We start from the raw sequence: 55957 nt of genomic DNA on the forward strand, positions 1-55957 counted from the left end.
CTCTCAAAGCCCTCCGAACTGCGGAAACGTGGTTCGGAGGGCTTTTGTTTCACGTGAAACAGCGCGGCGGGGCGGGAGACTCGCAGGCTCTGACGTCCGAGCCTCAAGCCTCCCGCCCCGCCGCGCTGTTGAATCCGGCGGCCGTCAGGAACGGTCGTCGGGCTTGGCGGCCTCGTCCTCGGCCTGCTTCGCCTCGACCTCCGGGTCCAGAACGGACTGGCCACTGCCGTCCACGGAGGACAGACGGCCCGACTCGGGAACCTCCGTCGCCGCGGGCGGCTCCACCAGCCAGTCCGGGTTGGCCTGCTTGTCCCACCACTTCCAGGCGGCGAAGGCACCGCCCGCGAGGGCGCCCAGAACGACCAGCGTCTTCATGGCCCGGCCGGCCCTCGCCCGCCGTTCCTGCCTGCGGATCAGCTTCTGGACCTCCTTCGACGAGATCTGACCGCGCAGCGCGGCCATCGCGGCCACACTCCGGGCGGCGGCCTCGCTCGTGACGGGCACGGCCGCGGCCATCGCCTGCTCGAGCCTCGGCCTGGAGTACTCCGCCGCCTGCCGGGCGGCCTTGCGCGTGCGGACGGCGGCCTCGTGGGCGGCCTGGTCGACCTTCGGCGGCACATGCGTGCGGGCCTGCTCCAGATACGGCTGCACATGGGCGCCGTACTGAACGCGCGCCTGCCCGGCGGCCTGCGTCACCTTGGGCGCTAGCCGTACGCGTGCCTCGTGTGCGTAGTGCGCGGCCCTGTCCTTGGCCGTGTCGGCGTAGGGCGCCACCACTTCCGCGGCGTGCAGCACGCTGTCCTTCGCCGAACCAGTCGCGGCGCGCACGCTGTCGATGCGGGTCACGGGTTCCTCCTCCTCGGTGGCGTACGGTATTTCGACTTTCCACCCTTTTACGGATCATGCCTCCCGGCGCACCGCCAAGCATGCGCGGGCGAGCATCCGGGTCACGGGAGCCGGCTCCGGGCCACCTCCGGTCGAGAACCGATCAAGAGCGGACCGAACACTGATCGGGAGCCGATCACCTGCAATAGCGGATGAATAGGGTTCAACAGGAGCTTGTCGTCGACAATGCCACGGATCGCCGCCGCGCGCCCCCGGCCCGGGACTACTCGACTGGTTTTCCGCAAGCGATCGCCCCGGTTTCCCTCCCATGAACCGAGGCCGGGCGACGCGGAGCGCCGTCCATGCGAGGATCAGGGAGTCACAGAAAGACAACGGAAGGCAGATCGTGGCTGAGCAGCTCTACGCCACCCTGAAGACCAATCACGGCGACATCGAAGTCCGGCTTCTGCCGAACCACGCCCCCAAGACGGTCAAGAACTTCGTCGAGCTCGCCCAGGGCGAGCGGGAGTGGACCCACCCGGAGACGGGTCAGAAGACCACGGACAGGCTCTACGACGGCACGGTCTTCCACCGGGTGATCAGTGGCTTCATGATCCAGGGCGGTGACCCGCTGGGCAACGGCACCGGCGGCCCCGGCTACCAGTTCGAGGACGAGTTCCACCCGGACCTGCGCTTCGACAAGCCCTACCTGCTGGCGATGGCCAACGCCGGCCCGGGCACCAACGGCTCGCAGTTCTTCATCACCGTCTCCCCGACGGCGTGGCTGAACCGCAAGCACACCATCTTCGGCGAGGTCACCGGCGCGGCCAGCCAGAAGGTCGTGGACACCATCGCCACGACCCAGACGAACCCGCGCACCGACCGCCCGCTCAACGACGTGGTCATCGAGTCGGTCGTCATCGAGAACCGCTGAGCCCCGCCGAGTGCCGAAGCCCTCGCAGGGAACCAATCGCCCCGCTCGTCCGTAAAGATGAGCGGGGCGGGCTTTTCTCTCACGACCAAGGGGATCCCATGGACGACCAGGCTGCGGGCAGCCCGCAGGACGCCCACAGCGTCCCCATGTGCTACCGCCACCCGGACCGCGAGACGGGCATCCGCTGCACCCGCTGCGAGCGCCCGATCTGCCCCGAGTGCATGGTCAACGCCTCCGTTGGCTTCCAGTGCCCCGCGTGCGTCCGCAGCGGCTCCGGCACTGGTCACGCGCCCACGGCCGCCATGCCCCGGACGATCGCCGGCGGCACCCTCCACGCCGACCCCCGCCTGCTGACCAAGATCCTCATCGGGATCAACCTGGCCGTCTTCATCGCCATCCAGACCCATGAGTCGCTCGCGACCGATCTCGCCCTGGTCGGCGCCTGGCCGCCCGCGCCCTTCACGCCCACCCAGGGAGTGGCGGGGGGCGAGTGGTACCGCATGGTGACGTCGATGTTCACGCACCAGGAGATCTGGCACATCGCGTTCAACATGCTCAGCCTCTGGTGGCTCGGCGGCCCGCTCGAAGCGGCCCTCGGCCGTGTGCGCTATCTCGCGCTCTACTTCATCTCCGGACTCGCGGGCAGCACCCTGGCCTATCTGCTGGCCTCCCCGAACACGGCGACGCTGGGTGCCTCCGGCGCGATCTTCGGCCTGTTCGGCGCCACGGCCGTGCTGATGCGCCAGCGCAATTACGACATGCGGCCGATCATCGCGCTGCTGGTGATCAACCTGATCTTCACCTTCAGCCCGGGCTTCAACATCTCCTGGCAGGCCCACATCGGCGGCCTCGTCGCCGGTGTCGTCGTCGGCTACGCCATGGTCCACGCCCCGCGTGAGCGACGTGCCCTGATCCAGTACGGCACATGTGCGCTGGTCCTGGCCGTGGTCATCCTGTTGACCCTGTTGAGGACGGCCCAGCTCAGCTGAGCGCGAGCGTTGTCCACAGCGGGTGGCGGATCTTGTGCATAGTGTGCGGGAACACCTGTGCCCCCTGACACCGACCCACGTTTCTGCAGGTCAGGCAGGGGGCGAACAAGCTTTCGAGTCGCGGTACTTCCGTCATACCGGCGTCAACGCTCAACGAGTTATCCACAGATCGTCGTTTCTTTTCCACCTGTGGAAAACCGCTGTGGATAACTCAGTGAACAACCTTGGGCAGAGCTGCGTTCACCTGCCGGTGGCCGCTACTTCCACTGGGTCGAGACACCGAATCCGGCGGCGATGAAGCCGAAGCCGACCACGATGTTCCAGTTGCCCAGCGAGTCGATGGGCAGCGACCCGTCGGTGACGTAGAAGACGACGATCCAGGCCAGGCCGATGAGGAACATGGCCAACATGACGGGCGCGACCCAGGCACGGCTGTTCAGCTTGATCGCGGTCGCCTGCTTCGCGGGCGGCGGCGTGTAGTCGGCCTTCTTGCGGATACGTGACTTCGGCACGAGGGTCTCTCCTGTCGATGCGCTGCGTGGCCGCGCAGGTAACTGGGTCGGTCTCGGGGCAGCGTAAGGGGACTCTGAGTGCTCCCCCGGGCGTCCGTTAGCGTAGTGCTTCCGTGGCGCCGAAGGAGATAAGGGTACGTTGAGCAATTCTGCCGACTCCCCCGGGACGGGATCCACCCCTGAGCGCGCGCGCCGTTTGCGGCCCGTGCGGATCCTCACGGCGGCCGTCTTCGCTCTCGCGGGACTCATTTTCTTCACCAGCTTCGACACCGCCAAGGGCACCGACATCCGCACGGACGCCTCGCTGCTGAAGCTGTCCGACCTCATCCAGGAGCGCAGCCGGGAGAACGGCGAGCTGGACGAGACCAACGGGACCCTGCGCAAGGAGATAGAGGCGCTCGCCGAGCGCGACGACGGCAGCACCAAGGCGGAGGACGACAAGCTCGCCGCCTTGGAGAAGCGCGCGGGCACGCAGAAGCTCAAGGGCGAGTCGCTCACGGTCACGCTCAACGACGCCCCGCCGGACGCCACCGCCAAGCTGCCCGGCTATCCCGAGCCGCAGCCCGACTACCTGGTCATCCACCAGCAGGACCTCCAGGCCGTGGTGAACGCGCTGTGGCAGGGCGGGGCCAAGGGCATCAAGGTCATGGACCAGCGGCTGATCTCCACCAGCGCCGTGCGCTGCGTGGGCAACACCCTGATCCTCCAGGGCCGCGTCTACTCACCGCCGTACAAGATCACGGCGGTCGGCGACCCGGACAAGCTCCAGAAGGCGCTCGCGGCGTCCCCGGCGATCCAGAACTACATGGTCTACGTCAACGTCTACGGGCTCGGCTGGAAAGTCGAGGAGAACGGGCCGGTGACTCTTCCCGGCTACTCGGGCACAGTGGATCTGCACTACGCGAAGCCTGTGGAGTAGCAGCCTGGCCGGGGAGCCGCCGGTGCGCGTGATCGTCAGGACCGTCAGCGAACTGTGCATCACCGTCGGCAGCGTGATCGTGCTGTTCGTGGTCTACGTGCTGTTCTGGACCGGCGTGAAGGCCGACGGCGTCATGGACGACCAGATCGAACTGCTCCAGGAGCAGTGGGCGAAGTCGAGCAAGCCCCCCGCGGCGGCCGGCTCCTCCCCCGCGAACACCGCGAACACCGCGGGCCCGCCGAAACCCGCGCCCTACGCCAAGGGCAAGCCCTTCGCGATCATGTACATCCCGCGTCTTGGTTTCACGTGGAACAAGCCGGTGCTCGAAGGCACGGCCACCGGCACCCTGAAGAAGGGCCTGGGCCACTACGCGGAGACCGCTCAGCTCGGTCAGAGGGGGAACTTCGCGGTCGCCGGCCACCGCCGCACCTACGGCGACCCCTTCAAGGACTTTCCCCAGCTGAGGCGGGGTGACGCCGTGGTGCTGACCGACGGCACGACCTGGTTCACGTATCGGATCGACAAAGGCCCGTACAAAACAGTGCCGTCCGACATCGAGGTGATCGATCCTGTCCCACGTACATCCGGGTACACGCGTTCGGGCCGCTATCTGACGCTGACCACGTGCGAACCGGAGTGGGGGCACAGTCATCGGCTGATCGTCTGGGCGCACCTGGACTCCACACAGCCTGTGGAGGCAGGGAAACCTGAGGCGCTGCGCCGTTAGTCTGGTGGCTGTACGGCGTGGGTCTGGTGCCGTGGTACGACGGAAGGGACGGCATGTACGGCTGGATCTGGCGGCATCTGCCGGGGAACACGTGGGTGAAGGCGCTGATCTCACTCGTCCTGGTCGTGGCCGTGGTCTACGTCCTCTTCCAGTACGTCTTCCCGTGGGCGGAACCGCTGCTGCCCTTCAACGATGTGACGGTGGACAACCAGTGAGCGCGCGCATTCTCGTCGTCGACAACTACGACAGCTTTGTCTTCAACCTGGTCCAGTACCTGTACCAGCTGGGCGCCGAGTGCGAGGTCCTGCGCAACGACGAGGTGTCGACGGCGCACGCCCAGGACGGCTTCGACGGTGTCCTGCTCTCCCCGGGCCCGGGCACCCCGGAGCAGGCGGGCGTCTGTGTCGACATGGTCCGGCACTGCGCCGCCACGGGCGTCCCGGTCTTCGGTGTCTGCCTCGGCATGCAGTCGATGCAGGTGGCGTACGGCGGGGTCGTGAACCGTGCGCCGGAGCTGCTGCACGGCAAGACCTCGCTGGTCGAGCACACCAGCCGGGGTGTCTTCGCGGGCCTGCCGTCGCCCTTCACGGCGACGCGCTACCACTCGCTGGCCGCCGAGCCCGCGACGGTGCCGGCCGAGCTGGAGGTCACGGCCCGGACGCACGACGGGATCGTCATGGGTCTGAGGCACCGCGAACTCCCGGTCGAGGGCGTGCAGTTCCACCCCGAGTCGGTACTGACCGAGCACGGGCACCGGATGCTCGCCAACTGGCTGGTGGAGTGCGGCGACCAGGGCGCGGTGGCGAGGTCGGCCGGGCTCGCCCCGGTGGTGGGCAGGGCCACGGCGTGACGGCGCTGCGCCCCGAGCGCGAGTCCGACACCTCGTACGGGCAGCAGTCGTACGGGGTGGCGGGTGCGTTCGAGGACTGGTCGGGTGGAGGAGCGTACGGGGCTTCTCCGCGGCCGGAACCGCAGCCGCAGCCGTCCTCGCCCGAGCCGTACCCGGCGTCCTACGAGCCCGTTCCGGACGAGCCGTATCTGCCTCCGGCCGACGAGGAGACGGTGGCGCTGCGGATACCGGATCCGCCACCGACCGCGGCCGGTGACCCCGTATCCGGCTCTCCGGGCTCTTCCGCGCCGCGGCACGGCGGACCCGCCCACGGCGGCCGTGCGGCCCGCAGGAAGGCCGCCAAGCGCCGTCACGGGCGTCATGGCGGCGCTTCGGAGGCCCGCCCGGCGCAGGGATCGACTCAGGAATCGGTTCAGGGCTCGGCACGGGGATCGGCGCGGGGCTCGGGGCGGGAGGAGCGGCGGGCGCCGCTGTCGCGCGTCGAGGCGCGGCGGCAGGCGCGGGCGCGCAAGCCGGGTCCGGCGGTGGTGGCCAGCCGGGCGATAGGTGAGGTGTTCATCACCACCGGTGTGCTGATGCTGCTGTTCGTCACGTACCAGCTGTGGTGGACGAACGTGCGGGCGCACGCGCAGGCCGGAAAGGAGGCCAGCAGCCTCCAGGACGACTGGGCGAACGGCAAGCGCAACCCGGGGGTCTTCGAGCCCGGGCAGGGCTTCGCCATCCTGCACATCCCGAAGCTGGACGTGGTGGTGCCGATCGCCGAGGGCACGAGCAGCAAGGGCGTGCTCGACCGGGGCATGGTCGGCCACTACGCCGAGGGCGCGCTGAAGACGGCGATGCCCGGCGACAAGACAGGGAACTTCGGGCTCGCGGGCCACCGCAACACCCATGGAGAACCGTTCCGATACATCAACAGGCTCACCAAGGGCGATCCGATCGTCGTGGAGACGCAGGACAAGTACTACGTCTACAAGATGGCGTCGATCCTGCCGGTCACGCCGCCCAGCAACACGAGCGTTCTGAACCCCGTCCCCCCGGGGTCGGGGTTCACCGAGCCCGGCCGTTACATCACGCTGACCACGTGCACGCCGGAGTTCACCAGCAAGTACCGGATGATCGTCTGGGGCAAGATGGTCGAGGAACGGCCGCGCAGCAAGGGCAAGCCGGATGCGCTCGTCAGTTAAGGGCAGATGACCAGTGGCAGCGACCACCGACACGGAGCACGAAGAGCACACCGGCGCGGGGGCGTCCCGGCCGTCCGCGGCCCGGCGCCGTCCCGGCCCGATCGCCATGGCGGTGAGCGTCTTCGGGGAACTCCTCATCACCGCGGGCCTGGTGCTGGGCCTGTTCGTCGCCTACTCGCTCTGGTGGACGAACGTGGTCGCCGACCGCGCGGCCGGGAAACAGGCGGACAAGGTCCGTGACGACTGGGCTCACGGCCGGGGCGGCCCCGGTGCGCTGGACACCAAGAACGGCATCGGGTTCCTGCACGTGCCGGCGATGAGGAACGGCGAGGTCCTGGTCGAGAAGGGCACGACGAACAAGATCCTCAACGACGGTGTCGCCGGGTACTACACCGATCCCGTCAAGGCTGTCCTGCCGATGTCGGGCAAGAAGGGCAACTTCTCCCTCGCGGCCCACCGGGACGGGCACGGCGCCAAGTTCCACAACATCGACAAGATCAGGATGGGCGATCCGATCGTCTTCGAGACGAAGGACAAGTGGTACGTCTACAAGGTCTACGACATCCTTCCCGAGACCTCGAAGTACAACGTGAAGGTCCTCTCGCAGGTCCCGAAGGAGTCCGGCAAGAAGAAGCCGGGCCACTACATCACGCTGACGACCTGCACGCCGGTCTACACGAGCACGTACCGGTACATCGTGTGGGGCGAGCTGGAGCGGGTGGAGAAGGTGAACGCGGACCGGACACCGCCGAAGGAACTGCGCTCCTAGCGCACCGCGGGACCGGCGACGCCGCCGCACGGCGGAGCGACGCCACCGCACGACAGAGCCCCGGCACCCTGTGGAGGGTGCCGGGGCTCTGTCGTCAGTCGGGTGCGACCTGGCGGTCAGACCCTGGCGGGTCAGTCCTCCTCGCGGCCGCTGATGCCGCCGAAGAGGCCGCCGTTGCCTCCGCCGCCGTTGTTGTTGCCGCCGTTGTTGCCCCCGAGGCCGACGGTCTGGAGAGTGATCGTCGTCCCCGCCGGGTCGTCGACCTCCTGGTTACCCTGCGGGTCCTGGCCGGCGACGATGGCGTTGTCGCTCTGGTCGCTGCCGCCCGCGAACTGGATGTTGGTGAAGCCGGCCGCCGCGAGGATCTGCTTGGCCTGGCCGACGTTCTGGCCGACGACCTGGGGCACGCGCGTCTTCTGCTGTTCCTTCTTCTTGCCGATCTGGATGTTCACCGACGAGTTCGGCTCGACCGACGTGCCGGCCTGCGGCGTGGTCTGGATGACCTTGCCGACCTGGTTGTCGTCGTCCGTCTCCACCTCGGTGCAGTTGCCGACCAGGTTGCTGGCCTGCATCTGCTGCTTGGCGGCGTCACAGCTCTGGCCGAGGACGTCCGGAACGGTGGACTTCTCCGCCTCCTTGGCGACGGTGAGGGTGATCGTGGAGCCCTTCTCCTGGTCCGTGTCGCCCTTGGGGTCCTGCTCGATGACCACGCCGGGGGTGCGGTCGGACTCCTCCGTCTTCTGATCGACCTGGAAGCCCTTGCCCTCGAGCATGGCCTCGGCCTTCTCGTAGGTCAGACCGGTCACGTCCGGGACCGTCACCTTCGGCGCCCCGGTCGACACCACCAGGGCGATGGTGTCGCCCTTCTGGACCTCTGCTTCGGCCTTCGGGTCCTGCGAGCAGATGTTGCCCTTGATCTGCTTTTCGCAGGGCTTCTTGGAGAAGGTCAGTTTCAGGTCGGCGTTGTCGGCCAGCTTCCGGGCGTTCTCCTGCGTCTCACCGACGAAGTTGGGCGCGGCGATGGTGTCGTCACCCACCCCTCCGTTGCCGCTGAACGCCCACCGCCCGATCAGGATCGCTCCGACCAGCACGAGGATGCCCGCCACGACCAGCAGGATCGTCGAGGTGTTGGACTTGCGCTGCTGCTGGCGGCGCCGGTCCGGGCGGTCGTCATAGCCGTAGCCGTCGTCGTCCGGGTTCATCGGGGGCAGCATCGACGTGGCGCCCGCGCCGGAGTCCGCGCGCAGGGCCGTCGTCGGCTGGTCGTCGGGGTAGCCGCCGTAGCCCACCGAGCCCATCGCGGCCGTGGCCGCGACCGGCTGGCCGTCGAGGCAGGCCTCGATGTCGGCGCGCATCTCGTCGGCCGACTGGTAGCGGTAGTCGGGGTCCTTGACCAGTGCCTTGAGGACGATCGCGTCCATCTCGGGCGTGATCTCGGGGTCGAAGACCGACGGGGCCTGGGCCTCTTCGCGCACGTGCTGGTACGCGACGGCGACCGGGGAGTCACCGACGAAGGGAGGCCGCACCGTCAGGAGCTCGTACAGCAGACAGCCGGTGGAGTAGAGGTCCGACCTCGCGTCGACCTGCTCGCCCTTCGCCTGCTCCGGCGAGAGGTACTGGGCGGTGCCGATGACGGCCGCCGTCTGCGTCATCGTCATGCCGGAGTCGCCCATGGCGCGGGCGATGCCGAAGTCCATCACCTTGACCTGGCCGTTGCGCGTCAGCATGACGTTCGCCGGCTTGATGTCGCGGTGGACGATGCCGTTGCGGTGGGCGTACTCCAGGCCCTGCAGGATGCCGATGGTCATTTCCATGGCGCGCTCGGGCAGGAGTTTGCGGCCGCTGTGCAGCAGTTCGCGGAGTGTCGAGCCGTCTACGTACTCCATGACGATGTACGGGATCGACACGTTGTCGATGTAGTCCTCGCCCGTGTCGTAGACCGCGACGATCGCGGGATGGTTGAGCGAGGCGGCCGACTGGGCCTCCCGGCGGAACCGGGCCTGGAAGGAAGGGTCACGCGCGAGATCCGCGCGCAGCGTCTTCACCGCCACGGTGCGGCCGAGGCGGGTGTCATGCGCGAGGTAGACCTCCGCCATGCCACCACGCCCGAGCACCTGGCCCAGTTCGTACCGGCCGCCGAGGCGACGCGGCTCTTCCATAGCTACCTACCAGCCCTCTCCGTCGGTCCCGACCGGAAGCTTGTACGGTCGGAGGCTGCCGTCCGGGCCTACCGTACCCGGCTCGCATTGTGTGACCTGGCCGAGCCCGTCAGCCGATACAGGACCGGTATCGCAACGTGCACCGTTGTGAAGCAGACGTGAGCGGAGTCACTGCTTGCTCTTGATGACCGCCTCCATCACGTTCCTCGCGATCGGCGCCGCGAGGCCGCCGCCGGAGATGTCGTCACGGACGGCGTTGTCGTCCTCGATCACGACCGCCACGGCGACCGGCGAGCTGCCGTCGTCGTCCTTGGCGTACGAGATGAACCAGGCGTAGGGGTTCTCGCTGTTGTCGACACCGTGCTGGGCGGTACCGGTCTTGCCGCCCACCTTGACGCCGGGGATCTTGGCGTTCGAGCCCGTGCCCTTCTCGACCACGGTCTCCATCATCGACTGGAGGATCTGGGCGTTCTCCGCCGACATCGGCTTGCTCAGCTCCTCCGGCTCGGTCTTCTCGATGGTGTCGACGTTCGGGGCCTGGAGTTCGTCGACCATGTACGGCTTCATCAGGGTGCCGTTGTTGGCGACGGCCGAGGCGACCATGGCCATCTGCAGCGGGGTGGCCGCGGTGTTGAACTGGCCGATGGAGGACAGCGCGGTCTGCGAGGGGTTCATGTTGTCGGAGAACACCGACGCGCTGGAGCGGACCGGGGTGAACTGCTCCTCGGTGAAGCCGAACTTCTTGGCCGCAGCCAGCATCTTCTCGTTGCCGAGGTCGGCGCCGATCTTGCCGAAGACGGTGTTGCAGGAGTACTGGAGCGCCACCCGCAGCGTCGCGTTCTTGCAGGGGATGTTGCCCTCGTTCTTCAGCTCCGTCGTGGTACCCGGCATGGTCCACGGCAGCGGCGTCTTGGTCTGCTGGTCCGCTTCCGTGTACAGCCCGTCCTCCAGGGCGGCGGCCGCGGTGAGGACCTTGAAGGTGGAGCCGGGCGGGTACGTCTCGCGCAGGGCCCGGTTGAGCATCGGGTCGTCCGGGTTGTTCTTCTTGTCCAGCTTCTTCCAGGCCTCGGCGTCCTTGGAACTGTTGCCGGCGATCGACGAGGGGTCGTACGACGGGAAGGACGCCAGCGCCAGGATCTTGCCGGTGGACGGCTCCAGCGCCACGACCGCGCCCTTGCCGCCCTGCTTCTCCAGGCCGTTGTATGCGGCCTTCTGCGCGGCGGCGTTGAGCGTCGTGACGACGTTGCCGCCCTCCTTCTTCTTGCCCGTCAGCATGTCGAGCGTGTTGCGGAAGAAGAGCCGGTCGTCGTTGCCGGTGAGGATGCCGTCCTCGAGGTTCTCCAGCTGGTTGGCGCCGAAGGCCTGTGAGACGAAGCCGGTGACGGGCGCCCACATGGGCCCGTCCTTGTAGGTGCGCTTGTACTTGAAGTCGCCCGACGTGGTCGTCGCGTGCCCGGTGATGGGGTCGCCGCCGACGATGATGTCGCCGCGCGGCGAGGCGTAACGCTCGATCGAGACGCGGCGGTTCTTGGTGTCGGTCCTCAGCTCGTCGGCCTTGACGTACTGGATCCAGTTGTCGCGGATCAGCAGGGCAAGGACGAGCAGGCCGCAGAAGATCGCGATTCGGCGCAGGGGCTTGTTCATGACGGGCGGACCACCTGAGTCATCTCGGCGTCGGGGTTACCGGCGGGAGCAGGAGCCGGGCGGCGGGCGGTGTCGCTGATGCGCAGCAGGATGCCGATCAAAGCCCAGTTGGCGATCACGGAGGAACCGCCGTAGGCCACGAACGGCAGCGTCATACCGGTCAGCGGGATGAGGCCCATGACACCGCCGGCCACGACGAAGACCTGGAGGCCGAAGGCGCCGGACAGGCCGATGGCCAGCAGCTTGCCGAACGGGTCGCGGGCCGCGAGCGCGGTGCGTACGCCCCTCTCGATGATCAGGCCGTAGAGCAGCAGGATCGCCATGACGCCCGCCAGGCCCAGCTCCTCGCCGAAGGTGGCGAGGATGAAGTCGGAGTTGGCGGCGAAGCCGATGAGGTCGGAGTTGCCCTGACCGAGGCCGGTGCCGAGCGTGCCGCCGGAGCCGAAGGTCCACAGGGCCTGCATCGCCTGCTCGGAGTGGACGACACCGTCCTGGACGCCGGCGCGGGAGAGCTCGAACTCGCGCATCGGGTCGAGCCAGGCTTGCACACGCGTCTGGATGTGCGGCTCGAAGCTCGCCACACCGACGGCGCCGACCGCGGACATCAGCAGACCGAAGACGATCCAGCTGGTCCGCTCGGTGGCGACGTACAGCATGATGACGAACATTCCGAAGAACAGCAGCGACGTTCCGAGGTCGGTCTCGAAGACAAGGACGAGGATCGAGATCACCCAGACGACGAGGATCGGACCCAGGTCGCGGCCGCGCGGCAGGTACAGGCCCATGAAGCGGCGGCTGGCCAGGGCCAGGGCATCTCTCTTGACCATCAGGTAGCCGGCGAAGAAGACCGCGAGGGCGATCTTCGCGAACTCGCCCGGCTGGAGCGTGCCGAGGCCGGGGATCTTGATCCAGATCTTGGCGCCGTAGACGTCCGCGCCGAGTCCGGGCACGAGCGGCAGGACCAGCAGGAACAGCGCACCGGCCATGGAGATGTACGTGTAGCGCTGCAGGACGCGGTGATCCTTGAGGAAGATCAGTACGACCACGAGCAGGGTGACACCCATGGCGGAGTACAGCAGCTGGCGAGGTGCCGCCTCGACGAACGATTTGCTCGCCTGGAGCTTCTCCGACTGGTCCAGCCGCCAGATGACGACCAGGCCGATCCCGTTCAGCAGCGTCGCCAGCGGCAGCATCAGCGGGTCCGCGTACGGTGCGAACTTCCGTACGACGAGATGGCCGACGCCCGCGAGCAGCCCGAGTCCGAGGCCGTAGCTCAACAGGCCCGGCGGTACCGAGTCGTTGATGGCCAGGCCGACGTTGGCATAGGCGAACACCGGGATGATGACGGCGAACACCAGCAGTGCCAGCTCGGTGTTGCGTCTGCTCGGTGCGCCGATCGCGCCGATCGTGGACGTGTGGTGCTGCGCCGAGTGCGACGTATTCGTACCGCTCATCGTGTAACAGGGCCTCTCACGGCTTGCCTACTGCTTACCGCACAGCGAGACGACCTTCTGCTCTTCCTCCGAGAGGCTGGGGCCGGGGCTGGGAGTAGGTGCGGTCGTGGACGGGTTCGGGGACTTCTCAGGCGTCGACGGCGAGCCCGACGGGTTCGGCGTCGGTGTGGCCTTGGACGTGAAGGAGGCGGGAGTGGTTCCCGTGGTGCCCCCGGCCTCGCCCTCGCCGGTCTTGGCGTTGTTCTGGCTCTCGGCTTCGCGCCGCTGCGCCTGCTTCTTGCACGCGGAGGCCTGCACCGACAGTTCCTGGATCTTCGCCTGGGCGTTCTTCAGCCCGCCCTCGGCGATGGTCGCCTTGACCAGCTTCTGCTGGTAGGGCGGCAGGTACTTGAGTTCGATCTCGGGGTGGTCCTTCTCGACCTTCGACAGCGACACCCACGCCAGGTCCTGGCTGATGCCCCGGTACAGCGCGACGTGTTCGTCCTCGGCGCCGACGTAGTACTGCGTCTGCGTCCAGCGCCAGCCGCCGTACAGGCCGCCGCCGATGACGGCCAGCGCGAGGACGCCGTAGAAGGATCTCTTCAGCCAGCGGCCCTTCCTGCGGGGCTTGACGAAGTCGTCGTCCCCGTAGTCCAGGCCGGCCGCCGGGATGTAGCCGGTGGTGTCGCCGGAGCCGGGCGGGCCGAACTCGCCGCCGCCGCCCTGGCCGTGCCCCTGGCGGCCCAGCCCGGAGGCGCGGCCGGCAGGGGTCTGCATGATGCCGTTGTCGTGCAGCTGGTGCTGGTTCTCGGCGACGGCGCCGACCACGACCGGGGTGTCGGACAGCTGCCCGGCGAGGGTGTCGCCGGTGTCGAGGTCGAGGACGTCGGCGACGATGACGGTGATGTTGTCCGGGCCGCCGCCGCGCAGAGCCAGCTCGATCAGGTTCTGGACGGTCTCCTGGGGGCCCTGGTAGCTGGCGAGGGTGTCTTCCAGCGTCTGGTGGGACACCACGCCGGACAGGCCGTCGGAGCAGATCAGGTAGCGGTCGCCGGCGCGGACCTCACGGATGGACAGGTCCGGTTCGACGTGGTCGCCGCTGCCGAGCGCGCGCATCAGGAGGGAGCGCTGCGGGTGGGTCGTGGCCTCTTCCTCGGTGATGCGGCCCTCGTCGACCAGGCGCTGCACCCAGGTGTGGTCCTGCGTGATCTGTGTCAGGACGCCGTCGCGCAGGAGGTACGCGCGCGAGTCGCCGACGTGCACCAGGCCGAGGCGCTGGCCGGTCCACAGCAGGGCGGTGAGGGTCGTCCCCATGCCCTCCAGCTGGGGGTCCTCCTCGACCATCGAGCGGAGCTGGTCGTTGGCGCGCTGTACGGCCGTGCCGAGCGAGGTGAGGATGTCGGAGCCGGGGACGTCGTCGTCGAGCGCGACGATCGTGGAGATGGCCTCGGAGGAGGCGACCTCGCCCGCGGCGGCGCCGCCCATGCCGTCGGCGATGGCGAGCAGGCGCGGGCCGGCGTATCCGGAGTCCTCGTTGCCCTCCCGGATCATCCCCTTGTGCGATCCGGCGGCGAAGCGCAGTGACAGACTCATGCGCACCTCGCCTGTCGGCTCCGGGTACAGCCGGTCGTGTCGAGCCACACTGCCCACCCTCCGGTCGGGAGCGCGCCGGGGCCCGGGGTGGGGCCCGCCGCTGCGTGCTCGCTCCGCTCGCTCATTGTCGTACTACTTCCGCAGCTCGATGACGGTCTTGCCGATGCGGATCGGCGCGCCCAGCGCAATCGGTGTGGGAGTCGTCAGCCGGTTCCGGTCCAGGTAGGTGCCGTTGGTGGAGCCGAGGTCCTCGACGATCCACTGGCCGTCGCGGTCCGGGTAGATCCTGGCATGGCGGCTGGAGGCGTAGTCGTCGTCCAGCACGATCGTCGAGTCGTGCGCCCGGCCCAGGGTGATGGTCTGGCCCTGGAGCGCGACCGTGGTGCCGGTGAGGGTGCCCTCGGTCACGACGAGCTTGGTGGGAGCGTTACGGCCGCGCCGGCCGCCGCCGGACTGCTGGCGCTGCTGCGGCGGGGCCTGGCGGGCGGCCTGCTGCTGCCGGCCGGCCTCCCGGCGCGATCCGCGCTGGGTGACGCGCGTACCGAACAGGTCGCTCCGGATGACCTGCACGGCCACGATCACGAACAGCCACAGTACGGCCAGGAAACCCAGCCGCATGACCGTGAGGGTCAGCTCTGACATTGCCCCCGCTTCACCCTTCGGCTTGCCGGTAAATGATGGTGGTACTGCCCACGACGATCCGCGAGCCGTCGCGGAGCGTAGCGCGGGTGGTGTGCTGCCCGTCCACCACGATGCCGTTGGTGGATCCGAGATCCTGGATCGTCGAGGGCGTTCCGGTCCGGATCTCGCAGTGCCGGCGGGAGACGCCGGGGTCGTCGATCCGCACGTCGGCGTCGGTGCTGCGGCCCAGCACCAGCGTCGGGCGGGAGATCTGATGGCGTGTGCCGTTGATCTCGATCCAGTGGCGCGTGCGTCCGCCGGCGGCCGGGGCGGCCGGGGGCCGCTGGGCGCTCGCGGCCGGCGGGTAGCCGTACCCGCCGGGGCGGCCGCCGGGCGGCGGCGCGGCCGGCATGGGAGGGGCGCCCGCGGGCGCGGCGGCCGGCGGATAGCCGTAGCCGCCGGGGCGTCCGGCGGGCGGGGCGGCGGGCGCGGCGGCGCCTGACGGGGCCTGGCTGCTGGAGGAGGCGAGCGTACGGCTGCGCACCCGGTACAGGCCGGTGTCCAGGTCCTCCGCCTTCTCCAGGTGCACCTTGATCGGGCCCATGAAGGTGTAGCGCTGCTGCTTGGCGTAGTCACGCACCATGCCGGCGAGCTCGTCGCCGAGCTGGCCGGAGTAGGGGCTGAGCCGCTCGAAGTCCGGCGTGCTCAGCTCCACGATGAAGTCGTTGGGCACGACCGTCCGGTCGCGGTTCCAGATGGTGGCGTTGTTGTCGCACTCGCGCTGGAGCGCGCCGGCGATCTCCACGGGCTGGACCTCGGACTTGAACACCTTGGCGAAGGTGCCGTTGACCAGACCTTCGAGACGCTGCTCGAACTTCTTCAGGACTCCCATGGGGCACCTCCTCCGTCGCTGCCGTCCTGTGTACTGCCCTGCGGGCCGCTTGCCTGGTACTGCTTACTGATCGTATCCACGCGCCGCTCGATCGGCTGGTTCCCCCTGTCAGCACGGCCGACGGATGTCGACGGATGACGAAGTTCCCTGTGGAGCTCCCCTTCGAACTCCTCCGGTGCCACGGCTGCCGCGCAACCGCTCTCACGTACTCCTGACAAGGATCGTAGAGGCGGCTGAAGACCAGTGTCCCGCACCCGGCTGTGGACCCCGACCCCCTCCTGGGGAGACAGGGGGTACCGGTACGAGGTTGATACGTGAAGCGTCAGGCGTTGATACGTGGCCGGGGCACCGAAGGTTCGGAGGCGGGTCTGCCTGCGGAAGAACGGATGTGAATCCACCCCGTCCCGCGTGCTAATGTTCTGGGTGTCGGAAGGCGCCGGGCCCCCCTGGGGCAGGAGCCCACGACACACCCAATGCGCGGGTGGCGGAATAGGCAGACGCGCTGGATTCAGGTTCCAGTGCCCGCAAGGGCGTGGGGGTTCAACTCCCCCCTCGCGCACCACGGAGCACCGACGAAAGTGCTCTAGCTGCACCGAGGAATGGGCGGCATCGCGATGGCGATGCCGCCCATTCCTATGTCTGCGGTGTGATGTCCGTCTCTGGGCACGGCGAAGCGGACCGTCGGTGGCTCAGAGCCGTCGGCGGTCCGCGTTCGTGTGTGGATCTTGCTTGAGCAGCTCTCGTGACTTGCCCTGTGTGAGGAAGGTCTCAGCACTGGGTGATGTGGCCCTTGGGGGTTCCCGTGCCCAGGGGCTCTGGTCCTGTGGTGGCGAGTGAGCCGTCGGCGGGGACGTTCGCCGCGGTGCGCGGACACCATCGGTTCCGGCAAGTGGCGGGGCCGCCCGCAGACCGGGAACTCAGGACGCCCGAGCCGGTTCCCCCGTCCTTCGGCCGGACCGTGCCCGAGGACAACGGCGACGCCGGCTTCTGGGACGTCCTCTGCGCCGACACCCGCGCCTGGCCGCGCGATCCGGAGCAGTACCGCAAGGACGCGATCCGGGACAAGGCCAGGTACCCGCTGTACGGCGACTTCGCCTCCCACATCAAGCCGTGCGCCTTCTGGAAGAAGAACGGCAGCGAGCCCGCCACCAGGATCGGTAACAAGGTGCGCGCGCTGATCCTCCAGAACGAGTGGGATTCCCAGACGCCGCTGACCAGCGGCCAGGGCCTGCGCCGCGCCATGAAGGGCTCGAGGATGGTCACGGTCGCCGGAGGTGCCGGACACGGCATCTACGGCACCAAGTCATGCGCCGACAAGACGGCCACCGCCTACCTGACCACCGGCAAGCTCCCCGCGAAGGACATGACCTGAAAGGCCGCTCCGGACGCAGGGGAACGCAACGCCCCCAACCGGCTGCCGGTCCCGACACCTCCGGGCATCCCGGGGATGGTCAGCCGTTTGTGATCGCCGGCCGTTCCCCTCTGTGTCGGCGCTGACCAGCGCATTCCGTCGGTGCCCCACCATGAGGTACCGACGAGACGGGTCTCTGAAGGTGACGGAAGCCACCACGGAGGCCCGTTTCTCGTTCCCTGATCGCTGTGGGGCATCACACAGACTTGGCTGACGAGCCCGCCACCCGGTCGGTCACCCAGCGGGTGATGTCCGGGGTGGGGCATCCGGGAGTGAAGATCGCGGCCACGCCCATCTCCCGGAGCAGCGGAATGTCGGCCTCGGGGATGATGCCGCCCCCGAACACCGTGATGTCGCGCGCGTCCGCTGCGTCGAGGAGTCCGAGGACCTCCGCGAAGAGCGTCATGTGGGCGCCGGAGAGCACCGAGAGACCGATGCCGTCGGCGTCTTCCTGGATCGCCGTGTCGACGATCTGGCGCGGGGTCTGGTGGAGCCCCGTGTAGACGACCTCGACACCCGCGTCCCGCAGGGCACGGGCGACGACCTTGGCTCCACGGTCGTGCCCGTCCAGGCCGGGCTTGGCGATCACGACACGGATCGGTGCGGTCATTGGTCCCCCTGTCGGGTGCGAATCCTCATGTGACGGGGACGTACGTGCCCCACACGTCGCGCAGCGCGTCGCAGACCTCGCCGACGGTGGCGCGGGCGCGCAGGGCGTCCCTCATCGGGTAGAGGAGGTTGTCGTCTCCATGGGCGGCCTTCCGCAGGGCTGTGAGGGCCGCGTCGACCGCCCGCTGGTCGCGCTCGGCGCGTAGTCCTGCCAGGCGTTCGGCTTGCTCGGCTTCGATGGCGGGGTCGACGCGCAGGGGTTCGTAGGGCTCTTCCTCGTCGAGCTGGAAGCGGTTGACGCCGACCACGACCCGCTCGCCGGAGTCGGTCTGCTGGGCGATGCGGTAGGCGCTGTGCTCGATCTCGTTCTTCTGGAAGCCGCGCTCGATGGCGCCGACCGCGCCGCCCAGCTCCTCCACCTTCGCCATCAGCCCCAGCACCGCCGCCTCCACGTCGTCGGTCATCTTCTCGATGACGTACGAGCCCGCGAACGGATCCACCGTGGCGGTCACGTCCGTCTCGTAGGCCAGGACCTGCTGGGTGCGCAGCGCCAGGCGGGCGGACTTGTCCGTGGGCAGGGCGATGGCCTCGTCGAAGGAGTTCGTGTGCAGCGACTGCGTGCCGCCCAGCACCGCGGCCAGGCCCTGCACCGCGACCCGGACCAGGTTCACCTCCGGCTGCTGTGCCGTCAGCTGCACCCCGGCCGTCTGGGTGTGGAAGCGCAGCATCAGCGACTTGGGACTGCGCGCGCCGAACTCCTCTCGCATCACCCGCGCCCAGATCCGCCGCGCGGCACGGAACTTGGCGACCTCCTCCAGGAGCGTCGTGCGCGCCACGAAGAAGAACGACAGGCGGGGTGCGAAGTCGTCGACGTCCATGCCGGCCGCGACCGCCGTGCGGACGTACTCGATGCCGTCGGCGAGGGTGAACGCGATCTCCTGCGCCGGGGAGGCTCCCGCCTCGGCCATGTGGTAGCCGGAGATCGAGATCGTGTTCCACCTGGGGATCTCGGCCCGGCAGTACTTGAAGATGTCGGCGGTCAGGCGCAGCGAGGGCTTCGGCGGGAAGATGTACGTCCCGCGGGCGATGTACTCCTTCAGCACGTCGTTCTGGATCGTGCCCGTCAACCGCTCCGCGGGCACCCCCTGTTCCTCGGCGACGAGTTGGTACATGAGCAGCAGCACAGCGGCCGGAGCGTTGATCGTCATCGTCGTGGAGACCTGGTCCAGCGGGATCCCGTCGAACAGCACCCGCATGTCGTCGATGGAGTCGATGGCGACGCCCACCTTGCCGACCTCGCCGTGCGCGAGCGGGGCGTCGGAGTCGTGGCCCATCTGGGTGGGCAGGTCGAAAGCGACCGACAGGCCCGTCGTGCCGTTGGCGATCAGCTGCCGGTACCGCGCGTTGGACTCCCTGGCCGTGCCGAAACCGGCGTACTGGCGCATCGTCCACGGCCGGCCGGTGTACATCGACGGATACACACCCCGGGTGAACGGGAACTTTCCCGGCTCCCCCAGCTTCTCCGCCGCATCCCAGCCTTGAAGGACCTCCGGCCCGTAGACCGGCTCGATGGGCAGTCCGGACTCCGACTCGCGCATGTCAGGACCGGACATCCAGGACGTACTTCCCCGTGGACGCCCGTGTCTCCAGCAGCTCGTGGGCGTGGGCCACGTCCTTCAGCGGCAGTACCTTCACGTCCACGCGGACGGTGCCCTTGGTGACCTCCGTCAACGCCTGTTCCAGGTGGGCGCGGAGCAGCTGCGGGGCTCGGCCCGCGACGCCGCCGAGGTTGTAGCCGACGAGCGAACTGTTGGTGTACCAGGGGTGGTTGCCCTCGAAGGTGACGTCCTCGGCCGCCGCGTTGCCGAAGATCACATGTCGTCCGAACGCCGCCAGCAGGCCGGTCACGGACGAGCGGAACGCGCCGCCGACGGAGTCCAGGACCAGGTCCGCGCCCGCTCCGCCGGTCCGCTCGGCCACTTCCCGCTCGATCCTGTCGTACGACACCACGCTGTCGTAGCCGAAACCGCCGGCGTATTCGGCCTTCACCGGAGAACTCGTCACGCCGATCACGGTGCCCGCGCCCAGCGACCGGGCCAGCTGGGCGGCGGCCGTGCCGACTCCGCCCGCGGCGGCGAGGACGACCACCGTCTCGCCCCGCGCGAGATGCCCGGCCGAGGTGAGCACGCCGAGGGCGGTGGTGACGTTGCACAGGGCGCCCGCCGCCAAGGCGCCGTCCAGCCCGGCGAGGTCGCCGTCCAGCCGTACGACGTGCTCCGCGCCGACGGCGACGACCTCGGCGTTGCCGCCGCCGCCCAGGGTGAGGGCGGCCACGCGGTCGCCGGGCCCGAAGCCGGTGACGCCGTCGCCCACGGCGCGTACGGTGCCGACCGCCTCCAAGCCGGGGCAGTGCGGCAGGTCGACCGGGAACTGGCCGCGCCGGAACATCACTTCGGCGAAGTTCACGCCCGCGTACTCGACGTCGATCGTGAGCTGCCCCGGCTGGGGCTCGGGCACGGCGACCTCGGCGACGTCCAGGACGGAGGGGCCGCCGAAGGACTCGAAGCGGACGGTACGCATAACGCTCCCGGAGGTCGTGGCGGCGGTGTCGGAGGGGTTCATCGGGGTCTCGGCGGGGTTCGTCATCGGATTCCCGTCTGGCTGAGGGTGGTGGTGGGGCCGTGCCCGGTGAGCAGTCGCGTGTCGTCCGGGCAGGTGGCTGCGATCATGCCGAGGGAGGCCCGCAGGCCGGCCGGGCTGGCGCCGGGTGCGTCCGCGCGCCCCGGGCCGGCGGCGAGCAGGGTGTCCCCGGTGGCCAGCAGCGGGACGTCGTCGCCGCCGAAGCGGAACATGACGGAGCCGCCGGTGTGGCCGGGTGTGTGCAGCACCGTCACCTCGGCCGCGGCGAAGGCCAGCTCCCCGCCCTGTTCCGGGAGTTCGCTCACCTCGTCGGGCTCCTGGTCGGGATGGCCGACGAGCAGTTCTCGAGGGAAGGAGTCCGGCAGGCCCTTGGCCGGGGCGCCGAACTGGTAGCGGTCGGCGGGATGGATCCAGGCCGGGACGCCGTAGTGCCGGGCGAGCGGTACCGCGTCCCAGGTGTGGTCCATGTGGCCGTGCGTGATGAGGATGGCCTCGGGTTCCAGACGGTGGGCGCGGACGGCCTCGCGGACCGCTTCGGCGGCGTCGTGCCCGGGGTCGACGATGAGGCAGGGATGTCCCGGGCCCGCGGCGACGAGATGGACGTTCGTGCCGAACTTGCCGGTGGTGGCGGACAGTACGAGCATGACCGCGACTCTGACGGAGTCCTCGGTCATATGTCAATTACCGATCGTGTAGCAGAACTCTGCCTCTCGTCTGACCTATAGTGCGAGTGGCATCGCCCGGTCGCGCGTGCCGTCGTCGTTCCAGCAGGGGGTTTGTACGTGAAGGCCGTCGCCATTCAGCGCTACGGAGGTCCGGAGGTCCTGGAGCTGATGGACCTCCCCGAACCGCGTCTCGGACCGGACGTCGTGCTCGTGCGCGTGAAGTACGCGGGTGTGAACCCGGCGGACTGGAAGATCCGGGAGGGCTACATCGACGACTGGTTCGAGTCGCACTTCCCCATGGTGATGGGCTGCGACCTGTCCGGGATCGTCGAGCGCACCGGCCTCGGGGTCACCGAGTTCTCCCCGGGGGACGAGGTCGTCGGCTACGTCCGCGCCGACCACATGCAGCGCGGCACGTACGGTGAACTGGTGGCCGCGCCCGTGCGGACCCTGGCGCGAAGGCCGCGCGCTCTCGACTGGCGGGCCGCGGCCGGCCTCCCCGCCGCCGGTCTCACCGCCTACCAGGCGCTGCGCCGCCATCTGCGGATCGCCGCCGGTGAGGTGCTGCTCGTCCACGCGGCGGCCGGCGGGGTCGGCTCACTCGCCGTCCAGATCGGCCGGGCCCTCGGCGCGCGCGTCCTCGGCACGGCGAGCGAGCGCAACCACGAGTTCCTGCGCTCGCTCGGCGCCGAGCCGGTGGCCTACGGCCCCGGGCTCGCCGACCGGGTGCGTGCCCTGGCCCCGGAGGGCGTCGACGCCGTCTTCGACCTCATGGGCGGTGACACCCTGTTCGGCTCCCCGGCCCTGCTGCGGCCGGGCGGGCGGCTCGCGTCCATCTCCGGTGACGTGACGCGGCTGGGCGGGCGCTACGTGTTCGTACGCCCCGATCCGGCCGACCTGGCCGAGCTGGTGGAGTTGGCGGACCGGGGTGCGGTGCGGGTCCACGTCAGCGCGGAGTTCCCGCTGGCCGACGCCGCCCGCGCCCATGAACTCGTGCAGACCGGCCATGTGCGCGGCAAGGTCGTCCTGGCGGTCGCGCCGGACTGATCCGGCGCGGGAGCGCATACGGAGCAGAGGTACGGGTAACAGGGCCGTCCCCGGTGGGGACGGCCCTTTCGCGTGTCCGGGGAGCCTGTGCCACGTCTCCAGCCAGTCTTGAGCGGCTCTCCACCCAGCCGCCCGCGAGCCGCCCGTCGGGCCCCTCGCCGTTCGCAGCCGAACCCACAGAGGCGGCTGTGAGGCTGATTCCGCGCCCCTCGGGGTGCCGCCGAAGCAGACCCACGGACGAACGGAACGGGGCATGACCATTGCTGAGCAGGAGCGGCCGGAAGCCGCTCCGGCCGCGGCCGAACTCGCCTACCAGCGTTCGATGGACCGCGTCCTGGTGCACCGCCGGGCCGTCATGGAGGTCTTCGTCACGGACGCGGTGCGGCTCGGCGAGGACACGTTCGCCGTGGCCGTCCAGGCGCCACGTGCGCACAGCTACTACAACGACCACACGCAGCGGCCCGCGCTGCTCGACCCACTGTTCCTGCTGGAGGCCGCCCGCCAAGCGGTCACCGTCGTGGCGCACCAGTGGCTGGGCGTCGCCTACGACACGTCCTTCCTGATCAGCGACTGGACCACCGAGTTCACGGACCTGGCCGCGCTGCGGGCCCGGGGCGACGCCCCGGACGAGCTCGTGATCGAGGTGGCCGCACGTGACCTCAGGCGGCGCGGCACCAGGCTGCTGGCCGCCACGCTGGAATGCGTGTTCGTCGTCGGCGGACGGCGGGCCGGGACGAGCGCCGTCGTGGCCGGATACCTCAGCCGGGACGGCTACACGGCGCACCGGGAGAAGAACAGAGGAAACGTTCCACCGTCCTCGTCCGACATGCCGCGCACCCGCGTGGGCACGCCTGTGGAGCCCGCTCTGGTCGGCCGCGAGCGGGCCGGGAACGTGGTGCTCACGGACCTGGAACGCCCAGGCGGCGGGATCGCTCTGCGGGCCACGCTCGACGTCCCGGTGCGGCACCCGGCCATGTACGACCACCCCTTGGACCATGTGCCCGCGATGGCGCTCATGGAGGCGGCCCGCCAGGCCGCGGTCCTCGCCGCCGGGGCGCCCGCCGAGCGGCGGTACGCCCGGGCCTTCGGCGCCACGTTCCACCGCTTCGTGGAACTGGACAGCCCGGTCACGGTCACCGTCACGCCCTCGGGCGACGCGCGCCGCACCGTCGACTTCCGTCAGGGAGGGGTGTCGGTCTGCACGGCCGAGATCACGGTCGCCGACCTCGCCGACCTCGCCGGGCCACCGGCCCCGGACACGGACGGCAGGTGACGGCCCGTGCGACTGGACTCACCGCTCGGGCTGACGGCGACCGCCTGGTACCCGGAGCACCGCCAGACGGCCGAGGAGGCCGTGGCCACCGGTGACATCGACGCCCGCACCGCCCGCGAACTCGGCTACACGGCCTTGCCGGTCAGCGAGGACACGGCACCGCCCGACATGGCCGTCGAGGCCGCGGCCCGGGCACTGGACGTCTCCGGCACCCAGGCCGACGACCTCTCGCTGGTGCTGCACGCGAGCGTCCACCACCAAGGCCACGACGCATGGTCGGCCCCGCACTACATCGCCCGGCGGCTCGGGGCCCACCAGGCCGTACCGATCGGGCTGCTCCAGCAGTGCAACGGCGGCGCCATCGGCATCGAGCTGGCCGCGAGCCGGCTCCAGGGCGACCCGGCCGCCGGGCCCGCGCTGGTCACGACCGCCGACCGGTTCCTGACGCCGAGCTGGCACCGCTGGCTCAGCGACTACGGCATGGCGGCCGGGGACGCGGCCACGGCGGTTCTCGTCCACCGGGTCGGCGGACCGGCCGTGGCAGGGCACTCCCGCACGCCGGACCTGCTGCTGCACTCCCTGGCCACCCGGGTCGCGGCCGAACTGGAGGTCATGCACCGCGGTGACGACGAGCTCAACGCGACGCCCATGGGCCACAGTTCGGTGATCGACGTGCGGCGTACCAAGCGGGCGTTCATCAAGACGTACGGCGTCGACTTCTTCCTCAAGACCGCGGCCGACCGCATCCGTGCCGTCGTCGAGGAAGCGCTGGCCGGTGCCGGACTCGCCGCCGACGACCCCCGGTTGCGCTACGCCGTGATCCCCCGGCTGGGGAGCAAGGCGATGGCGGAGGCGTACCTCCCGCCGCTGACGGAGGTCACCTCCGCGGAGGTGCTCGACCTCGGCCGGGCGACCGGGCACGTGGGGGCCGGCGACCTCAACGCCTCCCTCGCCGACCTGGCCCGCACGGACCTGCTGACGCCCGGGAGTTACGCGCTCGTGCTCAACGGCGGCGGCGGATTCACGTTCACCGCCGTCGTGGTCGGCAGGCACTGACCAGTCTCACCAGTCCCACATCACCATTCAATCCGTACAAGGAGAAACAGCCATGTCCGCACACCAGGACCGTCTCTTCCAGCTCGTCTCCGAGAAGCTCGGCGTGCTGCCCGAGGAGCTGAACACCAGCGCCACCTTCGACACTCTCGACCTGGATTCGCTTGCGCTGATCGAGCTCAGCGTCATCGTGCAGAAGGAGTTCGGCGTCCAGATCGACGAGACGGCACTGACCCCGGAGAACACCTTCGGCGACGTGCTCGCCATGATCGACACCAAGGCCGCGGTGGCCTGATGACCGGGACAGTGACGCAGCGCCCGGACGGGCGCACGAACCGCTTCGACGTGGCGGTCACCGGCGTCGGCCTGGTCACCCCGGCCGGGCTGGGCGTCGAGGCCAACGTCGAGCGGGTCTGGGCGGGGGAGTCCACGGCGGCCACCGACCCGGACCTCGCGGGTCTGCCCGTCGACTTCGCCTGCCGCGTACCCGGCTTCGACGCGGGTGCGCTGCTCGGGCGGCGCAGCGCCGTACGCATGGACCCGGTCAGCCACTTCGGCGTGGTGGCGGCCCGGCAGGCCGTCGAGGACGCCGGGCTAGACCCGGCGACCTGGGAAGGGCCCCGGGTCGGCGTGGTCGTCGGCACGTCGCTGGGCGGCTGGTCGACGGTCGAGCGGGAGCACGGCAAGCACCTGGCCGACGGCCAGGAGTTCGTGTCGCCGCTGCTGATGGTGATGGGCCCGGTCAACATGACCGCCGGGTACATCGCCATGGACCTCAAGGCCCTCGGCCCCAACCAGGTGGTGTCGACGGCCTGCGCGTCCGGCAACACGGCGATCGGGTACGCCCGCGCCCTGCTGGAGGCCGGCGTCTGCGACATCGTCCTGGCGGGCGGTGCCGAGGCGGCCATGTCCCGGACCGCGATGGCGAGCCTGGCCCGGGCCGGTGCGTTGTCCACGCGGGGCGACGACCCGGCGTCCGCGTCCCGTCCGTTCGACGCCGACCGGGACGGGTTCGTCGCGGGCGAGGGCGCGGCCATGCTGGTACTGGAGCGTGTCGAGGACGCGCGGGCGCGGGGCGCCCGTGTCCGGGCCAGGATTTCGGGGTTCGGCGCGTCTGCCGACGGCCATCACGCCTCGGCGCCCGATCCGACGGGCGGCGGGGCCGAGCGGGCCATCCGGGCTGCCCTCGCCGACGCCCTGGTCGACCCCTCCGAGGTGGACCACGTCAACGCGCACGGCACGTCCACGCCGCTGAACGACATCACCGAGGCCGGGGTCGTCCGCCGGGTCTTCGGCGAGAAGCCGGCCGTCACCTCCACCAAGGGCGTTGTCGGGCATCTGCTGGGCGCGGCCGGCGCGGCCGAGGCGGTGTACACGGTGCTCGCCGTCGAACGCCGCCTCGTCCCGCCGACCGCCAACCTGACCAGCCTCGACCCGGGCATCGGCGTGGACGTCGTGGCGAAGGAGGCCCGGCCGCTGGACATCGGCGCCGCGGTGAACGACTCCTTCGGCTTCGGCGGCCAGAACGCGGTGATCGTGGTGACGCCGGCATGACTTCGAACGCGGAGGGAGCACCGGGCTGGGGCCCGGACACACCTGGCACGGCCGGCTCGGCCAGCTCGGCCGGCTCGGCCAGCTCGGCCGGCTCGGCCGGCTCGGCCGGCACGGTCGGTTCGGCGGGCACCCCCGGCACCTCCGGCGCTTCTGGCTCGGTCAGCAATCCCGGCACCCCCGGCTCGGCGGGCTCCGCGGGCACCGCTGGTCCGCCGGGCTTTCCCGGTTCGGCGGGCACCCCCGGCACGGTTGGTTCGCCGGGCCGCCCGGGTTCGGCGGGCACCGCTGGTCCGCCGGGCTTTCCCGGTTCGGGCGGCTTCGTCAGGGGTGCGGGTGGGCCCGCGATTGGCGGCGCGTCCGGTGTGGCCGGTGGCCCGGTGGCCGTGGGGCGTTCCGTGCTCGTCACCGGGGGCAATCGCGGCATCGGGCTGGCCGTCGCGCGGGCGCTCGCCGCGCGTGGCGACCGGGTGGCGGTCACCTACCGCACCGGTGAGCCCCCGGCGGGGCTCCTCGGGGTGCGGTGCGATGTGACGGACGAGGCGCAGGTGGAGCGGGCTTTCAAGGAGGTCGCCGCCGCGCAGGGCGACGTCGAGGTGCTGGTGGCGAACGCCGGGATCACGCGGGACGGGCTGCTGCTGACCCTCGACGACGACGCGGTCGACGCCGTGCTCGACACCAACCTGAGGTCGGTCATCCGCCTGGCCCGGCACGCCTCCCGGGGCATGCTCGGCGGGCGGTGGGGCCGGATGGTGCTGGTGTCGTCCGCCGTCGCCTTCACCGGCTCGCCCGGACAGACCAACTACACCGCCGCGAAGGCCGGCCTCGTCGGGCTGGCCCGCTCGCTCGCCTGGGAGCTCGGCAGCCGCGGCATCACCGTCAACGTCGTGGCCCCCGGGCTCGTCGAGACGGACATGCTGCGCCAGGTACGCCCGGCCCGCCTCGACCAGTACCTGGCGATGACGCCGCTCGGCCGGGCCGGTACCGCCGAGGAGGTGGCCGCCGCCGTGCGGTTCCTCACCGGCGACGAGGCCTCGTACATCACCGGCGCCGTGCTGCCGGTCAGCGGTGGGCTCGGCATGGGTCACTGACGCCCCGTGCCGCACGCGACCACCACCCACGAGAAAGCACAGGAAAGGGAAACCATGCCAGTCGGTGTCCTGTCGATCGGCTCCTACACACCGGCCAAGGTCGTCGACAACCAGCAGATCAGCGCCTGGACGGGGATGCCCGAGTCCTGGGTGACCGAACGCACCGGAGTGCTCCAGCGGCGGTACGCCGAGCCGGGCACCACCACGTCCGACCTCGCCCTCCCCGCCGCCCGCGAGGCGCTCCGGGGCGTCTCCGGCGAGGTGCGCGAGCGGCTCGGCGCGCTGGTGGTGGCCACCAGCACCCCGGACGTGCCGCAGCCGTCCACGGCCGCGATCCTCCAGCACAAGCTGGGTCTCTCCACCCTGCCCGCCTTCGACATCAACGCCGTGTGCAGCGGTTTCCTCTACGGTCTCGCGGTTGCCGAGGGCCTGCTGAAGGCGGGCCGGCACGGCGAGCACGTGCTGCTTGTCGGGGCCGACATGTTCTCCACGATCATGGACAGGTCCGACCGGCGCACGGTGAGCCTGTTCGGTGACGGCGCGGGCGCCGTCCTGCTCGGCGAGGTGCCCGAGGGCTACGGCCTGCGGTCGGTGCAGCTGGTCACGGACGGCGAGTTCCACCACTACGTCGGCGTGGAGGCCGGCGGCACCCGGACGCCGCTCGACGCCGAGGCCCGCGAAGCCGGGCAGCACTTCTTCCGGATGGACGGACGCGCGGTGCGTGACTACGCGCTGTCGGTGCTGGCGAAACTGACCGCCGTGACGCTCGACGACTGTGGTCTGGCCCTGGAGGACGTCGACCGGTTCGTCTTCCACCAGGCGAACACCAGGCTCCTGGAGGCCTTCGTCGCGGACGCCGGGATCGACCCGGCGCGGGTCGCGTACACCGCGCCGCACCTGGGCAACACCGTCGCCGCCTCCGTGCCGCTCACCCTGCACGCCACCCACCGCGAACGGCCGCTGCGGCGCGGCGAGCGGGTGCTGCTGGCGTCGGTGGGCGGCGGCATGACCGCGGGCGCGGCGCTGCTGACCTGGTACTGACGCCCGTCCCGAGCCGCTGTCTCCGCGTTCCGCACCGGCACCGGCACATCGACCACACACGTACACCACACGCAGCATCGGAGGAGCCATGAGGCTCGACGGACAGACGGCCGTCATCACCGGGGGCACGCGAGGACTGGGCCGGGCGATCGCCGAGGCCTACCTCGCCGAGGGCGCCTCGGTCGTCGTCGCCGCACGCAACCCCTACGACATCAAGGAACTCGCCGACGACCACGGCGACCGGCTGCTCTACCACCACACGGACGTCACCGACGAGACCTCGGTGGAGGAGCTGATGGCCACCGCCGTCGAGACGTACGGGGGCGTCGACATCCTGGTCAACAACGCGGGGGTCAGCCGTGACGGCAAGATCTCCCGTCTCTCGATGGCCGACTGGAACACCACGCTGGCCACCAACCTGACCGGTGTCTTCCTCTGCACGCGCGCGGTGATCGGCCCGATGACCACCCGGCGCGAGGCGACGGGCGCCGGCGGCCGCATCATCAACGTGTCGTCCTGCGTGGCCGGCCGGGCCGCGATCGGCGCGTCCGCCTACAGCGCGAGCAAGGCCGCCGTGGAGATGTTCACCCGTACCTCGGCGGCCGAACTGGCCCCCAAGGGCATCACTGTCAACTGCCTGTCACCCGGCTACATCGATGAGGGCATGGGCAAGGAGCTGGCCGCCAACGAGCGCGCCTGGGAGAGTTACCGCGGCCGGCTCCTGTCCGGGCGGCTCGGCCGTCCCCAGGAGGTCGGTGCCACCGCCGTGTTCCTCGCCTCGCAGGACAGCTCGTACGTCAACGGCAGTGTGGTCGAGGTCAACGGGGGGCTGATGTGGGCGGCCTGACAGGGCGTGGGCCCGGGGCGCCCGTGCTGGTCGTCGGGGCCGGCCCGGTCGGTCTGGTCGTCGCCTGCGAGCTGCTGCAGCGGAACATCCCGGTCCGCGTCGTGGACGCCGGGCGCGGGCACTCGTCGCACTCCCGGGCGAACGTGATCTGGCCGCGCAACCTCGAACTGCTCGACCGGATCGGGGTGACCGACGACCTGCTGGGCATCGGCCACCGGCTGGCGGGCACGGCGTTCTACTCGCGCGGCCGCCGTCTGGCGACGGCCTGGATGAGCAGGCTGCCGGACTCGCCGTACCCGTTCGCGCTGACGCTCTCGCAGAACGACACCGAGCAGGTGCTGCGCCGGCGGCTCGCCGCGCTCGGCGGCACCCTGGAGGAGGGCGTCCGGCTCACCGCCCTGGACAACACCCCGGGCGGCCCGGTCGTCAAGCTGGAGCACGACGGCGGCCGGATCGAGGAGCTGGAGCCCGGCTGGCTGGTGGGCGCGGACGGAGCGCACAGCACCGTCCGCAAGGAACTGGGCATCGCCTACGACGGTCCGCCGGTCGACGTGTCGTTCGCCATCACCGACGCCCGGCTGACCACCACCCTCTCCGAGGACCTGTCGCACTACTGCTACGCGCCGAGCGGCGCCATGGTCCTGGGCCCGATGGGCGACGGCGTGCACCGCATCGCCCTGAACGTGCCGCACGACGCGTACGACGAGCACAACCCGCCGCCGCGCGAGATGTTCCAGCGGGTCGTCGACGACCGGGCGGCCGGCCGCAGCCGGGTCGAGGAACTGCTGTGGAGCGGCTCCTTCCGGGTGCGGGTCCGGATCGCCTCCAGCTTCCGCAGCGAACGCTGCTTCCTGGCCGGCGACGCCGCGCACGTGATCAGCCCGGCCGGTGGGCAGGGCATGAACACCGGGATGCAGGACGCGTTCAACCTGGCGTGGAAACTGTCGGGCGTCATCCGCGGGGAGTTCGGGGAGTCGATCCTGGACTCCTACGACACCGAGCGCCGGGCGGTCTCCCACGACGTGGCGCGCTCGACCGAGCTGCTGACCAAGGCGGGCCTGGTCAACTCCCCGGCGAAGGTCGCCCTCCGGGACGCGGCGTTCATGGCCGCCGACCGGACCGGTCTGTTCCAGCGCAAGCTGGCCCCGCAGCTCGGCCAGACGGCCGTGAGCTACGGCGGTGACCGCCATCCCCGGCTGCCGGTGATGGTCTCGGGCGGGACCGGCCCGGGCGGGGCGCCCCAGCGTCCCGGCAGCGGCGGCTGGCCTGCGATCGACCGGGACCGGCACACCGTGCTGCTGTGGCCCGGCGCGCGGACCCCGCCGCCGGACTGGCAGCGCACCCGCGACGGGATGCGGCGGGCGCTGCCCGAGGGCACGCCCGTGCTCGATCTGACCCGCGCGGTTCCCAAGGGCCTGGCCGCGGCGCTCGGTCCGCGACCGGCCGTGGCCGTGGTCCGTCCGGACGGCCATCTGCTGGCCCGGCTCGACCCCCGGCGGCCCCAGGAGACCACCCATCTGCTCACCCGAGCGGCCCACCTCAGGAGTCGGCCATGACCACTGCCCTGCCCCCGCTGACCACCGATCACTCCCGTCCCGTGGTGGCGTTCTTCGACGCCGACGAGACACTCATCGCCATGAAGACCCCGTTCTCGCTGCTGCGCCACCGGCTGCGGCGGCAGGGGGACGTGAGGGGCGCCGAGTACGAACGGCTGGTGGAGCCGCTGCGGCGGCTGGCGTCCATGGGCGTCACCCCCGTCGAGGTGGTGTCCAAGTTCTACGAGCTGCACACCGGCGTCCCCTGGGACGACGTGGTCGCCGAGGCGCGCGAGTGGTACGCCGAACTGCGCGAAGACGGGGCGCCGTTCATCGAGCCGACCGTTACCCGACTGCGCCGGCACCAGGAGGCGGGTCACCACACGGTGGTCATCTCCGGCTCCTGGCCCGCGACCCTGCACCCGATCACCGACGACCTCGGGGTCGACCTGGTCCTGTGCACCGAGCCGGAGCTGGACGCGGACCGGTGCATGACCGGAAGGATCCGGCACGCGATGTTCGGTCCGGCGAAGGCGGAGGCGGTCCGGCAGGCGCTGGAGAAGTTCGGCGCGGATCCGGCGGACTGCCATGCCTACGGGGACGACCCGGGGGACCTGACCATGCTCCGCATGGTGGGCCACCCGACCGTGGTCGGCGCCAACCCGAGGATGGCGGCCCACGCGGCGGAACACGGCTGGCCGGTCGTCCCGGCGACCCTCGTGACCGGCACCCGGCGCCAGCCGGTGTGACACACGACTGCGCCGTCCCGTGCCCGGTGAGGGCGCGGGGCGGGGGCCGGCGCTTCGAGGCGTACGCCGGATCGCAACCGGCCGGCGCACCACAACCGCGGCGCACACACCGCCGTCGCCGGGCACGGCCGGGCCGTAGGGCGCCGCTCCCCGCATGCGGCCGGGCTGTGGGGCGCCGTTCCCGTGTGGGGCCGGGCTGTGGGGCGCCGCTCCCCGCATGCGGCCGGGCTGTGGGGCGCCGTTCCCGTAGGGCGCCGCTCCCCGCATGCGGCCGGGCTGTGGGGCGCCGTTCCCGTGTGGGGCCGGGCCGTAGGGCGCCGCTCCCCGCATGCGGCCGGGCCGTATGGGCGCCCGCTCCCGCGTGGGGCCGGGCCGTGGGAGCGCCGCCCCCTCCGCGTGCGGTCGGGCCGTAGGATCCCCCGGCGTACCGTCGGCCGTAGGAGCAGGTCGGTGTGGCTCGGCCGTTGGCCCGGGGTGTCGCGGTGCTTCCCGCGGAGCGTCTAGCGTGCGCCGACCGCCTCCGGCAGCGCGGCCAGTTCCGCCAGGTCCTCGGGCGCCAGGGTCAGGGAACCGGCCGCCACGTTGTCCTCCAGGTAGCGGCGGGTCTTGGTGCCGGGGATGACGCCGACGTGGTCGCCCTGGGCCAGCACCCAGGCGATCGCGACCTGGGCCACCGTCGCGCCGAGCCGGTCGGCCACGGTCCGGACCTGGTCGACGATGGCCTGGTTGGCGCTGATGGCCTCGGGCTGGAACCGGGGGATCCGGTGCCGCCCGTCCACGTCCGGCAGGTCCTTCGGGCTGCTGATCAACCCGGACAGGAAGCCCCTGCCGAGCGGAGCGAACGCGATGAACGCGATGCCCTCACTCCCGCAGTACTTCACCACGCCGTTCGTGAGGGCGTCGCGGCTCCACAGGGAAAGTTCGCTCTGCACGGAGGCCACCGGGTGGACCGCCTGCGCCCGGCCGATCTCCTCCGCCGACGCCTCGGACAGGCCGAGCGCGCCGAGCTTGCCCTCCTTCACCAACTCCGCGAGCGCACCCCAGCTCTCCTCCACAGGCACCTCGGGGTCGATGCGGTGCAGCTGGTAGAGGTCCACATGGTCCACGCCGAGCCGCTTCAGGCTGGCGTCGACGGCGGCGCGCAGATACTCGGGCCGGCCGTCCCGGTGGCTGCGGTAGGTGGCGGGGTCGTCCACCACGAGCCCGCCCTTGGTGGCGAGCAGCGCCTTGTCGCGGTGTCCCCGCAGCGCCTTGCCGACCAGCAGTTCGTTGGTGAACGGGCCGTACTGGTCGGCCGTGTCGATCAGATCGGCGCCGATCTCCAGGGCATGCCGGATGACCCCGATGGACTCGCTCTCGTCCCGGCCCAGTTCGTCGTACCCCCACGACATGCCCATGCAGCCGAGGCCGACGGCCGCGAAGGTCCGCTGTGAGCCGCCCAGTTGGATTCTGCGCATCGCCGTGCGCACCGCCTTTCCCGCTCGCCCGTGTGCCGTACATGCCCGTCGATTGACAGGCCCTCATCTTTACACAGAACTCTGCCATACGACATTGACAGCAGCTGTGACCTGTCCCCTAATCTATGCCAGAGTTCTTACACATAGCTGACTACACCCAAGTGACAACGAACAGACAGAGGTGATCCTCCGTGTCCACCGGCAACCCGCGGGCCACGCTCGCCGCGGCGTGCGTCGTCGGCCCGCTCATGACCCTGGTGGTGACCGGCCCGTCCGTGGCCGTCCCCGACATCGGCGCCGATCTGCACAGCTCACTGGCCGCCGCCCAGTGGGTGGTCGACGGCTACATGCTGACCGCGTCCAGCAGCCTCGCGGCCATGGGCTCGCTCGCCGACCGCATCGGCCACCGCAGGATGTTCACCTGGGGCATGGCCTTCTTCGCCTTCTGGATGACCGTGTCCGGCCTCGCGAACAGCATCCTGCTGCTCGACGTCTCGCGCGCGATCGCCGGCTTCGGCAGCGGCGCGGCGCTCGCCTCCATCACCGCGATCCTGGCGCAGTCCTTCGACGGCACCGCCCGCGCGAAGGCGTTCGGCCTCTTCGGCACGTTCCTGGGAGCGGGCCTGGCGTTCGGGCCGATGTTCGGCGGCGTCCTGGTCAACCTGTGGGGCTGGCGTTCGGTCTTCCTCGTGCTGGCCGCGGTCTCCGCGCTCGTCCTGCTGAGCACTCCCCTGCTGCCCCGCTCGGAGCCCAACCGCGGGCCGCGCTTCGACTGGACCGGCACCTTCGCCTTCGGTTTCGGCGTCGCCCTGTTCGTGCTCGCCCTGGTGGAGGGGCCGGGCCGGGGCTGGACCGACCCGATCGTGCTCGGCTCGGCCGTCGGCTGCCTGATCCTGATGGTGGTCTTCGTGGCGGTGGAACGCCGCACCGAGCACCCGATGTTCGACCTGGGCCTGTTCGCCCGCCCGCAGTTCCTGGCCGTCTGCCTGGTGCCGCTGGTGCTGGCGTTCAGCTTCGTGGCACTCGTCATCGTGCTGCCGCCCTACCTGACCTCCACGAGCGGGATGTCGGCCGTCCGCATCGGCCTGGTCCTGCTGCTCCTGACGGGCCCGTCGCTGGTGATGCCCGCCGTCACGGGCGTGGTCGCACAGAAGGTCTCACAGCGCGCCCTGTTCGTCGTGCTGCTGTGCTTCTCCGCCGTCGGCGCCGCCTGGCTGACGATGGTGGAGCCGGGTGCCTCGACGGCCGCGCTGGCCGGCCCCCTGCTCTTCCTGGGCATCGGGTACGGCATCTCGCTCGGCATCCTGGACGGCGCGGCGGTCTCGGCCGTCGAGCCGGAGCGGATGGGCATGGCCGCGGGCATGTTCAACACGGTGCGGCTCGCCTCCGACGCCGTCTCCATGGCCGGACTGGGCACCCTCGTCACGGCACTCACCAAGAGCGCCCTCGACAGCGGTGCGGTGTCCGCGTACCCGGGCGGCGCCGAGGCGCTGACCTCGCGGGCGCTGCAGGGCGGTCTGACCGAGGCCGCCGAGTCACTGCCGGCCGGCGAGGTGCGGGACCGCGCGGTGACCGCGATGGCCGACGCGTACGCCACCGGTCTGCACACCACCATGTGGATCGTCGCGGCGGCGTGCGCGGTCAGCGCGGTCGTCGTCGGCAGCCTGCTCTCGGGAGGGAAGCCGTCCGGGGACGCGCCCACCGAAGCGTCCGGCGACCCGGCCTCGGCGTCGCCCGAGCCCGCCTCCGCGCACTGAGGGGCCGGTCATGACTCAGACCGCCCTGGGGCCCGTCGAGGTCCTGCCCCCCTATGTCGACCAGCAACTGGTGGAGCGACTCGGTATTGAGATCACCCACTGCGACCCCGATCTCGTGGTCGGCACCATGCCGGTGGCGGGCAACCGCCAGCCGATCGGCCTGCTGCACGGCGGGGCCAACGCGGTGCTCGCCGAGACGCTCGGTTCGCTCGCCGCCTGGGTGCACGCGGGAGCCGACCGGATCATCGTCGGCCAGGAGCTGTCCTGCACCCACCACGCCGCGGCCCGCTCGGGGAAGGTCACCGGCTCCTGCCGGCCGCTGCACCTGGGCACGCACACCGCCACCTACGAGATCGTCATCAGCGACGAACAGGGCCGGCGCACCTGCACCGCACGGCTGACCTGCGCGATCCCGGCCGTCCGGCGACGGAAGGCCCGGTGACCGAAACAGCCCCGGGGAAGGACCGCAGGCCGGCCCGGCGAAGGCAATGCACGACTACTGCTTCGTCCTCTGCCGTATGCAAGACTATTGACATGGCGAACACGACGACGGAGACGGTCGCCGCTGGCCGACTCGGGCACACGATCAAGCGGGCGGAACAGGCCCTCATCGCACGCAAGACGGAAGTGCTGCGGGAGTTCGGCCTGACGGTGCCCCAGTACTCGGTCCTGCTGCTGCTGTCGCTCTCCGACGGCATGTCCGCGGCGCAGCTCGCACGGGAGTGCATGGTGACGCCGCAGACGATGGCCACGGTCCTGACCAACCTGGAAAAGGCCGGTCTGGTGTTTCGTGAACCCTCGGAACTCCATCAGAAGGTCGTGGTCAACCGGGCGACCCGGGCGGGCCGCGCCATTGCCAAGAAAGCCGACAAGGCGGCCTTGCGGGTCGAAGGCTCATTGAGTGCCGAATTCACGCCGGAAGAGCTGGCCCACTTCGAAGAGTACCTGGAGCGGGCGATAGCGTTGCTGGGTTCTCTGGACTGATCCGGCGGGGCGCGCGCCCGTCATGAAGTTGCATACGGCACGGCCGGGATAACCACGGTGAATGACTCTGAGAGGCATTCACCGTGGTTCTTTTTTCGGGAAGTGTGAGGCACGTAACATGCACTGCTCCGGTGCGTAAACATTTGTGTCCGGTCCATGTTATAAGCGGATTCTGGCCACAACCCTGCTATGGTTGGCTGGTCACTCAGGGTAGGTGGTTGACGCCGATCCGGGGGGCAGAGGTTCGGCCATTCCGTCGCTGGACGGGATGGATGTACCAATAAGGGGGAATGGTGCAGATTCATGTCCTCGGCCCGATGACGGTCTTCGACGACGAGTCGGAGCCGATCGTTCTGGCGCCCAAGCCGCGTCGGCTTCTCGCCTTACTGGCCGTCAATGCAGATCGTGCGGTATCGGTCAACGCGCTCGTGCAGGAGTTGTGGGGGAGCAATCCGCCGCGCACCGCCACGGCCACGATCCAGACGTATATCGGCCAAGTCCGGCGGACCATCGCGGAAGCGCTCAGGAAGAGTGCCGGCGAGGTAGCCGACGAAATTCTCATAACCGAGGGCAGCAGTTATGTGCTGTCCACTTCGAGGGTCGCCCTCGACATCACGGAATACGAGCTGCTGGCCGAGGCCGGCAGTGCGGCCGTCCAGCGCGGTGAATTCGTGCGGGGGTCTGAGCTGCTGCATCAGGCGGTGGCGCTGTGGCGCGGTCCGGCGTTGGTCAACGTGGAGGCCGGTGAGCTGCTCGGCGCGCGGATCGTCCACCTGGACGAGTCGTTGCTGTGCACGCAGGAGCACCGGATCTACGCCGATCTCCAGCGCGGCGCGCACCACAGGCTGGTGCCGGAGCTCACCGAGCTCACCGCCCGCCACCCGCTGCACGAGAACTTCCACCGGCACCTGATGCTGGCGCTGTACCGGTGCGGGCGTCGGGCGGAGTCGCTCGCCGTCATGCGGCGGCTGCGCGCCCGCCTGGTGGAGGAACTGGGCCTTGAGCCCTCGCCGTTCCTGGTCCAGATGGAGCAGGACATCCTGCGCGGCGAGCCCTCCCTGGACCGGACGCGACCCAGACCGGTCGAGCAGTGCTCCGGGCGTCAGCAGGATCGGGTGGCGGTACGGAGCATGGTCCATCACCTCTCCAGGCCGACCATGCAGCCGGCCGGCTGAGCCGACAGGACACACCACCCGGGGCCGCGGGGCACACGCCCCCGCGGCCCCGGGAGCGTGCGGTACCGGCCTCTCCTCACCTGCTGCGGCGGCGTCGTGCCGGGACGGCGGCTGGCGCGCCGGGCCACCGCCGGTGGGAGTGCGGGGCCTCGCTTGTCTCGCCGGGTGGGCGGCCGTCCCGTACATCCGCCGGGTGGGCAGCAGGTGCCGGCGGTCGCTTGCCCGCTGGGGCGCCGGTGCCGCTGGTCCTTGCTTGTTCGTCGGGGTGCGGGTGTTCGGGCCGGTGGGGCGGAGCCCAGCCCGGCTCGCCCGCCGGGGCAGGCGGCGCTGGCGGCATACCGGCCCTGCGGGCGACGCGCGGTGGTCGGGCTCAGGCGCCGCTCACCAGGAGGCAGGACCAGGTGAAGCCCGCGCCGGCGCTCACCACCAGGGCGTAGTCGTCGGGGCCTAGCAGCCGGCGGGCGTGCAGTTCGGACAGGGTGGCCGCGGTGTCGCCGGCGCCGAGGTGACCGGTGTCGGCTCCGGGGCGCAGCAGCTCCGCGCCGGTGAGCTTCGTCAGCAGGGGCGCGTAGGCGAGGTCGACAGTCTTGCGGCCGAGGCGCGGGGCCACCACGTAACGCAGCGGGACGTCGCCAGTGGCCGTGAGCCCCACGCCCGCCAGGCAGGACTCCACCGCCGATCGCAGCGCACCGCTACTCGCCTCGGTGAACGTCTCCATGCCCTCCGCCTGGAGGTACGCCTTCTTGGTGCGGCGGATGTCGACCCGCGGGCCGAGCGAGCGGGCGGCCGGACTGAACGGGTCGTCCCCCCGGTGCATCCGCTCCAGCCGGGGCGCGGCCACCGTCGACAGGGAGTGCAGTACCAGGTCGGCCGGCCTGCCGCCCTCGCTCCCCGGCAGATGGTGCAGGACCAGGGCGGTGGCCCCGTCGCCGTACGCGATGCCGTAGTCCCCGCTCCACCGGTCGAAGCCCGGATCGAGGAAGGCGTCCGCGGTGGTCACCAGGGCGTGGCCGAGGCCGGGCTCGACGAACAGCCGAGCGGCGGCCAGCTCCACGGCCGCCGCACCGCCGTTGCACACCTGCTGGACGCCGACCGGCACGGCGGCGTCGGCGCCCAACTGGTCGGCGATGAAGTGCGTGGGCGACCACAGGTCGTGGCCCTGGTAGTGGATCGAGGCGTGGAGCAGGAGGCCCACGGCACGGGCGTCCACGCCCGCCGCCGCGAGCGCCCGGCGGCCCGCCTCGACCGCCATCTCGGGCGGCGCCTGGTCGGCCACCGGCAACGCGTCACAGCCCAGTTCGTCGACGGTCTCCTGGTCGACCAGCGCCAGCCCGACGGCCTCCGCCGCGCTCTGCCGCCCGGGGGGCAGCCAGAGCGAGGGGCCCGAGACGCCCAGCGGGCGGGGCAGCCGCATCACTCGCCCCCGCGGGCAGCGTACGCGCCGCTCGTGTCGCAGCCCGGGTCCGGGGCGGGCACGGTCGGGGAGGTGGCGTCCTTGGGGATGATGTCGACGACGTACAGCTCCACCGGTTCGGTGCCGTTGTTGATGCCCATGTGCACGGTGTCCGGGCCCACGGGCTCCACGAGCGACTCGCCGGGGCCGTACTCCCGCACCGAGCAGTCCGAGCCCTCGATGCGGGTGAAGGTGCCGGAGTCGATGACGGCGATCTCCTCGCCCACGTGGTAGTGCCAGCCCGTCGAGGCGCCCGGCTGCACCACCGCCTTGCGGTAGAGCACCTTGCGGTCGCCGTCGGCCTTGATCTTGAACGGCGCCGACGTGACGCCCTGGCTCAGGACGACCGCGCTCACCGGCGGCACCTCGGCCTGGGCGACGGGCTGGAGGACGAATCCGGCGCCGAGCGTCACCGCGGCGACGGCACCCACACTTGCGATCTTGCTCTTGCTGACCACGGTACGTATTCCTCCGCTCACGGGAACCGGCCTTCGCGGTCATGTGTATCAGAGCATTGTCACAGGATCGAGCCCTGTCTTGACTTCCCATACAGGGCTCTTGTGGTTCTCCAGTGGTTCTCGTGCGGTCCTCCTCAACCGGCCTCGACCAGCGAGATCCTGTCCTTGCGGGCGTCCCGGTCCAGCAGTTGCACGACCCGCTCGCGGGTGTCGGTACCGGCCTGCGCCGTGTGCAGCATCAGCCGGACGCCCGGCCGGTCGGGGATCTGCAGCACCGAGTGCTCGAAGATCAGGCAACCCGCCCGCGGATGGTCGATGGCCTTCACACCCCGGTTGGCCGCCGTGATCTCGTACCGCGACCACAGCTCGGCGAACTCCGCGCTCTCCTCGGTCAGCCGGTCCGAGATCCGGGCGAACTCCGGGTCGTCGGGGTAGCGGGCCGCGTCCCGGCGGAACTCGGACACCAGACCGGGGGCGATCTCCTCCCAATAACGGTGGCGGGCCCGGAAGGCGGGGTTGGTGAAGAAGGCCACCAGGCAGTTGGTGTCGCCCTCGCGGAACCCGAAGACCAGCTCCGCGGCCCGGTTGGTCCCCGCGATGTTCCAGCATCGGTCGATGACGTACGCCGGGCTCGGCATCCAGCCCTCCAGCAGGGCCGTCAGCTGCGCGGTGCCGGGGGAGTCGTCCGCCGTGCGCCGCGGTGGGTTCATGCCCACCAGCTGGTAGAGGTGGTCCCGCTCCACGGCGTCGAGGCGCAGCGTCCTGCAGATGGCGTCCAGGACCTGCTCCGACACCTTGATGTCCCGGCCCTGTTCGAGCCATGTGTACCAGGAGGCGCCGATGCCGGCGAGCATCGCGACCTCCTCCCGGCGCAGGCCCGGTGTGCGCCTGCGCGCTCCCGGCGGAAGCCCCACGTCCTCGGGCCTGAGACGCTCCCGGCGGGTGCGCAGGAACTGCCTGAGTTCCTCGCGTCGACGGGATTCCCGTACTGCGTTGAGGCTGGTGGTCATAAACCCAGGATAAGTACGGGCTCCCCGCGGCGGGTTGGGGATTGCGAGCCTCGACCCATGACTTCCGATGTCGTCAACTCGCCCGCCAAGGCGCGTTTCACCACGCGCCAGTGGCTCATCATCGCCCTGCTGTGCGGCGCGCAGTTCATGCTCGCCCTGGACTTCTCCATCCTCAGCGTCGCGCTCCCCGTCCTCGGCAAGGACCTCGGCTTCGCGCTGAGCGACCTCCAGTGGGTGGTCACCGCGTTCGCCCTGCCGTCCGGCGGCCTGCTGCTGCTCTTCGGCCGGGCCGCCGACCTCTACGGCCGCCGCAACTGGTTCATCGCCGGCATGGCCCTGTTCACGGTCGCCTCCCTGGCCGGCGGCCTGGCCCCCACGCCCGGGTTCCTGCTCGCCGCCCGCGCGGCCCAGGGCGTCGCGGCCGCCATGCTGACCCCGGCGGCGATGTCCCTGCTGACGACCAGCTTTCCGGAGGGCTCGCAGCGCGACCGCGCGCTCGGCATCAACGGCGCGCTGCTGTCGCTCGGTTTCCTGTCCGGCGTGGTGCTCGGCGGTGTCATCACCGACCTGACCAGCTGGCGCGTCACGCTCTTCATCAGCGTCCCGGTCGGCCTCGTCGCCTCGATCGCCGCCCCGGCCCTGATCAAGGAGAGCCGCAACGAGCAGACGCCGCGGCTGGACGTCCTCGGCGCGGTCACCGTCACCGGTGGCCTGCTGTCGGTCATCTACGGCATCACCTCGGCCGAGCGCAACGGCTGGGGCGCAGGCACGACCCTGTTCGCCCTCGCCGCCGGTGTGGTGCTCCTGATCGCTTTCTTCGCCGTCGAGTCGCGGGTCGCCGCACCGCTCGTCGACCTGAACGTGCTGCGCCGCCGTACCGTCAGCTGGGGCAACACCACCGGCCTGGTCACCTTCGCGATGATGACCGGCATGGTCTTCCTGCTCACGCTGTACATGCAGAAGGTGCGCGGGATGACGCCGCTGAACGCCGGGTTCACGTTCGCCGCGCTGGGCGTTGCGGCCGTCCTCGGCGGTGCCTTCGCGGCGCGGATCATCGGCGCCATCGGCGTCCACCGGGCACTGGTGTACGGCCTGGTGCTGCAGGCGGCGAGCACGGCCGCGCTCTTCTTCCTCGACACCGGCGACGCCGCCATGCCGCTGCTGCTGGTGGCCACCGCGACGGGCGGCTTCGGCCACCTCCTCGCGGTCGTCGGCTACATGATCACCGCGACCTCGGGCCTGCCGGACCACGAGCAGGGCCTGGCCACGGGCCTGGCCTACACCGGCCAGCAGCTCGGCGTCACCGTCGGCACGCCGGTCCTCGCCACGGTCGCCGCGGCCGGCATGGACGCCTCCGGCGGCAGCGGCCCCGCCGCGGTCCTGGACGGGGTGCGCGACGGCCTGCTGACCGCCGCGGGCGCGCTGCTCGTCGCGGGCCTGATCGCCATCGCGTTCCTGCGGCCCCGGCAGACCGCCCCGAGTCCCGCCCCGGTGCTCGACGAGCAGGTCACGGCCGACGCCCGCTGAGACGGAGAGGACATCGATCCCCATGCGCATGCGCTACCTGGGCCGCACCGGCCTGCAGGTCTCCGAGATCTGCCTCGGCACCATGACGTTCGGCGGCCGCCACGGCTTCCAGCACATGGGACAGCTCACGACCATCGAGGCCCGGCGGCTCGTCCACCTGAGCGTGGACGCGGGCGTCAACTTCTTCGACACCGCCGACATGTACTCCGCGGGCCAGGCGGAGGAGGTCCTCGGCGCGGCCCTCGGCAACCGGCGCGACGACGTGATCATCGCGACGAAGGTGCGCTGGCAGATGCCGGACGGCAGCAGCGGTCCGAACGACCGTGGACTGTCCCGGCACCACATCGTGCGCTCGGTCGAGGCCAGTCTGCGCCGCCTGGGCACCGACCACATCGACCTTTACCAGACGCACGGCTGGGACGGCCGCACCCCGTGGGAGGAGACCCTGCGGGCGCTGGACGACCTGGTGCGGTCCGGCAAGGTCCGCTACGTGGGTGCCTCGAACCTGACGTCCTGGCAGCTCACCCGGGCCCTGGCGGCCAGCGAGCGGCTGGGTCTGGAGCGGTTCGCCTCGCACCAGATCCAGTACAGCCTGGCCGCCCGCGAGGTCGAGTGGGAGCTGCTTCCCATGGCGGAGGCCGAGGGTGTGGGCGTCATGGTGTGGAGCCCGCTGGCCGGCGGTCTGCTCAGCGGCCACCAGGAGCGGGGCGCGACACCGCCGCCGGGCACACGGCGGGCGGTGGGCTGGTTCGAGCCGGTCGATCCCGAGCGCACGTTCGACACCATCGACGTGCTCCGCAAGATCGCAGAGGAGCGGGGGGTGACCCCGGCCCAGGTGGCGCTGCGCTGGGCGCTGGAGGGGCGCGGCGTCACATCGGTCGTCATCGGTGCCCGCAACGAACGCCAGCTCACCGACAACCTGGCCGCCACGGCCTGGTCGCTCACCCCCGAGGAGCGCGCCGCGCTCGACGAGGTCAGCGCCCCGCCGCTGCCGTACCCCTACTGGCACCAGGACTACTGCGACGCCGAACGCGTCAGGGAGCCCGGTGCGCAGTGACGGGTGCCGCTCCGGGCCGGCGAGGATGCCCTCAGTCCTCGTCGGCCCGGCCGTTCGACAGCGGCCGGCCGGAGGCGAAGCGCTCCCGGACGGCCGGCTCGTCGAGGAGGCGGGCCGGGTAGCCGGGGCCGGTGCGGGCGGTCATGTCCTGGTCGCGCAGGGGTTCGCCGCAGGCGGAGCAGACGACCCGGGCCTCGGTGTCGTGGCCGCAGGGCGTGTGGTGCAGGACGACCGGGGCGCCCTCGTCGCCGGCCAGCCAGCGGTCGCCCCAGGCGTTGATCGCGGCGAGGACGCCGAAGAAGTCACGGCCCTTCTCCGTCAGCAGGTACGCGTGGCGGACCGGGTCGCTCTGGTAGGCCTGCCGCCGCAGCAGGCCCTCGGCCTCCAGGCGCCGCAGCCGGTCGGTGAGGGTGTTGCGGGCGATGCCGAGCGAGCCGATGAAGCCGTCGAAGCGGGATTCGCCGTAGAAGACCTCGCGCAGCACCAGCAGGCTCCAGGCGTCGCCCAGGATGTCGGCGGTGCGGGCGATGGAGCAGGGCCAGGTGTCGAACGAGGTCCGTTTCACGGCTGCCAGGTTATCGATTTCGTCATGAGATGGACCCGCCCGTGGAGCGTCCGGTGCCTGTCACTCCCGTACGCCCGCCAGTTCCGCCGGGCGGCGGCGCAGGGCGAGGGCGGCCGGGACGAGTGCGGAGGTCACGGCGAGGAGGGCGCAGAGGGCCGTCGTCGTGCCGAGGGCCTGCCAGGGGAGTTCGATCGTGGCCGGGGCCGACAGCAGGCTGAGGGCGCTCGCCATGCCGGCCAGGTTGAGGGTGGCGACCAGGAGGCCGAGGAGGGCGCCGGCCGCCACGACCGTCAGGGCCTCGGCGCCGGTCAGCCGCAGGACCTGCCACCGGGTGGCGCCGGCCAGCCGCAGCACGGCCAGGTCGCGGGCCCGGTCCGACATCGCCATGACCATGGTGTTGGCCACCGAGATGCCCGTGTAAAGGAGGGCGATGCCCAGGACCAGGAGGAGGCCGAGGCGGGTGGTGCGGTTCGTCTCGGGGTGGGTGGCCCGGAGCCATTCCGCCCGCGTGAGGACCTGGCCGTTCCCGGGGCCGAGTGCCTGGTGCAGGGCGGTGGCGACGGTTCTCGGGTCGGCGTCGGCGGTCAGGGCCACGTCGATGCGGTCGACCGTGGCGCCCGGGGCGTTGCGCGGGGTGACGTAGACGCCGTGGTCGCCGGTGCCGGTGGGCATCACCGCGGCGATCCGCAGGGTGCGCGGTGTTCCGTCGCCGAGCCAGACCCGGACGCGGTCGCCCACGTGGTGCCGCTGCCACTCCTCGTTGACGATGATCGAGTCGTCGTCGAGGTCGCTCACCGCGCCGGTGGTCAGGGGCAGGCGGGTGGTGGCCGCGAGGGGGCCGGGCGCGGCGGCGCGGGCCTCGGAGCGGATGAGGGCCACGCCGTCCTCAAGGACGTGTACGGACGTGGAGGACGTCGGTGACATCTCCGTGCCCGGGATGGTGCGCAGTCTGCGCAGGGCGGCGTCGTCGAAGCCGGTGCCGGCCGGCGGGGTCAGGACGAAGGCGGCGGTGGTGCGCTCGCTCGTCTCGGTGGTCTGCGCCCGGTTCAGGGTCGCGGTGGCGCCGAGGAGTGAACCGGCGAGGGCGACGGTGACCAGGACGGGGGCCGCCAGGGCGGCGGTGCGGCGCATCCCGGCGGCGGTGTTCTCGCGGACAAGCAGGGCGCAGGGGCCCGGCAGCCACGTCAGCAGCCGGGTCAGGGGGCGCAGTGCGAGCGGGGAGAGCAGGGCGGCCGCGGTGATCAGCAGCATGGGGCGGCTGACGTAGCTCTTGCGGTGCAGCAGGTCGGACGGGTCGTCGGTCAGGGACAGGCCGAGGGTCACCGCGGCCGCCAGCAGCAGGGCTGTGCCGGACAGCAGGCGGCCCCGGGTGATGGTCCTGGTCTCCGCGGCGGCCTCGCGCAGCGCCTCGCTGGGGCCGGTGCGGCCGGCCCGCCAGGACGCCGCAGTCGCCCCGCACAGCGCGACGAGCAGGCCGGTCCAGAAGGCCGCGTGGTACGGCCAGGTGTGGTCGCCGATGGTGAACCAGGCCGGGGCGAGATCGTTGCCGACGACCCAGGCCGCGAGGCGGGGGGCCGCATGGGAGCCGAGCGCGCAGCCGGCCGCCGAGGCGAGGGTGCCGACGGCGAGGGCCTCGGTGAGGACGGTCCGGCGGATCTGGCCCGGGGTGGCCCCGGCGGTGCGCAGCAGGGCGAACTCCCGGCGCCGCTGGGCGACCGCGAAGGCGAAGGTCGACGCCACGACGAAGACCGACACGAAGGCGGTGACGCCGCCGGCGGTGCCGAACAGGGAGTTCATGGCCGTGAGCGCCTCGCCGTCCCGGCCGGGGTCGGCGTCGGCGAGGCGGCGCGCGGTCCCGGTGAGGACCTGGGCGCGGCCGCCCACCGCCTGCCGTACGGCCGCCGGATCAGCCTCGACAGCCACCTGGGTGACCTTGGGCGCGAGTTGGGCCGCACGGGCGTCGGTGAAGAACACGGCGTTCTCGAAGCCGCGTGAGGTGAGTGTGCCGACGACGCGTACCGGGCCCCGGTCGGTGTGCAGGCGCAGGCCGGGGCGGGCCCAGTCGCCGGTGACGGCGACCTCGCCGGCGGTGCGGGGTGCCCGTCCGGCGGCGAGGTCATAGGGGGCGAACGCGGCGGTGGACCAGGGGTGGCCGACCAGGTCCGAGGGAGCGGCCGGGGCGTGGACGGCGAAGGACCTGTCCGCCACGACCCGGCCCAGTCTCCGCAACGCCGCGACGGTCGCGGCGGGGACCGGGCGCGGGTGGGCGAGCCGGGACTCGCGGTCGCCGACCGGGGTCGGTACGCGCAGCACGTCCTGGCTCTTGACGACCACCGGGGCCGCCGCGAAGCGTTCGGGGGCGCGCTGCGGGGCGGTGGCCGACGAGGCCAAGGCCAGGCCCGTCACGGTCAGCAGCGCCACGCCCAGCGACAGCGCGACGAAGCTGCCGGTGAAGGTGGCCCAGCGGGTGCGCAGGGTGCGCAGGGCGGCGCTCAGCACGGCACGGCCTCCAGACGGGCCATGCGCGCGGCGACGGTGTCGGCGCTCGGAGCGGTCAACTCCCCGTGGACGCACCCATCGACGAGGAAGACCACGCGGTCGGCGTACGCGGCGGCCACCGGGTCGTGCGTGACCATGACGACCGTCTGGCCCTCGCGGTCGACCATGCCGCGCAGCAGCCCGAGCACCTCGCGGCCGGTCCGCGTGTCCAGGGCGCCGGTCGGTTCGTCGGCGAACAGCACCTCGGGGCGGGTGATCAACGCCCGGGCCAGGGCGACGCGTTGCTGCTGACCACCGGAGAGCCGGGACGGTCTGTGCCGGGCTCGTTCGGCGAGGCCGACCTGCTGGAGCGCCTGGCGCACCCGGGCCTTCGGGACGCGCCGGCCGGCCAGCCGCAGGGGCAGGGCGACGTTCTGCTCGGCGGTCAGCGAGGGCAGCAGGTTGAACGCCTGGAAGACGAACCCGACGCGCTCGCGGCGCAGCAGGGTCAGCCGGCGTTCGCTCAGCCCGGTCAGTTCGGAGCCGGCGAGGGTGACCGAGCCGGAGGTGGGCCGGTCCAGGCCGGCGGCGCACTGGAGCAGGGTCGACTTGCCCGAGCCGGAGGGGCCCATGACGGCGGTGAAGGTCCCGGCGGGGAACGCCAGGGAGACGCCGGCGAGGGCGGTCAGGGGTCCGTACGCCCTGGTGACGGAGTCCAGCCGGATGGCGTCGTGTGTCATGGGTTCCCCCTGGTGTCGGTGTCGCTTCCACGAAACCGGGCAGGGACGGGCCGGCGCAGTGCGGCAGGGCCTAGACCTGGGGTAGGGCCAGGCATACCCCCGGGCCTCCGCCTGGGCCCATGGCCGGGTCCGTGGCGGGCTTCTACGGTGATCCCCATGCAGCCTCGGAACGTGTGGCAGGCCATGGGCCGCCCCGGCTACCTGATGTCCGCGTGGCCGTGGCGCTCGGCCGCGTACCTGCTCACCGGTGCGGTGACCGGCGTCTTCGTGCTGGTGGGGATCGTGGCCTCGGCGGTGGTCGGGGGTGTGTTCGCGCTCGTTCTCGTGGGGCTGCCGCTGCTGCTGTGCACGGCCCTGGCGGGCATCCCGGTCGCCGCGGTGGAGCGGCACAGGCTGCGGCTCGTCGACCCGGACCCGGCGCCCGGGCAGCATGGGACGCCCGGCGAGCCGGGCCTGCGCGCGTGGCTGACGACCCGGCTGCGGGAGCGGGCCACGTGGCGCGAGCTCGGTCATGCCGTGCTGTTCGCGGGGCTGTTGTGGCCGGTCGACGCCCTTGCGCTGTGCGTCGCCGTGCTCTGCCCGCTGGCCGTGGCGCTCACGCCGCTGCTGATGGCCACCGTCGGTGACGGGCAGGAGGCGAAGGTCCTCAAGATGTGGACCGTGACCAGTTGGCCGGCGGCCTTCGGGTTCGCCGCTGCCGGACTGGTCCTGCTCGCCCCGGGCGCCTACCTGCTGGGCGTCGCCGCCGGTGCGCGGGCCGGGCTGGCACGGCTGCTGATCGCCCCGCGCGAGGCCGACCTGGGGGCCAGGATGGTCGAACTGGCCCGGTCCCGGGTGCGGTTGGTGGACGCCTTCGAGGCGGAACGGCGGCGGATCGAGCGGGATCTGCACGACGGGGCGCAGCAGCGGCTCGTCGCCCTGACGATGACGCTCGGCCTGGCCCGGCTGGACGCCCCGCCCGGACCCCTGGCCGACCAGCTCACCAAGGCCCATGAGCAGGCGGGCACGGCCCTCGCGGAACTGCGCGAACTCATCCACGGCATCCATCCCAAGGTCCTCGCCGACTACGGCCTCGAAGCCGCCGTCGCCGACGCCGCCGACCGCTCGGCCGTGCCCGTGGACGTCGACCTGGAGCTGCCCGGGCGGCTCTCCCAGGCCGTGGAGGCCGCCGCGTACTTCGTGGTGTGCGAGGCGCTCGCCAACGTGGGCAGGCACAGCGGGGCGAGCCGGGCGGAGGTGAGCGGGGCGCACCGCGACGGCCGGCTGGTCCTGCGGATCCGTGACGACGGGCGCGGTGGGGCGCGGGCCGGGGAGGGCAGCGGGCTGACCGGACTCGCCGACCGGGTGTCGGTGCTCGATGGCAGACTCTCCCTGTCCAGTCCGCCCGGCGGACCGACCCTGCTGCGTGTGGAGATCCCCTGTGGCCTTGCGAGTTGAGCGACCGCTGCGGGTGGTCCTGGCCGAGGACAGCGTGCTGCTGCGGGACGGGCTCGTCGGACTGCTCGAACGCTGCGGACACGAGGTGGTCGCGGCCGTGGGGGACGCCGAGGTGCTGATCGCGGCCGTCGCCGAGCACGCCCCGGACGTGGTGGTGACGGACGTGCGGATGCCGCCCGGCTTCCAGGACGAGGGCCTGCACGCGGCCGTACGGCTGCGCGGGGAGCGGCCCACGCTGCCCGTGCTGGTCCTCAGCCAGTACGTGCAGCGCCGGTACGCCGCCGAGCTGCTGGACTCCGGTGACGGCACCGGCGTGGGCTATCTGCTCAAGGACCGCGTCGGCCAGGTCGAGGAGTTCGTCGAGGCGCTCGGTGAGGTGGCCGACGGCGGCACGGTCGTCGACCCCGAGGTCGTACGGCAGCTGCTGCGCCGCCGCCGCGACCCGCTGGAGCGGCTCACCCCGCGTGAGCGGGAGGTGCTGGCGCTGATCGCGCAGGGCAGGTCCAACGGCGCGATCGCCCGCGAACTGGTGGTCTCCGAGGCGGCCGTCGGCAAGCACATCTCCGGCATCCTCACCAAGCTGGACCTGCCGCCGGCGGACGAGACCCATCGCCGGGTGCTGGCCGTGCTGGCGTATTTGCGGTCGTAGGCACGGCTCCGGGCTGCGCGGTGCTCGGCGTCGATGTCACCGCCGGGTGGGTCCGCGGCCCGGCGGAGCGGCGCGGCCGACCAAGGCCCCTCGCTCGTCGGCGCGTTGTGAAAAAACCAGCGAGTTGGTTTCATTGCGTCGCCATCAGAGCCCTCCAGGGGAGCCAGGGGTGACCAAACAGGACCGGGCCGTCCGGACCCGTCTCGCGCTGATCCGGTCGGCGGCCGAGCAGTTCGAGGCACGGGGATACGTCCGGGCCAGCCTCGCGGAGATCAGCGCGGGAGCCGGCGTCAGCTCCGGGGCGCTGCACTTCCACTTCGCGAACAAGGCCGCCGTCGCCGAAGCCGTCGAGCACGCGGCCGCCCGCGGGCTGCGCCGGATCGCGGCCCGGGCCCGCGACGGCGACGGGTGCGCCCTCCAGCGTCTCGTGGACGTCACGCACCACGTCGCACGGCTGCTGTGCGCCGACGTCGTGGTGCGTGCGGGGCTGCGGCTCAACGCCGACGCGGTCGCCGGGCGGGTGCGTGACCTGCGACGGGAGTGGCGGGAGTGCGTGCACGCGCTGCTGGCCGAGGCCGAGCGCAGGGGCGAACTCGCCGCCGGGATGCCGCCGCACCGCTCCTGCGCCGTCGTCCTCGCCGCCACGACCGGCATCGAGGTGCTGGCCCGGGAGGACTCCGGCTGGCTCGGCCGCCCCTCGCTGACGGACCTGTGGCGTCTGCTCCTGCCCTGTGTGGCCGCACCGCACCTGGCCGGTGCGCTGGACCCGGCCGGGACCGAGCCGGATTCCGGCCGGGCAGCGGAGGAGACCGGCGGGGCGTGGGAGGAGCCGGGCCGGGCGGGGCTCGCGCTGCGGTAGCGGGGCGTCGCCGGCCGCGGTTGGTCGGCGCCCGGCCGGGCTTCCCCTGGCCGACAGTGGGTGAAGTGGTGGCCAAAACAAACCGGATGCCAAGTTTTTTCGTCACCTGGATCGCACGATGGTTCCCCAGCCTCTGGACCGAGGAGCGATGAGTCATGGCACAACAGGCCTGCCCCTTCCTGGCGATCGACCCGTCCGGCCAGGACCTGTACGGCGAGATATCCCGGATCCGGGCCCGGGGACCGGCCGTGGAGGTGGAACTCCCCGGCGGCGTACGGGCGTGGTGGATCAACGGCCTGGAGCTGAACAAGCGGCTCCTGGCCGGCCCCGAGACGAGCAAGGACGCCTTCCAGCACTGGCCGGCCTGGATCAACGGGGACATCTCCCGCACCTGGCCGCTCGCGATCTGGGTGTCGGTGCGCAACATGGTCACGGCCTACGGCAGTGACCACAGCCGGCTGCGCAAACCGATGGCCGCCGCCTTCACCAAGCGCCGCGTCGACGCGCTGCTGCCGCGCGTCCAGGAGATCGTCGACCGGGCGCTGGACGGCCTGGAGCGGATCCCCGAGGGTGAAGTCGTCGACCTGCGGGCGGCGTTCGCGGCGCCTGTACCGCACGAGGTGGTGTGCGAACTCTTCGGCGTACCGCCGGGTGAGGACGGTCCGCGGGCGTCCCTCTACGGCATCATCAACCGCTTCTTCGACACGGCGATCACCCTGGAGGACGCCCAGGCCAACGGAGTCGAGCTGTACGGCACGCTGACCGCGTTCCTGCAGTACAAGCGCGAGCACCCGGCCGACGACCTGACGACGGCCCTCATGGCCGCGCACGACGACGGCAGCCTCAGCGAACAGGAGTTGATGGACAACCTGATCCTATTGCTCACCGCGGGCTTCGAGACGACCGTCAACCTCATCGACAACACCGTGCACAGCCTGCTCGCCCACCCCGACCAACTCGCACTCGTCCGCTCCGGGCAGGTGACCTGGGAGGACGCCATCGAGGAGTCGCTGCGCTTCGAGGCGCCCGGCGCCATGTCGGGGCTGCGGTACGCCGTCGAGGACATCGAGATCGAGCCGGGTCTGACGATTCCGAAGGGCGATCCGGTCGTGGTCTCGTTCGCCGGTGCCGGACGCGACCCCGAGCGGCACGGTCCGGACGCCGACCGGTTCGACGTCACCCGGTCCACCAGCCGCGACCACGTCTCCTTCGGCCACGGCGTGCACCACTGCCTGGGCCGGCCCCTGGCCATGGCCGAGGCGACGGTGGCCCTGACGTCCCTGTTCGACCGGTTCCCGCGGCTGGCCCTGGCCGATCCGTCCCGGCCTCCGCGGCGGCTGCGGTCCATCATCTCCACGGGGCACCAGGAGCTGCCCGTGTTGCTGCACGGCCGGTCCGGGAGCGCCGCACCGGACCCGGGTCCGCGTCCCGAGGAGGCGGAGGCGATCAGGAAGCTTTCCGGCCTCGCAGGAACGAGCGGTACCAGGGTGCCGCGCGACTGAATCCGGCCGCGAATCCCTCGCCGGGCGAGCAGTCCAGGTCCTTCCAGAAGGCGTCGTCCACGAACCAGTGGTCGACCGTGAGCATGCCGAGGTGATGGAGGGCGAGCGGCTTCCCGGCGGCCCGGTCCAGGGCGGTGGCGACGTCCACCGCCGCACCGCCGCCGGGCTCGTCCAGCAGGGTCCGCACGGCGCCGACCAACTCCGGGACGCTCACCGGCTCGGGATGATTGACGTGGTGCACACCGCCGTCGTGCGCCGGGGACAGGGCCGCGGCCACCGCCGCACGCCCCAGGGTGTCCACGTCGACCATCGACAGGAGCGCCGCCGGGCCGGTGAGGGTCGTCGCCGACAACTCGCCCAGCAGCCACGCCACTCCGGGGACGACCCACCGGTCGCCCTCGCCGTACACGAGGTGCGGGCGCAGCACCAGGCCGCCCGCGTCGAGGACGTGCCGTTCGGCGGCGGCCCGGGTGCGGCTGGTGGCCGACGCGGGCGCGATGGGCACGTCCCCGGGGCGGACACCGCGGAAGGGGCCCCGGCCGTACACGGCGGCCGTGCTCACGTACACGATCCGGCGCACCCCGGCGCGTACGGCCTCCTCGACCAGGGCCCGCGTGCCCAGGTCGTTGACGGCCTCGACGGTCACGGCGTCGCCGCCGATCCTCGTGGCGCAGTGCACCAGGACGTCGGCGCCCGCACAGACGCCGCGCAGCGAGAGCGGGTCGCCGAGGTCGCCCCGGACGGACTCGCCGGGGCCGGCTCCCGGTGGCGTACGGCGTGACAAGTGCCGTACGCGGACGCCGGGTTGCCGGCGGGCGACTGCGGCGACCCTGCTGCCGACGAAGCCGCTCGCGCCCGTGATGAGAAAGTCGACCGTCACGACAGGGACCGTACCCGGGCCGACTGCGCGCAGGTCAGCGTGGCGCTGAAGACGGACTCGCCGTCCTGCCGCCCCGAGACCCTTACGGTCGTCTCCCCCGGATCCCCCGGATTCCCCGGATCCCGGGGAATCTCGTCGAGCACCTCCGTCTCGATCCAGCACGGGGTGCGCAGTTCGGCGTACCGGGAGAAGGTCGCCGTCATCGAGCGGGGCAGGAAGGGCTGCCGGCCGGACGCGGCAGTCGCCGCCTGGCGGGCCGCCTCGAACAGGACCATGCCGGGCACGTGGTCGTTGGGCCGTGGGAAGAGCACCGGGTGGCCGGTGTCCACGCGCAGCTGCCAGACGCCGGGGCGGTCGGCGGGGGCGAGGACGACGTCCTCGGCACGGCAGCGGCCGGCGAGCGCCGGAGATATGCCCGGCAGCAGCGGCACCGGAGTGCCCAGTTCGGCCAACTGGTTGGCCCGCAGACGGCGGTAGGCGAGCGGCGAGGTGCAGCCGGTGCTGCCGGTGCCGCGGGCGACGAAGCGCCCCGCGCGGCGGAACTCCATCGTGGTCCGCATGCTGCTCAGGCCGCGACCGCGACGGCGTATCTCGGAGCACACGACGTCGACCTCGACCGGTTCGGCCGCGTCCGCCAGCAGGAGCGCGGACGGGTCGGTGTGGACCGTCAGGTCCCACATGACGAAGTGGGTGTCGGCGGGGGCGCCGAACTCGGCGTGCGCGAGCACCATCGAGGCCTGCCGCAACGTTTCGCCCACGACCATCGGGTCCTGGTGGCGGTCGTCCACGGGGCCGAAGAAGGCGTGGTCGGCCGGCCAGTGAGCGGTGAAACGGAAGCGGGTTTCGGAGATTCGGCGCCACCGGGCGGGGAAGACGTCTGCTTCGGTGGTGCGGTGGGCGAGTTCCTTGGTGACCGGGACGGTCTCGGGGACTCCGGGGGCGTCGGGGGGTTCTGTGCGGTCGGTGACCGCGGCGTGTGGCGCGTTCTCGACGGCCGCGGTGGTTCTGTTTGCCGGACGGCCCTCCTGTCCGGTCTGATCGTCCACGGGTGCGCTTAAAGGTTCTGACTGCGGCATGAGAACCCCCAGGATCGGCTGCCTGGCTGAAGTCGGCGACTGACTAAGATACGGACGAGCCGGTTTTTTTCAAAGGGTGGGCCAGACCGCCGGGACAGGCTCTCCGCGCCCCCGCTGCACAGCGATTTCACAGGAATCGACGGAGATCTGGAGGCACCCGATGGCGCGACAGGAGCGCGCGATCCGCACCCGGCGGACCATCCTCGAAGCGGCCGCGGCCGTCTTCGACGAACGCGGCTACACCTCGGCCACCATCGGGGAGATCCTGGACCGGGCGGGCGTCACCAAGGGCGCGCTGTACTTCCACTTCGGTTCCAAGGAGGAGCTGGCGCTGGGGGTGTTCGAGGAGCAGCTCGCGATCGCGCTCCCGCCGCAGTCCAGCAAGCTCCAGGAACTCGTCGACTCCGGTCTGGTGCTGGCCCGCCGGCTGCGGTCCGAACCGCTGGTCCGCGCCAGTGTGGGGCTCGCTCTCGACCAGGGGGCGATGGACCTCGACCGCACCCCGGCCTTCCGGATGTGGATCGACCAGAACGTGCAGATGCTGGCGGAGGCGAAGGCACAGGGCGAACTGCTGCCGCATGTCGACGTGGCCGAGACGGCGGAGCTGCTGGTCGGCAGCTTCTCGGGGGTGCAACTGCTGTCGCAGCTGCGCTGCCAGCGCCAGGATCTGGAGCGCCGCATCGTCGTGATGTTCGAACACTTCCTGCCGAGTATCGCCGTCCCCGCGGTGCTGGCCCGGCTCGACATCTCGACGGAGCGGGCCGAGCGGGTGCTGGCGCAGGGGCAGGTGGAGATGCCCGTGCAGGGGCGGGTACAGGTGCAGGTGCAGGAGCAGGTCCGGGAGCAGGTCCGGGAGCAGGCTGTGCCGACGCAGGTCTCGACGGGGGCCTAGGCGCGTCGCGGGGCGGGCGGGACTGCGCTGACATGCCCTGGGAGCCGGTGTGCCCTGCACGGGTTGTCCACAGCTGTGGAGTTGTCCACAGGGTCTGACGCGTTTCGGCCATCGGCTGTACGGTCGCACGAGTTGATGTTCGTGCGGGTGCGGGGGAGGCGGTCGGTGTGACCAGGGACGGTGCCGGAGCCGAAGGCGGGGCGGCGCAGGGGGCGACCCGTCGGCTGCCGCGGGTGCGCGGTTTCGCCGAGTGGCCCGCCGAGGGCTCACCCAAGGACGAGGGCAAAGCCCTGCGCCGGGGGATCCCGCGCAGCGCGCACGCCACGCTCGATCAGGACCCGTCCCGGCCCGACGCGGTGAGCGCGGTCGAGGAGTCGAACCGAGGCCGGCTCCCCGAGCTGACGCCGATCCGGGTCGGCCGCATGGCCGCCACCCCGTTCGCGTTCCTGCGCGGCGCCGCGGGCCTCATGGCCCACGACCTGGCGCGCACCCCCATGACTCGGATCCGGGCCCAGATCTGCGGCGACGCCCACGCGGCCAACTTCGGCCTGTACGGCGACGCGCGCGGCGGCCTGGTCATCGATCTGAACGACTTCGACGAGACGGTGCCCGGCCCCTGGGAGTGGGACGTGAAGCGCCTCGCGGCGTCCCTGGTGCTCGCGGGCCGGGAGGCCGGAGCGGACGAGGACAGGTGCCGCAAGGCGGCCTGTGACGCGGTGGGCGCCTACCGCCGCACCATGCGCCTGCTGGCCAGGCTCCCGGTGCTGGACGCGTGGAACGCCATCGCGGACGAGGAACTCGTCTCCCACACGGACGCCCATGACCTGATCGGCACGCTGGAGCGGGTCTCCGAGAAGGCCCGCCACAACACCAGCGGCCGCTTCGCGGCCAAGTCGACGGAGGCCACGCAGGACGGCGGGCGCCGCTTCGTCGACGCCCCGCCGGTGCTGCGGCGCGTCCCGGACGAGGAGGCCGCGGCGGTGGCGGTGTCCCTGGAGGAGTACGTCGGCACCCTGCCGGAGGACCGCCTGCCGCTCCTCGCCCGGCATGCGGTGCACGACGTGGCGTTCCGCGTCGTCGGCACCGGCAGTGTCGGCACCCGGTCCTACGTGGTGCTGCTCCTGGACCACCGGGGCGAGCCGCTGGTGCTCCAGGTGAAGGAGGCGCGGGCGTCGGCGCTGGTGCCGCATCTGGTGACGGCCGGTTTCGACGCGCCGGCGGCGGGCCACGAGGGCCGGCGGGTCGTGCTGGGGCAGAAGCGGATGCAGGTCGTCAGCGACATCCTGCTGGGCTGGACGACGGTCGACGGTCGCCCCTTCCAGGTCCGCCAGTTCCGCAACCGCAAGGGCAGCGTCGATCCGGCCGCCCTGGCCGCCGACCAGATAGACGACTACGGCCGGATGACCGGCGCCCTCCTGGCCCGCGCCCACGCCCACAGCGCCGACCCGCGCCTCATCGCCGGCTACTGCGGCAAGAGCGAGGAGCTGGACGAGGCGATCGCCGCGTTCGCCGTCGCCTATGCGGACCGTACGGAGGCGGACCACGCGGACCTGGTGGCGGCGGTGCGGGCAGGGAAGGTCGCCGCGGAGATGGGGGTGTGATCCCTGAGGAGCCTCGGGCGGGTGACGGTCCGCAGCGCAGCAGCGGTCGGGCCGTGGCCTACGCTGGTCGGGTGACGACCCCGGAAGCTGAGCAGGGTGGTGGCGGCGCCGGTGAGCAACGGGTGACGCCCGAAGGTGACGCGGCGCGTGCCGAGGGCGGCGAGCCTCGCCTCGAGGACGGCGCGGCGCAGAGCGAAGGCGAGGCGGCGCGGCCCGAGGCGCGGCTGGAGCGGGCCGTGCGGGCCGCCGAGCAGGCGCTGATCGAGTACGAGATCGCGGTGGAGACCTTCCGCGTCGAGATCGAGAACTTCTCCCGGCTGCACGAACAGAAGCTCGGCCCGCTGTACGCCCGGCTGGAGGAACTGGACGCCCGGATCCTCGAGGCCAGAGCCGCCCGCAGCGGCGACGCGGAGGACCGGCGCCGGGCGGAGGAGGCCCGGGCCAGGCTCGCGCCCATCCCCGGCGTCGAGGAGCTGCTGAACGGCTGGATGGACGACAGCGGCCTCTTCCCGGAGGCCGTGGCGATGCTCACGGACCAGGCGGTCCGGCCCCCGCAGCGGGTCCGCCCCAGCGAGGAGGCCCGCAAGCTCTACCGCGAGCTGGCCCGCAAGGCCCACCCGGACCTGGCGCAGGAGGAGAAGGAACGCGAGCGGCGCGAGGAGTTCATCACCCGGGTGAACGCCGCCTACGCCCGGGGCGACGAGGCGGAGCTGCGCGAGCTCGCCGAGGAGTGGGCCAAGGGGCCCGAGCTGAAGCGGGGCCCGAGCCGCGCCGAGGAGCTCTACGCCCGCCTCGAATGGCTCGCCCAGCGCAAGGAGCTGCTCGCCCTGCTCGCCA

The 55957-nt window shown here is 71.4% G+C and carries 52 protein-coding genes, 1 tRNA gene and 1 pseudogene (1 of these 54 running past the window's edge); 33 read left to right on the forward strand and 21 right to left on the reverse strand.

The window, feature by feature from the left end; all coding sequences use genetic code 11:
• Positions 1–144: 144 nt before the first annotated feature.
• Positions 145–846: a DUF5324 family protein gene (locus ACIBL4_RS24785; RefSeq protein WP_399413606.1), complete on the reverse strand. Its 702-nt coding sequence runs from the start codon at positions 844–846 to the stop codon at positions 145–147.
• 385 nt (positions 847–1231) lie between these two features.
• On the opposite strand from ACIBL4_RS24785, the gene ACIBL4_RS24790 reads away from it, so the two are divergent.
• A complete protein-coding gene (locus ACIBL4_RS24790; RefSeq protein ID WP_399413608.1) occupies positions 1232–1759 on the forward strand; it encodes a peptidylprolyl isomerase in 528 nt (175 codons plus the stop codon).
• 98 nt (positions 1760–1857) lie between these two features.
• Positions 1858–2748 carry a rhomboid family intramembrane serine protease gene (locus ACIBL4_RS24795; protein WP_399413610.1) on the forward strand — a complete coding sequence of 297 codons (891 nt, stop codon included), beginning with the start codon at positions 1858–1860 and terminating at the stop codon, positions 2746–2748.
• A 257-nt stretch (positions 2749–3005) separates the two neighbouring features.
• Here ACIBL4_RS24795 and crgA read toward each other — a convergent pair whose 3' ends face one another.
• Positions 3006–3260 carry a cell division protein CrgA gene (gene crgA, locus ACIBL4_RS24800; RefSeq protein ID WP_010032600.1) on the reverse strand — a complete coding sequence of 85 codons (255 nt, stop codon included), beginning with the start codon at positions 3258–3260 and terminating at the stop codon, positions 3006–3008.
• A gap of 139 nt (positions 3261–3399) precedes the next feature.
• Between crgA and ACIBL4_RS24805 the strand changes: the two genes are divergently transcribed.
• From ACIBL4_RS24805 to ACIBL4_RS24830, 6 genes are read left to right on the forward strand one after another with little or no spacing between them, the layout of a single operon-like run.
• Positions 3400–4179 carry a DUF881 domain-containing protein gene (locus ACIBL4_RS24805; RefSeq protein ID WP_399413612.1) on the forward strand — a complete coding sequence of 260 codons (780 nt, stop codon included), beginning with the start codon at positions 3400–3402 and terminating at the stop codon, positions 4177–4179.
• 22 nt (positions 4180–4201) lie between these two features.
• Positions 4202–4906 (forward strand): class E sortase, encoded by a 705-nt coding sequence (locus ACIBL4_RS24810; protein WP_399413614.1) that lies wholly within the window; start codon positions 4202–4204, stop codon positions 4904–4906.
• 17 nt (positions 4907–4923) lie between these two features.
• On the forward strand, positions 4924–5121 hold the full coding sequence (locus ACIBL4_RS24815; RefSeq protein WP_307176295.1) for a hypothetical protein: 198 nt from the start codon (positions 4924–4926) through the stop codon (positions 5119–5121).
• Positions 5118–5756, forward strand: a complete 639-nt coding sequence (locus tag ACIBL4_RS24820) for an aminodeoxychorismate/anthranilate synthase component II (protein WP_399413616.1) — start codon at positions 5118–5120, stop codon at positions 5754–5756. The genes ACIBL4_RS24815 and ACIBL4_RS24820 overlap by 4 nt, the downstream gene beginning before the upstream one ends.
• Positions 5753–6940 (forward strand): class E sortase, encoded by a 1188-nt coding sequence (locus ACIBL4_RS24825; RefSeq protein ID WP_399413618.1) that lies wholly within the window; start codon positions 5753–5755, stop codon positions 6938–6940. Before ACIBL4_RS24820 ends, ACIBL4_RS24825 begins: the two co-directional genes overlap by 4 nt.
• A 13-nt stretch (positions 6941–6953) precedes the next feature.
• Complete coding sequence (locus tag ACIBL4_RS24830; protein WP_399413620.1) at positions 6954–7709, forward strand: class E sortase; 756 nt, start codon at positions 6954–6956, stop codon at positions 7707–7709.
• Positions 7710–7840: 131 nt separating this feature from the next.
• Here the strand turns inward: ACIBL4_RS24830 and pknB are convergent, their stop codons facing one another.
• From pknB to ACIBL4_RS24860, 6 genes are all read right to left on the reverse strand, one after another.
• The gene (gene pknB, locus ACIBL4_RS24835) at positions 7841–9868 is read right to left on the reverse strand and encodes a Stk1 family PASTA domain-containing Ser/Thr kinase (protein ID WP_399413623.1); all 2028 of its coding nucleotides are present in this window, start codon (positions 9866–9868) and stop codon (positions 7841–7843) included.
• Positions 9869–10036: 168 nt separating this feature from the next.
• On the reverse strand, positions 10037–11512 hold the full coding sequence (locus ACIBL4_RS24840) for a peptidoglycan D,D-transpeptidase FtsI family protein (RefSeq protein ID WP_399413625.1): 1476 nt from the start codon (positions 11510–11512) through the stop codon (positions 10037–10039).
• Positions 11509–12966, reverse strand: coding sequence for an FtsW/RodA/SpoVE family cell cycle protein (locus tag ACIBL4_RS24845; protein WP_399413627.1), 1458 nt, complete (start codon positions 12964–12966; stop codon positions 11509–11511). Before ACIBL4_RS24845 ends, ACIBL4_RS24840 begins: the two co-directional genes overlap by 4 nt.
• Before the next feature lie 27 nt (positions 12967–12993).
• Complete coding sequence (locus ACIBL4_RS24850) at positions 12994–14538, reverse strand: Stp1/IreP family PP2C-type Ser/Thr phosphatase (RefSeq protein WP_399413629.1); 1545 nt, start codon at positions 14536–14538, stop codon at positions 12994–12996.
• Between the two features lie 132 nt (positions 14539–14670).
• Positions 14671–15180, reverse strand: coding sequence for an FHA domain-containing protein (locus ACIBL4_RS24855; protein WP_020273104.1), 510 nt, complete (start codon positions 15178–15180; stop codon positions 14671–14673).
• 10 nt (positions 15181–15190) lie between these two features.
• Positions 15191–16051, reverse strand: a complete 861-nt coding sequence (locus tag ACIBL4_RS24860) for an FhaA domain-containing protein (protein WP_399413631.1) — start codon at positions 16049–16051, stop codon at positions 15191–15193.
• 475 nt (positions 16052–16526) lie between these two features.
• Here ACIBL4_RS24860 and ACIBL4_RS24865 point away from each other — a divergent pair.
• Both ACIBL4_RS24865 and ACIBL4_RS24870 read left to right on the forward strand, forming a co-directional pair.
• Positions 16527–16613: transfer RNA gene (locus tag ACIBL4_RS24865), tRNA-Leu, on the forward strand.
• Positions 16614–16976: 363 nt separating this feature from the next.
• Positions 16977–17516 (forward strand): annotated as a pseudogene (locus ACIBL4_RS24870) (alpha/beta hydrolase); the annotation flags it as partial.
• Positions 17517–17658: 142 nt separating this feature from the next.
• Here ACIBL4_RS24870 and ACIBL4_RS24875 read toward each other — a convergent pair.
• Genes ACIBL4_RS24875 through ACIBL4_RS24890 form a run of 4 tightly spaced genes read right to left on the reverse strand, consistent with a single transcriptional unit; the run spans position 17659 to position 21355 of the window.
• Positions 17659–18072, reverse strand: a complete 414-nt coding sequence (locus tag ACIBL4_RS24875; RefSeq protein WP_399413633.1) for a cobalamin B12-binding domain-containing protein — start codon at positions 18070–18072, stop codon at positions 17659–17661.
• 25 nt (positions 18073–18097) lie between these two features.
• Entirely contained in the window at positions 18098–19684 is a 1587-nt protein-coding gene (locus ACIBL4_RS24880; protein ID WP_399413635.1) for a methylmalonyl-CoA mutase, read from the reverse strand.
• The gene (locus ACIBL4_RS24885; RefSeq protein ID WP_399413637.1) at positions 19671–20717 is read right to left on the reverse strand and encodes a zinc-binding alcohol dehydrogenase family protein; all 1047 of its coding nucleotides are present in this window, start codon (positions 20715–20717) and stop codon (positions 19671–19673) included. The genes ACIBL4_RS24880 and ACIBL4_RS24885 overlap by 14 nt, the downstream gene beginning before the upstream one ends.
• On the reverse strand, positions 20714–21355 hold the full coding sequence (locus tag ACIBL4_RS24890) for an MBL fold metallo-hydrolase (protein WP_399413639.1): 642 nt from the start codon (positions 21353–21355) through the stop codon (positions 20714–20716). Before ACIBL4_RS24890 ends, ACIBL4_RS24885 begins: the two co-directional genes overlap by 4 nt.
• Before the next feature lie 138 nt (positions 21356–21493).
• Between ACIBL4_RS24890 and ACIBL4_RS24895 the strand changes: the two genes are divergently transcribed.
• The 10 genes from ACIBL4_RS24895 to ACIBL4_RS24940 all read left to right on the forward strand — a co-directional run bounded on the left by ACIBL4_RS24895 (position 21494) and on the right by ACIBL4_RS24940 (position 31563).
• Positions 21494–22423: an NADP-dependent oxidoreductase gene (locus tag ACIBL4_RS24895; protein WP_399413641.1), complete on the forward strand. Its 930-nt coding sequence runs from the start codon at positions 21494–21496 to the stop codon at positions 22421–22423.
• Positions 22424–22676: 253 nt separating this feature from the next.
• Positions 22677–23696, forward strand: coding sequence for a ScbA/BarX family gamma-butyrolactone biosynthesis protein (locus ACIBL4_RS24900; RefSeq protein WP_399413644.1), 1020 nt, complete (start codon positions 22677–22679; stop codon positions 23694–23696).
• Positions 23697–23702: 6 nt separating this feature from the next.
• Positions 23703–24752 (forward strand): 3-oxoacyl-ACP synthase, encoded by a 1050-nt coding sequence (locus ACIBL4_RS24905; RefSeq protein WP_399413646.1) that lies wholly within the window; start codon positions 23703–23705, stop codon positions 24750–24752.
• A 52-nt stretch (positions 24753–24804) separates the two neighbouring features.
• A complete protein-coding gene (locus ACIBL4_RS24910) occupies positions 24805–25044 on the forward strand; it encodes an acyl carrier protein (RefSeq protein WP_399413648.1) in 240 nt (79 codons plus the stop codon).
• Positions 25044–26303 (forward strand): beta-ketoacyl-[acyl-carrier-protein] synthase family protein, encoded by a 1260-nt coding sequence (locus ACIBL4_RS24915; protein WP_399413650.1) that lies wholly within the window; start codon positions 25044–25046, stop codon positions 26301–26303. Before ACIBL4_RS24910 ends, ACIBL4_RS24915 begins: the two co-directional genes overlap by 1 nt.
• 383 nt (positions 26304–26686) lie before the next feature.
• Positions 26687–27391 carry a 3-oxoacyl-ACP reductase FabG gene (fabG, locus tag ACIBL4_RS24920; protein ID WP_399414138.1) on the forward strand — a complete coding sequence of 235 codons (705 nt, stop codon included), beginning with the start codon at positions 26687–26689 and terminating at the stop codon, positions 27389–27391.
• A gap of 54 nt (positions 27392–27445) precedes the next feature.
• Positions 27446–28432 carry a 3-oxoacyl-ACP synthase III family protein gene (locus tag ACIBL4_RS24925; RefSeq protein ID WP_399413652.1) on the forward strand — a complete coding sequence of 329 codons (987 nt, stop codon included), beginning with the start codon at positions 27446–27448 and terminating at the stop codon, positions 28430–28432.
• An 88-nt stretch (positions 28433–28520) separates the two neighbouring features.
• Positions 28521–29279, forward strand: coding sequence for an SDR family NAD(P)-dependent oxidoreductase (locus ACIBL4_RS24930; protein WP_399413654.1), 759 nt, complete (start codon positions 28521–28523; stop codon positions 29277–29279).
• A gap of 23 nt (positions 29280–29302) precedes the next feature.
• Positions 29303–30835: an FAD-dependent monooxygenase gene (locus tag ACIBL4_RS24935; protein WP_399413656.1), complete on the forward strand. Its 1533-nt coding sequence runs from the start codon at positions 29303–29305 to the stop codon at positions 30833–30835.
• Positions 30832–31563, forward strand: a complete 732-nt coding sequence (locus ACIBL4_RS24940; RefSeq protein WP_399413658.1) for an HAD family hydrolase — start codon at positions 30832–30834, stop codon at positions 31561–31563. Before ACIBL4_RS24935 ends, ACIBL4_RS24940 begins: the two co-directional genes overlap by 4 nt.
• A gap of 500 nt (positions 31564–32063) precedes the next feature.
• On the opposite strand, the gene ACIBL4_RS24945 is transcribed toward ACIBL4_RS24940, so the two are convergent.
• On the reverse strand, positions 32064–33020 hold the full coding sequence (locus ACIBL4_RS24945; RefSeq protein ID WP_399413660.1) for an aldo/keto reductase: 957 nt from the start codon (positions 33018–33020) through the stop codon (positions 32064–32066).
• Positions 33021–33211: 191 nt separating this feature from the next.
• On the opposite strand from ACIBL4_RS24945, the gene ACIBL4_RS24950 reads away from it, so the two are divergent.
• From ACIBL4_RS24950 to ACIBL4_RS24965, 4 genes are all read left to right on the forward strand, one after another.
• On the forward strand, positions 33212–34777 hold the full coding sequence (locus ACIBL4_RS24950) for an MFS transporter (RefSeq protein WP_399413662.1): 1566 nt from the start codon (positions 33212–33214) through the stop codon (positions 34775–34777).
• A gap of 10 nt (positions 34778–34787) precedes the next feature.
• Entirely contained in the window at positions 34788–35219 is a 432-nt protein-coding gene (locus ACIBL4_RS24955; protein WP_399413664.1) for a hotdog fold thioesterase, read from the forward strand.
• A 92-nt stretch (positions 35220–35311) separates the two neighbouring features.
• A complete protein-coding gene (locus ACIBL4_RS24960) occupies positions 35312–35761 on the forward strand; it encodes a MarR family winged helix-turn-helix transcriptional regulator (protein ID WP_399413666.1) in 450 nt (149 codons plus the stop codon).
• 317 nt (positions 35762–36078) lie between these two features.
• Positions 36079–36936: a BTAD domain-containing putative transcriptional regulator gene (locus tag ACIBL4_RS24965; protein ID WP_399413668.1), complete on the forward strand. Its 858-nt coding sequence runs from the start codon at positions 36079–36081 to the stop codon at positions 36934–36936.
• A 370-nt stretch (positions 36937–37306) separates the two neighbouring features.
• Here the strand turns inward: ACIBL4_RS24965 and ACIBL4_RS24970 are convergent, their stop codons facing one another.
• The 3 genes from ACIBL4_RS24970 to ACIBL4_RS24980 all read right to left on the reverse strand — a co-directional run bounded on the left by ACIBL4_RS24970 (position 37307) and on the right by ACIBL4_RS24980 (position 39857).
• Positions 37307–38350, reverse strand: coding sequence for a 3-oxoacyl-[acyl-carrier-protein] synthase III C-terminal domain-containing protein (locus ACIBL4_RS24970; RefSeq protein WP_399413670.1), 1044 nt, complete (start codon positions 38348–38350; stop codon positions 37307–37309).
• On the reverse strand, positions 38350–38847 hold the full coding sequence (locus ACIBL4_RS24975) for a cupin domain-containing protein (protein WP_399413672.1): 498 nt from the start codon (positions 38845–38847) through the stop codon (positions 38350–38352). The genes ACIBL4_RS24970 and ACIBL4_RS24975 overlap by 1 nt, the downstream gene beginning before the upstream one ends.
• Positions 38848–38981: 134 nt before the next feature.
• Positions 38982–39857: a helix-turn-helix transcriptional regulator gene (locus ACIBL4_RS24980; RefSeq protein ID WP_399413674.1), complete on the reverse strand. Its 876-nt coding sequence runs from the start codon at positions 39855–39857 to the stop codon at positions 38982–38984.
• Between the two features lie 57 nt (positions 39858–39914).
• Here ACIBL4_RS24980 and ACIBL4_RS24985 point away from each other — a divergent pair, with 57 nt between their 5' ends.
• Together ACIBL4_RS24985 and ACIBL4_RS24990 are read left to right on the forward strand one after the other, a co-directional pair.
• Positions 39915–41384, forward strand: a complete 1470-nt coding sequence (locus ACIBL4_RS24985) for an MFS transporter (protein WP_399413676.1) — start codon at positions 39915–39917, stop codon at positions 41382–41384.
• 22 nt (positions 41385–41406) lie between these two features.
• Positions 41407–42441 (forward strand): aldo/keto reductase, encoded by a 1035-nt coding sequence (locus ACIBL4_RS24990; RefSeq protein WP_399413678.1) that lies wholly within the window; start codon positions 41407–41409, stop codon positions 42439–42441.
• Between the two features lie 31 nt (positions 42442–42472).
• Here ACIBL4_RS24990 and ACIBL4_RS24995 read toward each other — a convergent pair whose 3' ends face one another.
• From ACIBL4_RS24995 to ACIBL4_RS25005, 3 genes are read right to left on the reverse strand one after another with little or no spacing between them, the layout of a single operon-like run.
• Positions 42473–43006, reverse strand: coding sequence for a winged helix-turn-helix transcriptional regulator (locus ACIBL4_RS24995; RefSeq protein WP_399413680.1), 534 nt, complete (start codon positions 43004–43006; stop codon positions 42473–42475).
• Positions 43007–43066: 60 nt separating this feature from the next.
• Positions 43067–45505, reverse strand: coding sequence for an ABC transporter permease (locus ACIBL4_RS25000; RefSeq protein ID WP_399413683.1), 2439 nt, complete (start codon positions 45503–45505; stop codon positions 43067–43069).
• On the reverse strand, positions 45499–46224 hold the full coding sequence (locus ACIBL4_RS25005; protein ID WP_399413685.1) for an ABC transporter ATP-binding protein: 726 nt from the start codon (positions 46222–46224) through the stop codon (positions 45499–45501). Before ACIBL4_RS25005 ends, ACIBL4_RS25000 begins: the two co-directional genes overlap by 7 nt.
• A gap of 156 nt (positions 46225–46380) precedes the next feature.
• On the opposite strand from ACIBL4_RS25005, the gene ACIBL4_RS25010 reads away from it, so the two are divergent.
• The 4 genes from ACIBL4_RS25010 (at position 46381) to ACIBL4_RS25025 (ending at position 50671) form a co-directional block, all read left to right on the forward strand.
• The gene (locus ACIBL4_RS25010; RefSeq protein WP_399413687.1) at positions 46381–47661 is read left to right on the forward strand and encodes a sensor histidine kinase; all 1281 of its coding nucleotides are present in this window, start codon (positions 46381–46383) and stop codon (positions 47659–47661) included.
• Positions 47651–48310 (forward strand): response regulator, encoded by a 660-nt coding sequence (locus ACIBL4_RS25015; protein WP_399414140.1) that lies wholly within the window; start codon positions 47651–47653, stop codon positions 48308–48310. Before ACIBL4_RS25010 ends, ACIBL4_RS25015 begins: the two co-directional genes overlap by 11 nt.
• Positions 48311–48479: 169 nt before the next feature.
• Positions 48480–49169: a ScbR family autoregulator-binding transcription factor gene (locus ACIBL4_RS25020; RefSeq protein WP_399413690.1), complete on the forward strand. Its 690-nt coding sequence runs from the start codon at positions 48480–48482 to the stop codon at positions 49167–49169.
• 155 nt (positions 49170–49324) lie between these two features.
• Entirely contained in the window at positions 49325–50671 is a 1347-nt protein-coding gene (locus ACIBL4_RS25025; RefSeq protein WP_399413692.1) for a cytochrome P450, read from the forward strand.
• Here the strand turns inward: ACIBL4_RS25025 and ACIBL4_RS25030 are convergent.
• Together ACIBL4_RS25030 and ACIBL4_RS25035 are read right to left on the reverse strand one after the other, a co-directional pair.
• Positions 50616–51551 carry an NAD-dependent epimerase/dehydratase family protein gene (locus ACIBL4_RS25030; RefSeq protein WP_399413694.1) on the reverse strand — a complete coding sequence of 312 codons (936 nt, stop codon included), beginning with the start codon at positions 51549–51551 and terminating at the stop codon, positions 50616–50618. The two genes, ACIBL4_RS25025 and ACIBL4_RS25030, sit on opposite strands and share 56 nt — an antisense overlap.
• On the reverse strand, positions 51548–52597 hold the full coding sequence (locus ACIBL4_RS25035) for a ScbA/BarX family gamma-butyrolactone biosynthesis protein (protein WP_399413696.1): 1050 nt from the start codon (positions 52595–52597) through the stop codon (positions 51548–51550). The genes ACIBL4_RS25030 and ACIBL4_RS25035 overlap by 4 nt, the downstream gene beginning before the upstream one ends.
• Positions 52598–52787: 190 nt before the next feature.
• Between ACIBL4_RS25035 and ACIBL4_RS25040 the strand changes: the two genes are divergently transcribed.
• The 3 genes from ACIBL4_RS25040 to ACIBL4_RS25050 all read left to right on the forward strand — a co-directional run.
• A complete protein-coding gene (locus ACIBL4_RS25040; protein WP_399413698.1) occupies positions 52788–53519 on the forward strand; it encodes a ScbR family autoregulator-binding transcription factor in 732 nt (243 codons plus the stop codon).
• 167 nt (positions 53520–53686) lie between these two features.
• A complete protein-coding gene (locus ACIBL4_RS25045) occupies positions 53687–55120 on the forward strand; it encodes a DUF2252 domain-containing protein (RefSeq protein WP_399413700.1) in 1434 nt (477 codons plus the stop codon).
• A 71-nt stretch (positions 55121–55191) separates the two neighbouring features.
• Positions 55192–55957, forward strand: partial view of a hypothetical protein gene (locus ACIBL4_RS25050; protein ID WP_399413702.1) — the 5' portion only. Its footprint extends 146 nt past the window's final position; only the first 766 of its 912 coding nucleotides appear in the window; the start codon lies at positions 55192–55194; its stop codon lies beyond the right edge, outside the window.

The organism is Streptomyces sp. NPDC050416 (assembly GCF_044458845.1).
Lineage (GTDB): Bacteria > Actinomycetota > Actinomycetes > Streptomycetales > Streptomycetaceae > Streptomyces.

What these genes read in the sequence shown, in the direction of transcription:
- ACIBL4_RS24795 (WP_399413610.1), top strand. Translation starts at nt 1,858, where the DNA reads ATGGACGACCAGGCTGCGGGCAGCCCGCAGGACGCCCACAGCGTCCCC.
- pknB (WP_399413623.1), bottom strand. Translation starts at nt 9,868, where the DNA reads ATGGAAGAGCCGCGTCGCCTCGGCGGCCGGTACGAACTGGGCCAGGTG.
- ACIBL4_RS24840 (WP_399413625.1), bottom strand. Translation starts at nt 11,512, where the DNA reads ATGAACAAGCCCCTGCGCCGAATCGCGATCTTCTGCGGCCTGCTCGTC.
- ACIBL4_RS24845 (WP_399413627.1), bottom strand. Translation starts at nt 12,966, where the DNA reads ATGAGCGGTACGAATACGTCGCACTCGGCGCAGCACCACACGTCCACG.
- ACIBL4_RS24850 (WP_399413629.1), bottom strand. Translation starts at nt 14,538, where the DNA reads ATGAGTCTGTCACTGCGCTTCGCCGCCGGATCGCACAAGGGGATGATC.
- ACIBL4_RS24855 (WP_020273104.1), bottom strand. Translation starts at nt 15,180, where the DNA reads ATGTCAGAGCTGACCCTCACGGTCATGCGGCTGGGTTTCCTGGCCGTA.
- ACIBL4_RS24860 (WP_399413631.1), bottom strand. Translation starts at nt 16,051, where the DNA reads ATGGGAGTCCTGAAGAAGTTCGAGCAGCGTCTCGAAGGTCTGGTCAAC.
- ACIBL4_RS24875 (WP_399413633.1), bottom strand. Translation starts at nt 18,072, where the DNA reads ATGACCGCACCGATCCGTGTCGTGATCGCCAAGCCCGGCCTGGACGGG.
- ACIBL4_RS24880 (WP_399413635.1), bottom strand. Translation starts at nt 19,684, where the DNA reads ATGTCCGGTCCTGACATGCGCGAGTCGGAGTCCGGACTGCCCATCGAG.
- ACIBL4_RS24885 (WP_399413637.1), bottom strand. Translation starts at nt 20,717, where the DNA reads ATGACGAACCCCGCCGAGACCCCGATGAACCCCTCCGACACCGCCGCC.
- ACIBL4_RS24890 (WP_399413639.1), bottom strand. Translation starts at nt 21,355, where the DNA reads ATGCTCGTACTGTCCGCCACCACCGGCAAGTTCGGCACGAACGTCCAT.
- ACIBL4_RS24900 (WP_399413644.1), top strand. Translation starts at nt 22,677, where the DNA reads ATGACCATTGCTGAGCAGGAGCGGCCGGAAGCCGCTCCGGCCGCGGCC.
- ACIBL4_RS24910 (WP_399413648.1), top strand. Translation starts at nt 24,805, where the DNA reads ATGTCCGCACACCAGGACCGTCTCTTCCAGCTCGTCTCCGAGAAGCTC.
- ACIBL4_RS24915 (WP_399413650.1), top strand. Translation starts at nt 25,044, where the DNA reads ATGACCGGGACAGTGACGCAGCGCCCGGACGGGCGCACGAACCGCTTC.
- ACIBL4_RS24925 (WP_399413652.1), top strand. Translation starts at nt 27,446, where the DNA reads ATGCCAGTCGGTGTCCTGTCGATCGGCTCCTACACACCGGCCAAGGTC.
- ACIBL4_RS24930 (WP_399413654.1), top strand. Translation starts at nt 28,521, where the DNA reads ATGAGGCTCGACGGACAGACGGCCGTCATCACCGGGGGCACGCGAGGA.
- ACIBL4_RS24940 (WP_399413658.1), top strand. Translation starts at nt 30,832, where the DNA reads ATGACCACTGCCCTGCCCCCGCTGACCACCGATCACTCCCGTCCCGTG.
- ACIBL4_RS24945 (WP_399413660.1), bottom strand. Translation starts at nt 33,020, where the DNA reads ATGCGCAGAATCCAACTGGGCGGCTCACAGCGGACCTTCGCGGCCGTC.
- ACIBL4_RS24955 (WP_399413664.1), top strand. Translation starts at nt 34,788, where the DNA reads ATGACTCAGACCGCCCTGGGGCCCGTCGAGGTCCTGCCCCCCTATGTC.
- ACIBL4_RS24960 (WP_399413666.1), top strand. Translation starts at nt 35,312, where the DNA reads ATGGCGAACACGACGACGGAGACGGTCGCCGCTGGCCGACTCGGGCAC.
- ACIBL4_RS24965 (WP_399413668.1), top strand. Translation starts at nt 36,079, where the DNA reads ATGACGGTCTTCGACGACGAGTCGGAGCCGATCGTTCTGGCGCCCAAG.
- ACIBL4_RS24970 (WP_399413670.1), bottom strand. Translation starts at nt 38,350, where the DNA reads ATGCGGCTGCCCCGCCCGCTGGGCGTCTCGGGCCCCTCGCTCTGGCTG.
- ACIBL4_RS24980 (WP_399413674.1), bottom strand. Translation starts at nt 39,857, where the DNA reads ATGACCACCAGCCTCAACGCAGTACGGGAATCCCGTCGACGCGAGGAA.
- ACIBL4_RS24985 (WP_399413676.1), top strand. Translation starts at nt 39,915, where the DNA reads ATGACTTCCGATGTCGTCAACTCGCCCGCCAAGGCGCGTTTCACCACG.
- ACIBL4_RS24990 (WP_399413678.1), top strand. Translation starts at nt 41,407, where the DNA reads ATGCGCATGCGCTACCTGGGCCGCACCGGCCTGCAGGTCTCCGAGATC.
- ACIBL4_RS25005 (WP_399413685.1), bottom strand. Translation starts at nt 46,224, where the DNA reads ATGACACACGACGCCATCCGGCTGGACTCCGTCACCAGGGCGTACGGA.
- ACIBL4_RS25010 (WP_399413687.1), top strand. Translation starts at nt 46,381, where the DNA reads ATGCAGCCTCGGAACGTGTGGCAGGCCATGGGCCGCCCCGGCTACCTG.
- ACIBL4_RS25025 (WP_399413692.1), top strand. Translation starts at nt 49,325, where the DNA reads ATGGCACAACAGGCCTGCCCCTTCCTGGCGATCGACCCGTCCGGCCAG.
- ACIBL4_RS25040 (WP_399413698.1), top strand. Translation starts at nt 52,788, where the DNA reads ATGGCGCGACAGGAGCGCGCGATCCGCACCCGGCGGACCATCCTCGAA.